Genomic DNA, 57,671 nt, shown 5'->3' on the forward strand with positions numbered 1-57,671 from the left:
GCGGACGAAGTGGACGGCGACCGTCGACTGATCAAAGGTCGCGGAGGAGCTATGCTCCGGGAGAAACTCGTGATGGCCAGCGCGGAAAAGACGTACATTCTTGCAGATAAAAGCAAGATGGTAGAGAGACTCGGAGAGAAGTTCGCTGTGCCGATTGAAGTGGATGCGAGAGCTATTCATCTGGTGGAAACAGGACTCGGAAATTTATCTTCGGTGAAGCGTGTCGAGATGCGGATGGCTGAGAAAAAAGACGGCCCTGTCATTACAGAAGGAGGCAATATCATTCTGGATGTAACCTTTGAAGATATCCCCGCTGACGCGGAAAGTACTCTTAAAGCAATGCCTGGTGTTGTGGAAACAGGACTGTTCATCGGCTATCCGGTAGAAATTCTTACCGTATAAATTCTCTCCCCCTCTTTACAGTTGTGTTACAATGTATCTTGCGATGTAATATTTCAGGATATTGAGGGGAAAAATGAGACGACTAATACTGGGGTTTTTCATATTGATGAGCGGCTGTTCGTTTATGGCTAATGCCGGTGAAGAAAAAGAAAAGGAACCGGTAAAAAAAGAGAATTATGAGAAGTATGAAGCTGATATAGAAACGAAAGTTGAGAAATTCGACAAACTTTCCATTGTGATGCACTACCCGGAAACGCCGAATGACCAGATTGACCAGACGGTACTGGACTACGTGAATGAACAGCGTTCCGACTTCAAAAAAGACAGTTATGAACGCGTAAAGAAAAAAGGGATCTCTGCTGTGCAGGAACTCCACGTCGACTATGACATCGTTTATGAAGACAGCGCTACATATGTAGTTAAGTTCAACGAGACCGTAACGTGGGGAGAGAAGCGTAAGGCTTTTGATGAAACGGTGCTTCATTTTGAGAAATCGAACGGCAAGAAACTTTCGCTTACCCATTTTCTTCGGAGTGAGAATGATTATGAAGAAATCCGGGACCATCTGGAACGCACCTTTGAACGCAAACTATCGGAGAAGGAACTTAACAGCTTTACGTATGAAGGGGACGCTTTCACTTTCTTCGCGGGGAATCAGTCCGTACGGGTGAATAAACAGGAGCACCCGGAGTGGTTCAAAGAAAAGTTCATGAAGAAGCGTTCGGATATGACGGAGAGACCGGGGATTTTTCATACGGAGAAAGAGATCACTGAAATTCCTGTTACCGAAAAAATGTTAGAAGAGTATCCTGTAGCAGTGATGGGAGGCCCCCATCCGAAGAGGACAGAAGAGATCCTCCGGGCGCTGGAGAAGAACGACCGGAAAGCTGTGTTCTTTTTGATCGGCAAACGTGTCGAACGATATCCGGCCGCGGTGGAAGCTATAAAAGAACAGGGGCACGCTGTGGTCGCTCATACATGGAACCAGAGGCTCCCGGGACGTCTCTCGGATAAGAAAGAAAGCGAATACCGGGAACGTTCCGTGAACCTGCTCAGCTCCATTACAGGTCAGCAGGAGGTGCTGGTTTCCGGGGACAGGGTGAGCCCGGAAAAAGCACTCATCAATCGCCCTAACTGGGCCGGGAAGTCCGAGGCGTGGGTGACGGAGCAGCTCGTGAATTCCGCCCGTTCGAACGGGCAGCTTGTCATGAGCGGATTGAATGAAAAAACTCCTGCGTTATTACGGGAAGTACTTCCTGAGCTGAAAGACTCCAGGAGCAGGGAAAAGGAAACAGGCAGGGAAAAGTCCGGAGCAGAACGACTGGCCGGAATGTAATCTTCTAAGGAACAGCACAGAGACCTCAGGCGGCTGCGGCCGGTGGAGGTAATGTGCTGTTTTTTTATTGTCTCCCGGCCTGGCTCTTTTTTGATAACGGATCTTCTGCAGCCGTTAAACACGTAAGTGATATCTGATGAACTCTCCCCACTTATCGAATTCGACAAGGAAGCCGTCGTGACCGAATTCGGTATCGATATGGAAATGCACAGCGTGTGGAGTGAGGAGTGAAAATTCTTCCATGGATTCCTTCGGATATATGAGATCTTTCTCGAAACTCATCGTATAAATATCTGCTCTGTACTGTTGCACCGTATCTTCCATGGCTCCTCTGTTTCTTGTAATATCATGATGGTTCATCGCCTCAAGAAGGTAAAGGTAGCTGTTGGCATCGAACCGTTTTTTAATCTTCTTCCCCTGATGATCCAGATAGGACTGGATATGATAACTTTCTTCGTTCTGCCGGCGGTTGAAGCGCTGGTGAAACAGAGATCTGCTTCTGTAAGTGACCATCCCCGTCATTCTCGCAATTTCAAAACCGTCGAGGTTCTCATTCGATTGATAATTACCATTGTCCCACCGCGGGTCACGTTTTATCGCTTCCGCCCCTATATGGTTGAATGCTATTCCATAATCGCTGAGGGCCGGGGTGGAAGCGAGAATAAACAGCTTATCCATCGCATCCGGGTACATAAGCCCCCACTCATACACCTGCATACCACCGAGTGACCCGCCGAGTACGGCATGTATGTGCGTGAAGCCGAGAACTTCCAGAGCCCTTTTCTGAGCCCGTACTACATCTCTGATTGTTATGGAAGGGAAGTCGAGGCGATAGACCTCTCCATTTTCGGGATTTACGCTCGCAGGCCCCGTAGAACCGTGACAGCCACCAAGCACGTTGAAGGTGACAGTCTGAAACTCTTCTTCCGGGACTATCCCTTCTTTTCCGAATAGACCTCTCCACCATCCGGGCTCTTCTTCCGTACCCACGGTGTACTGATTGCCTGTGAGAGCGTGACATATAAGGAGCAGGGGCGCATTCTGGTTGCCGGATTGCTCATAGGCAAGGGTAACTTCCGGCAGCCGTTCACCTGATTCGCAAATGAACTCCCCGATCGACACTTCTTTATAAACGGTTTCACATGTTCGGATATGATTGACGGACATCTATCTTCCCTCCAGTGGAATTGTATAGGTAATGCGGCCGGGGAGACCGGGCACAGAAAAAGCCCCCTTCTGATAAGTTAAGAAGAGGGCTGATTTATATATTGCCTCCTCTTATCTTCCAGATCAGTAAGATCTGTAGGACGTAGCACCTTTTCAAACTGATGTTTGAAGGTTGCCGGGCTTCACAGGGCCTAATCCCTCAGCCGCTCTTAATAAGAGTCGCACGAACTATTCAATTTAAGCTTATTATGAAGTATAACCACCAGAGGAAAGGTATGTCAACTAATTTTCTGACTATTTGAGATATGTTTGAAGGAAAAAGAGGCGGGGTACAATCAAAAGTATCCGATCATTAAAAGAGGAGTGGATTAATTATGGTAAAAGAATATAGCGTAGTACAAAACAAGGACAAAAACGGCTGGTACATTAAAATCGAAGACATCGCTCCGACGGATTTCTTCGAAGATTTTGATTCCGCAGTCAGCAAAGCCGAAGAAATTGCGAAGAAGAACTCTCCGAGTAAAGTTCTGATTCTCGATCAGGACGATAACGTGCAAGAAGAAAGAAGCTTTTAATTTAATTATGCGTAAAGAGCTGAAGGGTACCCCCTTCGGCTTTTTTTGTATGGAAAAAAATAATATGATACATATTTTTCAGAATACTTATTGTAATATGTTTGTAATCGTGCTAAGATACAGACAATGAAACTGTGCAAACGAATTCACAGTATCGCTTCTGTCACCTGTCCTTTTCTTTACATAGGAGAAGGAGTAATTTATTGGATATTTTTGCAAACGAATGCACAAACTTTTCCGGCGTCCTTTATTTTTTTGTGTAAGTTGTAAGCGGATTCAAAACATCAGAAACAGTAAAAGGGAGTGTATGGAATGAAGAAGAAAAAGTTTTATTCAGGGATTGCTACGGCTCTATTGGCTTCAAGTGTGCTGGCGGGCTGTTCGTTCGGCTCAGGTGAAGAATCTTCCGGCGGAAGTAATGACGGTGGAGGAGAAGGCGGCAACGGCGAAGCGGTTACGGTTGACGTTTTTCAATTCAAAGTGGAATTCAAAGATCAGTTTGAAGAACTTGTATCGATGTATGAAGAAGAGAACCCGGACGTCAATATTAACGTCAAAACCGTCGGTGGCGGTAACGATTACGGTGCTTCACTGAAAACTTCCTTCTCCTCCGGCGAAGAGCCTGACGTCTTCAACGTCGGCGGACCGACGGACGTGGACGAGTACGAAGAATATCTGGCCGACGTTTCGGATACGAAAGCTGCCGAAGCGGCTCTTGAGGGGACGTTGAACGGTGTAAGTCGTGACGATCAGGTTCTCGGACTTCCTTATAACCAGGAAGGCTATGGACTTCTTTACAATAAGAAAGTTTTCGAAGAAGCGGGTATTGATGCTTCCTCGATCAAGACGATGGAAGATCTGAAAGGTGCCGTGGAAACCCTGAATTCCAATAAAGAAGAATTGGGAATCAAAGCGCCGTTCGCTTTCCCCGGCAAAGAACAGTGGGTTATGGGTAACCACCTGGCAAACGCCTACCTGGCGGATGAGTTCAATCACGATGTAATGGAAGCATATGAAGCGGAGACTGTGGAATTCGCAATGGGAGATCAGATGAAAGAGTTCACGGATCTTCAGAGTGAAAATTCCATTCAGCCTGTATTGAGTCTCGATTATTCCCAGCAGGTGGAAGAGCACTTTTCTCTTGGAAACGTAGCGATGATTCAGCAGGGTAACTGGGTGTACAACACGATCGAATCCATGGATCAGGAATTCGCCGAAAACAATGTCGGACTTCTTCCTATTCCGGTGGAAGGTTATGAAGGAAGTATTCCTGTAGGCGTGCCTAACTACTGGGTGGTAAACAAGCAATCCGAAGATGAAGTGGTACAGGCGTCCAAAGATTTCCTCGACTGGATGTACACGTCTGACAAAGGTAAGAAATTCGTAACGGAAGAATTCAAGTTCATTCCTGCTTACGAAGGGTACGAAGACCAGGAAATCGCGGATCCTATTTCCCAGGAAATATACAACTACGCGAAAGAAGGGAATACGCTCGGCTGGGTTTTCCTCGGAGCTCCTACAGCCTGGACGGAAGATGCTCTCGGCGTCGCCATGCAGGAATATCTTGCCGGTGATATAACGTGGGAAGAAGTGGAGAAACAGGCGACTGATGCCTGGGAAGAAGCCAGACAATAAGCAAATAACAGAAGACCGGTAAAGAGCGCTGAACTATAGCGCTCTTATTGGTTACTGAAGGCGACAGAAGAGCTTTTTTACAACTGAGGAGGAACTTATTATGAGAAACAGGAGTTTATCATTCTGGCTTTTTCTGACCCCCGTTATTCTCGGGCTCGGAATTGTTGTGGTCATCCCGTTCGTCTACGGACTGATTTATTCATTTACGGACTGGAACGGATTAACGGCGAACAATTTCGTCGGTCTGGAAAACTACATAAAATTGTTCCAGGAAGATGAGTTCATGAATTCGATCTGGTTCACTATCAAGTTTGCAGTTATCACCGTGCTGCTGCTGAACATATTCGGCCTTGGCCTCGCACTTCTCGTTACGAGAAACATGAAGACGAATAATTTAATGCGGACCATCTTTTTTATGCCGAACCTTATCGGGGGTCTCATACTCGGGTTTATCTGGCAATTTATTTTCATCTCTGTATTTGGTGATATATCCGGAATTACGGGGATTGAAGGTCTGAGCGGCTGGTTATCTACAACGAACACAGGCTTCTGGGGACTTGTAATCCTTACCTCCTGGCAGATGGCCGGGTATATTATGATCATTTATATAGCCTATCTTGAAAACGTGCCGAAAGAGCTGATCGAAGCTTCGAAAATTGACGGGGCAAATGCGGTACAGCGATTCAAAAATGTCATTTTCCCGCTAGTGGCTCCCGCCTTTACGGTCAGTATGTTCCTTACATTATCCATGTCTTTCAAAATTTACGACCAAAACCTGTCACTGACGAATGGAGGACCTTTCAACTCCACGCAGATGGTGGCGATGGAAATCGTACGTACAGCCTTCAGTGACAGGGAGATGGCGTATGCCCAGGCGAAAGCGGTTATTTTCTTCCTCATAGTAGCCGTCATTTCCCTGACACAGGTGTACTACAATAAGAAACGTGAGGTGGACGTGTGATGCAGAAGGATAGAGAGAAACGAAATACAAGACTGCTTGAAATATTCGGCTTATTGCTGGCCCTTTTGTGGCTCTCTCCGTTTTACCTGATGATAGTCAACGCTTTTAAAACGAAGCGTGGAATTTTCGAGGGTGTCCTCGGAATACCGGTTGAATTTACATTTGAAAACTTCGTTAACGCTTTTGCGGAACTTGAATTTCTGAAGTCCCTTTTCAATTCCGTACTTATAACCGGGTTGAGCATTCTGATCATTATTCTTTTCTCCTCCATGGCGGGATATGCTCTTGCGAGGAACAAAAGTAAGCTCTCCGGCATCATCTTTTTCGTATTTGTGGCAGCCATGCTCATTCCGTTCCAGTCTGTTATGATTCCCCTGGTGGCCATTTTCGGTCAGGTGGATATGCTGAACGCTGCCGGTCTTATCTTCATGTATCTCGGATTCGGATGCAGTCTTTCCATTTTCCTTTACCACGGGGCGATGACCGGTATTTCCAAATCCCTGGATGAAGCGGCCATTATAGACGGGGCCAGCCGATTCCAGACATTCTGGTATATTATTTTTCCGCTGTTAAAACCGATTTCCGTAACGGTGGCTATTTTAAATACGATCTGGATCTGGAATGATTACCTGCTTCCCTCGCTCGTACTGAGTGAAGCGAACGCAACGATTCCGCTGAAGATGTTTTACTTCTTCGGTCAGTATACGAAACAGTGGCACCTTGCACTTGCCGGTCTGACTATAGCGATCATCCCGGTCATCATCGGTTATTTCTTTGCCCAGAAACAGATCATTGATGGTGTGTCGGAAGGTGCTGTGAAGTAGAGAGGAGCAGGAACGATGTCTGTTACGATTAAGGATGTAGCGAAGGAAGCGGGAGTCGCTCCTTCGACAGTATCCCGGGTGATTGCGGACAGTCCGCGAATCAGCCAGGTTACGAAGAAAAAAGTGAAAAAAGTCATGGAGGACATGGGCTATCACATGAACTACAACGCCCGCGTGCTTGTGAGGCAGGCTACCCAGAAGATAGGGGTGGTGATGAAACACTCGAGCTCCCATTCTTTTGATAACCCCTTTTTCTCCGAAGTTCTGAGCGGAATCAGTAAGGCATGTCAGGAAAACGATTACAGCCTGAATCTGACGACCGGAGAGTCGGAGGAAGCTATTTTTCGGGACGTTATAAAAATGGTGCAGGGGAAAAGGGTGGATGCGATCGTAGTCCTTTACTCCAAAGAGGACGATCAGGTCGTTCCCTATCTGATGCAGCAGAACTTTCCGTTCGTCATGGTCGGGAAGCCGTTAATGGAGGCATCGAACATAATGTACGTGGATAATGACAACGTGCAGGCTTCGAATGAGGCAACGGATTATCTGATCCAGCTGGGGCATGAGCGGATCGGGATCGTCGGCGGAGAAGCCGATTTCGAAGTGACGAAAGCAAGAGTGGAAGGATATAAAAAAGCGCTCGCTCTCCATGGGTGTCCGCAGAACGCTTCTTACATTAAGTATAGAAAAGACGGAAGCTATGACGGCACCATCATTGCAGAAGAATTGCTCGGGCTCCCGGAACCTCCGACGGCCCTTGTGATCATGGATGACTTTCATGCGCTTTCCATTATTACGGCGCTTAAGGAAGCCGGCGTTTCCGTACCCGGGGATATGAGTGTTATCAGCTTCAACAATACGATTGTCTCCAGGCTCTCAAGTCCATCCCTTACAACGGTGGATACCAATGCAGGTCAGCTTGGCTACTATTCAGCCGACACTCTTATCGAAAAACTGCAGAAGCCCGCAATGATGAATAAAAGTCTGATTATCCCTACGAATATTGTGGAAAGAGAATCGTGCAGGGAACTAAAATAAATTTTTTTAAAGAAAAGTGCAAGCGATTTCGCTTATTGTTGCACAGCAGGAGGTAATGAATATGAACGTACTGATATGGAACGAGTATCGCCACGAAAAGGAAAATCCGGCGGTTTCGGAAATTTATCCGGAAGGGATCCACGGGGCTCTTGCCGATTTTCTGAAAAAAGACGGGCATACTATTACCACGGCCACCCTTGATGAGGAGGAACACGGGCTGAAGAAGGAAGTCCTCGACCGGACGGACGTGCTCGTCTGGTGGGGGCATAAAGCGCACGAAGAAGTTACTGAAGAGGCGGCCGAGAGAGTGAAGCAGAGAGTCCTTGACGGTATGGGACTGGTCGTTCTCCACTCCGCCCACTTCTCGAAAGTATTCCGTAAGCTGATGGGGACCGGGTGTGATCTGAAATGGCGGGAAGCTGACGACAGGGAGCGGATATGGAACGTTGATCCCACCCACCCTATTGCAGAAGGAATCGGTCAGTATTTTGAAATAGAAAAAGAGGAGATGTACGGGGAACACTTCGATATTCCGGCTCCGGATGAACTTATTTTCCTCAGCTGGTTTGAAGGCGGCGAGGTTTTCAGAAGCGGTGCTACGTTCAAACGCGGCAACGGTAAGATATTCTATTTCCGTCCCGGGCATGAAACATATCCGACTTATTATCATGAAGACGTACAGACGGTGATCCGTAACGGTATCCGCTGGGCGCAGAATACGAACGGTCCGAAGCACCAGTACGGGAACGCTGCCCCGATTGAGCGCATCTCCAAAAAATAAAAGCATATAAAATTTCTGAAGGGAGCGGTTGATTCATGACATTAAAAACGGCAATTGTCGGTTGTGGCAGTATCGCCCAGCACCGGCATTTAGTGGAGTATAGAAATAATGAAGAGACGGATATTACTGCAGTCTGTGACATTGTAGAAGAGCGGGCTGCCATCGCGGGTCAGATTTACGATGCCAAGACGTATACGGATTATGAAGAACTGTTCCAGAAAGAAGAAGTGGACATTGTAAGTATCTGCCTTCCGAACCATTTACATGCTTCCGTATCTATTGCAGCCCTGGAAGCAGGGGCTCACGTTTTATGTGAGAAGCCGATGGCTACAAGTACGGAAGAAGCGGAGCGAATGATCAGTGCGGCTGAGAAGAACGGAAAAAAACTGATGATTGCCCACAACCAGCGATTTGTGAAGTCCCACCGGAAAGCCCGGGAGATTGTCCGTTCGGGGGAACTTGGGAAAATCTACAGTTTCCGGACAACATTCGGTCACGGAGGGCCGGAAGACTGGAGCGTGGATGGGAAGGACAGCTGGTTCTTCAAAAAAGACGAAGCGTTCATCGGAGCGATGGGGGACCTCGGCGTCCATAAGGCGGATCTCATTCGCTATATTCTCGGAGAAGAGTTCACGGACGTAGCCGGTTTTGTTGAAAATAACGCAAAAGATGGTATTACGGTCGATGACAATGCCGTGTGCATGCTCCGTTCGGAATCAGGAATTCTCGGTACCCTGGCAGCAAGCTGGGCTTATAACACCGCCGAAGATAATTCCACGGTGATCTACGCGGAGAAAGGGATGCTCAGAATCGAGGACGACCCGGATTACTCTCTCGTAGCTTCTTATACGAACGGGGATGTAATCAATTTTCAGCTCGGTCAGATCCAGTCCAATGAAAGCGGTGGCCAGACGAATACCGGAGTCATCGATCACTTCGTGGAAAGTGTGCTGAACGATGAAGAGCCGCTGATTGACGGTCATGAAGGGAAAAAATCCCTTGAAATCATTCTCGCAGCCCTGGAGTCCGGGGAAACGGGTAAAATACAGTCGTTAAAGAAGGGGTAATATGAATAAATGGAAAGTGGGAGTGATCGGTACGGGCGGGATAGCGACAGATCGCCACATCCCGGCCCTGCTGTCACTTCCTCATCTGGCTGAAATGATCGCCGTGCAGGATGTGGACAGGGAGCGGGCTTTGAGAGTCGCAAAGGAGTTTGAAGTGCCTCACGTGTGCACGTCTCCGGAGGAACTGCTCGATATCGTCGACGCTGTCATTATCTGTACACCGAATAAATTCCACGCGGAACTGAGTATAAAAGCCCTGAACAAAGGCGTGCACGTCTTGTGCGAAAAGCCGATGGCCATGGACCGGCATGAAGCAGAAGCTATGCTGAGAGCTGCGCAGGAAAATGATAGAACTCTGGCTATCGCCTATCATTATCGTCACACTCCGGAAGGAATTATGGCGAAACGGGTGACGGAAGCGGGAGAACTCGGCAAGCCTCTTGTAGCGAGAGTACAGGCCATGCGCCGGAGAAAGGTGCCGGGGTGGGGAGTGTTTACGGACAAAGACCTGCAGGGTGGCGGAAGCCTTATTGATTTTGGGTGTCATCTGCTGGATTTGTCGCTCTGGCTGCTCGGAAATCCGGAACCGGTGGAAGTGAGCGCCCAGACGTATAACGAGCTGAGCAGAACGCCGGGTCAGGTGAATGACTGGGGAGAAGTGGATCCTGAATCGTTCGAAGTGGATGATCACGTGACAAGTTACATACGTTTTGAAAACGGAGTGACGCTTCAGTTCGAATGCTCCTGGGCCGCAAATATAAAAGAGGATCATACGACTCTCAGCATATCGGGAGTACAGGGGGGGCTGGACGTGTATCCGTTCGAACTGTATCAGTCGAAACACGGTGCCGTGTGGGATGCCACCCCGGTAATGAGAGAAGAAGAGAGCGGATGGGCAGGAAAAAGGCAGATAGCTAATTTTCTTGAAGGCCTGAACGGCGGGGAAAAACTCGCTGTGCATCCTCAGGAGGCACTCCGTGTCACAAAAATTATAGACGCGATGTATGAAAGCAGTCGTACAGGGCAAGCGGTAGTAATGAACAGGCAGGAGGAGGAGTTACGATGAAACTTGGTGTCTTTGCAGTATTATTTTCAGATCTTTCCTTTGAAGAGATGCTCGACAAAGCGAAGGATTCGGGATTGAAGGCAGTGGAGATAGGGACAGGCGGATATCCGGGGGATGCTCACTGTCATGTGGACGAACTGCTTGGAAGTGAGGAGAAGCGCCGGGCTTATCTGGAGGAAGTGAATAAGCGGGGGCTTGAAATCAGTGCTTTCAGCTGCCACGGCAATCCAGTATCACCGGACGAAGCATTCGCATCCCGCTCTCATGAAAGTTTCGTGAAAACTGTGAAACTGGCCGGCCTGATGGGGGTACCTGTAGTAAATACTTTTTCCGGAACGCCGGGAGGTTCTGAGACGGACAAAACGCCGAACTGGCCCGTCACTCCATGGCCGGAGGAATACTCACAAGTGCTGAACTGGCAATGGGAAGAGAAACTCGTTCCTTACTGGAAAGAGCAGGCTGCTCTTGCTGAGAAGCATGGTGTGAAAATAGGGCTTGAACTTCATGCAGGCTTTCTTGTTCATACGCCGCACACGATGCTGAAACTGCGCGAAGCTACTTCTCCGGCTATCGGAGCCAACCTTGATCCGAGTCACCTGTGGTGGCAGGGAATCGATCCGGTTGCCGCTATTAAAATTCTTGGTAAAGAAGGGGCGATCCATCACTTCCATGCCAAAGATACGTATATAGATCAGGAAAATGTGAATATGTACGGTCTCACCGACATGCAGCCGTACGGGGAAGTTCGCAGCCGGGCCTGGAGTTTCCGTTCGGTCGGGTATGGCCACAGCGTGCAGGAGTGGTCCGATATCGTGAGTGCTCTCAGAACGTTCGGTTATGACCACGCGGTGAGTATAGAGCACGAGGACCCGATCATGTCGATCGAAGAAGGTTTCAAAAGAGCAGTGAACAATCTCGACAATGTTATCATCGAAGAACCGCCAGCCGATATGTGGTGGGCCTGAGGCGTAATTCACCGGAGAGTACACGTACTTTAAACAGGGAGGGGAACCATGATGGGAAAACAAACGGGGTTTATGGGCGGTATGTATGCCGTAAGTGAGTGGATAGCAAAATTTTCGTTGACGAACCTGGCCTGGTTTGCCATGAACCTTCCCATTGTCGTCCTCGTTCTAAGTCTTCTTGACGCCCGCGATCAGGGTGAGGTACTCATACTTCTGATACCGATTATCCTGCTCGCTCCGGTGGTCTTTTTCCCGGCTACTGCCGCTTTGTTCGCTAAAGCGAGGGAGTGGGTAAGAAAAGATTATATGGTCGAAAACAAATCGTACTGGAGTTACTACAGGGAAAACTACCTGCAAAGTATTGCGGGAGGGCTGCTGTTCACCCTGCTGTGGGTCATCGTTGCCGTCGATATTTATTATTTTTATGAATCGAGCACGATTCTTACCGGAGTTTTCCTTGTCACTTCCATTTTGCTGTACGTATTTACCGTGAACTTCTTCGCAACAGTCGTACACGTGTCTTTGCCTTTTCGAAAACTGGTGAAGCGGTCTTTCTTCATTACGCTCGGCAGTCCTCTCCTCTTCGGAACGATTGCTGTAACGAACGGCTTCCTTCTGATGGTGAGTGTCTATATGTTTCCGGTGATCATCCCCGTCTTTACGGGAGCAATCGTCGCTTTCCTCAGTTTTTCCGCTTACTATCGTTTTATTATTGCGGTGAAGAAGGAAGAGGAATGAACCGGTCCGTCCCTTTGTGGGGGCGGGCTTTTTTGATGGTGATGCCGGATTGGTTGAATTGTTATTCATTCTATTATACGTTTAAAGAAGAAAGAGACGAAGCGGGAGTGGGGCAGAGATGAAGGAGGAGAAGGATGTCAGATTATGAAGTGATTATCGTAGGAGCAAGAGTGGCAGGAGCCAGTCTCGCTATCAGACTCGGCCAGCTGGGGATACGGACGCTGGTGATTGAAAAAGCCAGCTTTCCGAGCGATACGTTATCGACCCACCTTCTTTCCCATCAGCATTACCTAGACGTACTGGGAGTGAAAGAGAAGGTGGCCGGTCTCGGGCTCAGGGAAATCAGACGGATGCGTACATATATCGGGAAGAGTTTTACAGAAGCAGAAAGAGACGGGGCGACGGTAATTCCGGGACGGGCATCTTTTGACTCCCTGCTTATGGAGGAAGCGACTGCCTTCGAAACGGTGGAGTTCAGGGAGGAGATGCAGGTGCGTCGCCTGCTCTGGACGGATGGAGCGGTTACGGGCGTGGAAATCGTGGACAGAAAGGGGAAGAAAACAGAGCTCACAGCCGGACTGGTAGTCGGAGCCGACGGGCGGAATTCCACCGTCGCGGCGGAAGCGGGAGCTGCCATGTACGATTACACCCCGGCTCAGCGTCCGGTGTTTTACGGATATTACGAAGGTATATCTCCCCTCCCGGACCCGGCGGTGGAGATCTTCCTGGAGGAAGGAAGAATCGGCTTCGTCTTTCCGATGCAGGAAGGGATGGACTGTCTCGGTCTTGAAATCCATCCTGAAGAGTTCAAGTCGTTTGCCCGGGATCCGCAAAACGAGTTTGAAAAAGTATTTAAACGCATGTATGGAATGGAAGCGAGAATGGAGGAGTCCGTGCTTCACGGAAAAGTCATCGGGACGCCCGGGGTTCCAAATTTCTTCAGAGAGCCATACGGCAGAGGCTGGGCTCTTATAGGAGATGCAGCTCACGCCAAAGATCCGAGCACGGGACTCGGAATGAACGATGCTATCTGGCAGGCTCTTCTGCTGGCAGAAGTTATTCAAAAAACGGCAGACGGGGCGTCGTTCGGAGAGGAAATGGAAAAGTACCGCAAAGAACGGGATGAAGTTTTGAAGCCCTCCTACGATTTTACGCTCGGCTACATCAGTACGCTGAGAAGCTGGACGGAGGAGGAACTGGAAGCATTCCGGAAGTGGGCCTCCAACCCGGTGATGGTCAAAAATCAGGTACCTGCTTTTATGGAAATGTTCAAGTGAAGTGAAAAAATCCCCCGTGCTCCGGCAGGAGGTCACGGGATTTTTGAATGGAGAGAAAGACGAATAAAGATTTAACGGGACCTTATCTCCGGATAGGTTTCTTCCACACGGTCTATAATTTCTTCAAATCTGCCGTCTTCCCGAAGGACAGCCGTCATTCCTTTAATGATAGCAGTGCGGGGAGAGGAGGAAGTGAGCTCTTCTTTCAGGATGGTCAGCGCTTCTTTTTCTTCACCGCCGGCTTTCGTTTCTTCCGCCTGTATCAGTTTATGAAGGGCCGATTCGCTGACGCCGAGGAACTCTTCGGGGATGAGGTCCGCCATGTATGCTTTTGTGAGCAGCGGAGTATCCTGATGATAGAGAAAGCCTTCAACGAGGTAGTCGACCCGTCGCAGTAAGGTTTCGGCCAGGTTCCTGAAGTCGAAGCGGGCTCCTTCCATAAGAATCAGTTCCAGATAGGCTTTGTACATCCCTTCGCTTATGATACTTATTTCAAAAGAGAATTCCTCCGCATTTTTACCGTATATGTCAAGGATATGGTTCTGATAGAACTGGTACGATTCATAACGCATCCGGCTGGTGAACGTTTCGATATCTTCGTTGAACGGTATCGTCTGTTCGCGAATCTGCATCTTAATGAAATCCCGGTGGGAGGCTATTTCTTTGAACATTACGGCAAGTTGTGAAACGAACTTCTCGCGCGGATCCGGTTCATTAACACATGCATCCACTTTTGCTTTCATCTGATTATAGTAGTAATCAAACAGGGCAAAAAGCAGTTCGTCTTTGGAAGAAAAGTGAAGGTAAAAAGCTCCCTTGGAGATTCCTGCGTTTTTAGCGATTTCCTGAACGGAAGTCGAGGTGAATCCTTTTTTTGCAAATAATTTGATGGCTGCCTGCATGATGGATATCGATTTTTCGTCCATAGTACATTCTCCTTGGAGTTGCTGATATTTTTCAGTATAACACGGGGCGGAAGGGGTTCGCTTTCGTTCGAACACTTTTCGCTCGTCCTTCCTGCTTCGTTCTGCCGCTTCTAAGCGGAAGGTTTCACTTTTCGAGGGCCAGCTCCACCTTCCAGAAGCTCATGCCCGAAGCAGTATGTCCGGGAAAGGAAAACCGCCTTTCGCTCGTCCTTCCTGCTTCGTTCTGCCGCTTCTAAGCGGAAGGTTTCACTTTTCGAGGGCCAGTTCCACCTTCCAGAAGCTCGTGCCCGAAGCAGTATGTCCGGGAAAGGAAAACCGCCTTTCGCTCGTCCTTCCTGCTTCGTTCTGCCGCTTCTAAACGGAAGGTTTCACTTTTCTATGGCCAGTTTTTTTGAATCTTTCTACGGTATATAAAAGCAGTCCTGTCCAGATGAAAGCGAAAGCTACGGCGTGAACGGATGTGAAAGGTTCGTTATACATAAACACCCCGATCAAAAGCATAAGAGTCGGTGCTATATATTGAAGAAAGCCCACCATGGAGAGTGGTATGCGTTTTGTTCCGCTCGTGAAAAGTAACAGAGGTATGGCTGTCACTGCTCCTGCGCTGAATACGAGCAGGGAATTCGAGGAGAACCACGTCACCTCTCCGGGGAACCCGGAAGCAGGAATCAGGTAAACCAGAGCAAGAGGCGTCACGATTGCTGTTTCCACCGTCAGACCGAAAATGGCCGGGATGGCCGCCATTTTCTTCAGAAGTCCATATACTGCGAAACTCATCGCAAGAGCGACGGACACCCACGGGAATGCTCCAACGTTAACGGTCATATAAGCCACTCCCGCACCGGCGAGAAGGAAAGAGAACCACTGGGCTTTCGTGAAAGTTTCCTTCATTACGAGCATACTGAAAAAGATGCTGATCAGAGGGTTGATATAGTAGCCGAGACTTGCCTGAACCACATGCCCGCTGTTTACAGCCCAGATGAAGATGAACCAGTTCAGGCTGATGGCGAAGGACGCCAGAATAATGCCGATAAGCGATTTTTTATCATTCCATAGCGTCCGTACACTCTGGAAAAAGTCTTTCTGTTTGCGGAGAACGATAACGATTCCAACCATGAATACGAGTGCCCACACTATCCGGTGGGCCAGAATTTCGAAAGGGGCTATGTGTTCCAGTGTTTTCCAGTAGATGGGCAGAATACCCCACAGCAGATAAGCGACGATTGTAATGAGTATCCCCTTGTTTTCCTCTTCCATTTTCCCCCTCCTCCCTGAAGACAGTTCCGTCTGTTTCGTTTCGTTTATGCCAGTCCCATTTTAGCGAAATGACGGTAAGAATGGAAGATTATTGCTTCCGGATACCGGGCTCCGGATGAAGAATGGCCGGAGGGATAAATAGACACCACCTTTTGGATATTGTTATAATGGTGGGCGTGCTTACAAATTAGTGTAACTTCAACTGTTAGAAAAAAAGGACGGAGAACGATGAAACAACCTTTGTGGACGAAAAGTTTTTTGAACGTATGTACCAGTAACTTTTTCATATTTCTCGTGTTTTACATACTGTTTGTAACGATGCCGATTTTTTCCATCGAACAGCTGCAGGTGCCTGAGAGCAGAGCCGGGCTCGTAGTCACTGTCTTTCTCCTTTCGGCTATTATTATACGCCCCCTTTCGGGTCACTGGGTGGATGCTATAGGAAGGATGCCGATGCTGATAACGGCTGTCACCATTTTCTTCGTAAGCAGCGGATTCTACTTCTTTGCGGAATCCTTCGGCTGGCTTCTTCTTATCCGGTTTATCCAGGGGATAGGATTCGGTATGGGTACGACTGTTATGGGGGCGCTGGCCGCTGATGTCGTCCCTGATTCGCGTAAGGGTGAAGGAATGGGGTATTTCGCTATGTCCATGAATTTGGCTATGGTGGCCGGTCCCTTTGTCGGACTCACCCTTATCCAGTCGTACACGTATACGACGCTTTTTGCAGTCTGCACGTTATTCGCCGGTCTGGCATTCGCCACCGGGTTATTTATCCGCGTCCCGAAACTCCCTGAGGCGGACAGACCACAAAGTCTTATGCCGGGGGTGAACGGTCTTCTCGAAAAGTCGGTGCTTCCGGTGGCTCTGACCGGGGCGTTCATCGCTCTGGCCTACTCGAGTGTATTGTCGTTTGTTTCCGTACATGCTAAAAACATCGGGCTGGAAGAAGCGGCAAGCTACTTCTTCGTCGTTTATGCCGTAGTACTGCTTCTGTCACGGCCGTTTACCGGAAAATGGTTTGATCAGTATGGCGAAAACATTATCGTTATTCCGGCGATTTTCATCTTCAGTATAGGGATGTATCTGCTCGGATCAGCACAGACGGCTTTCGTCCTGCTGGCAGCCGGTGGTCTGATTGGACTGGGCTACGGCACACTTGTACCGAGCATGCAGACCATCGCTCTGCAAAAGGTTCCGAAACGCGCCGGAGCGGCAACGGCGACCTTTTTCACTATTTTTGATATCGGCATCGGCTCCGGATCTTTTCTTGTAGGGATTGTTGCAGAATCCGTAGGCTTTCGCAGTCTTTACGTGAACAGCTCCATTTTCATCGTACTTATTGTCGGTGTTTACATACTGCTGCACGGAAGATTTCAGCGCGGGAAACACAAAAAGAGTGTACAGTCCCGTGTGGTTTAAATATAATGGTCGAGGGAAAACGGATAAAAGATAACGAATAGAAAGGATGGACGACGACATGTTCAAAAAATTATTTGGTAAAGAAGATAAAAACATTTCGATTGTAGCACCGGTGAATGGTAAAGTAGTAGCACTCGATGAGGTGCCGGATCCCGTATTCAGCCAGCGCATGATGGGAGATGGCATGGCTATCGAACCGTCAGACGGAAAGGTGGTAAGTCCGGTGGACGGAGAGATCGTTCAAATATTCCCGACTAACCACGCTGTCGGTGTCAAAACTTCCAATGGTCTGGAAATCCTTGTCCATATAGGTCTGGAAACCGTATCCATGGAAGGAGAAGGTTTTGAAGGTCATGTAAGCCAGGGAGACAAAGTGAAGACAGGAGACCCTCTTGTCACCTTCGATAAAGACCTTGTTGCCGAAAAAGCCAAGGCGGTCGTCACTCCCGTAGTAATTACAAACTATGATGATGCTGTCGAGTCTTTTGAAGTCCATCAAACGGAGAACGCAACCGCCGGTGAAACGGTCATTGCTTCGGTGACAGCAAAGTAAATTAAGGAACTCCGGCCCGGAAGCACGTCTTTCCGGGCTTTTTTTCGAAGGAAGAAATACACGGGTGAAGGAGTGAGCATTCATGAAAGAGGAAGAATTCAAGAAATCCGTAAAAAAAGAGATACATAAAAACAGAAATGAAGTGGAAGCCGATCCGCATCGGCAGAGCTATCATCTTATGGCTCCGGTGGGGCTGATGGGCGAACCTGCCGGGCTTGTGGAATGGGACGGAGAGTATCATTTGTTCTTTCAATGGAACCCGTTCGACACCGGGCACAGTATGAAAATACGGGGACATTACCGTACAGTCGATTTCCTCCATTACACTCTTGAAGAACCGGCTCTCGTACCGGGTGAGTGGTACGATGCCGAGGGCTGTTCTGCAGGGAGCGCCGTCATCAAAGACGGTGTCCTTCACTTGTTCTATACTGGGTATGCAAAAGATAAGGATGGACAAATACGGGAGTATCCGGCCGTAGCGGTTTCGGAGAACGGTCACAGCTTCGAGAAACAGGAAGTGCTCCTCGATTTGCCGGAAAACGTCACCTCTTCTTTCCGCTCCCCCAACGTGTGGAGAGAAGGGGATCAGTGGTTCATGGCGGCCGGTTCGCAAACAGAGGGGGACAGAGGGGTAATTCTCCTGTATACGTCCCCCGACCTGAAAGAATGGGAAGTCGTTAAACGTCTGGCGGAAGCGGGAAATCAGGAGGGAGAAATGTGGGAGAATCCGGATTACTTCACTCTGGATGGGGAAGACATTCTTTTCTTCAGCGCCCGCGGATTAACCTCAGAGGATATCCATTTCCGGAATGCCTCCCAGGCCGGATATATTTCCGGAGTGACAGAAGGGAAGAGATGGCGAAAGGAAGATTTCAGGGAGCTGGATCGGGGTTTCGAATTTTACGCACCGCAGACGTTCGAAACGGGCGGACGCCGATTGATGATCGCCTGGATGGGAGTACCCGGACAGTATGAAGAGTCACATCCGACGGTAAACAGCGGATGGACACATACCTGGACTATTCCGAGAGAACTTTCATGGGACGGGGACAAAATTATTCAGCGTCCTTTCCCCGAGGCTCGCCAATGGAGAAAAAGCAGGGAACCCGTTGAGAAGAAAGCCGAGATTACCAACGATCAGCAGGAGTTGGAAGGTGTGAACGGCAGGGCAGCAGAGCTTGAGATCGAGTTTGAATCACTGGAGGACATGTGGGCAGTGGAACTGTTCCGTGAAGCATCGTTTTCCTATAAAAAATCCGAAAATCTTCTCACCCTCTCCCGTCCTCACCCCGAAGAACCGGAGAAGACCGAATTCAGGCATGTACAGCTGGACGGCCCTCTTCGCAATCTGCATCTGTTTATCGATCGTTCGTCGCTTGAAATCTTCGTAAACGGCGGGGAAGAAGTATTCACATCACGTATCTTTGCGGATGCTGCATTGTCCGATCTTGCATTCACTTCTCTTGGAACTTCCACGTTCGGAGTGAAGATGTGGGAGCTTGCTCCTGTAGAAATCACATCCTATGTGTAGGGAGTGAGCGGATCTGTTCGAGCTCCGGGCAGGTCTCCCGATTTCCCTGAAACAGGAATAGAAACAGGGAAGCCTTTGATGTTACGTGAATCATATAAGGAGAAAGAGGGGTGCACCTATGACTTACGGAAAGAAACTGAGAGCCTCCGAGCGCCGGGAAGCTATTTTGCAACGACTGAAAATACGGGGGGCTGCTGTTACCGGTAAACTGCTGGCAGAAGAAATGAAGGTGACAAGACAGGTGATCGTGGCTGACGTTTCACTGCTAAAAGCCGGAGGTGAGCCGATTATAGCTACCAGTCAGGGCTATCTTTACATGAAAGACGAAAAGCAGGATTTTCCCTACAGGAAGACGATTGTATGCTGCCACAGCCCTTCCGAGACGAAGGAGGAACTCGACATTCTTGTCGATCACGGGGCACATGTAAAGAGTGTAGTGGTTGAACACCCGGTTTATGGAGACATGAAAGCCGAGCTCCATCTCGAAAACCGCCGTGATGTGGAACGTTTCGTAGAACAGGTCCATTCCTCGAATGCTTCTTATCTTCTGGAATTGACCGGAGGTGTCCACACTCATGAGATAGCGTCCGAGAGGGAGGGAGCTCTCCATGAGGCGCTACGGGAACTGAGAGAAAGAGGATTTCTCGTGGAGTAAGAAGCAGGAGACAGTATTCCTGCTTCTTTTGTATAAGAAAGAAGCGCGGTATGTCACACATAAACTTCGGTATATCTTTCTTCTATCAAAACCCCTATGATATAGTGAACAGAGAAGGAATTTCGAGAAAGGGAAGTGGCAGACGTGGAATTTATACCTTATTTTGTAACGGCGATCATTTTTTTAAACGTTCTGCTCGGGTTTACGATTATATTCCTGGAACGCAGGGACGCCAGTGCCACATGGGCGTGGCTGATGGTATTGATGTTTGTTCCTGTAGCCGGTTTCATTATTTATCTGATGTTCGGCCGCCGGTTAAGCAGAAAAGAAATATTCACGTGGGATAAGAAAGCACGCCTCGGCCTGTTAGCGGCTGTGCAGGAACAGCTGCGTGCAATCGATAATGATGAGTTTGAATTGAAACATCCGGAAGTCGCTCCTCACGAAGACCAGATTTATATGCATTTGAAAAACAATGATGCACTACTTAGCCAGGATAATAAACTGGATCTCTATACGGATGGAGAGGAGAAATTCCAGGCACTGATGCAGGATATTGAGAAAGCTCAGGACCATGTTCACCTCCTTTATTACATATTGCGTCACGATAACCTGGGGAGGAGGCTCGGAACGGTTCTGAGAAAAAAGGCCGAAGAAGGGGTCTCTGTGAAACTGTTGTATGACGACATGGGGTCCCGGCTGTTGAGCCGCTCCTACATAAAAGAAATGAAGCGTGCCGGTGTGGAGATGGAATCTTTCTTCCCTCCACTCATTCCTAAACTGAACATGAAAATCAACTACAGGAATCACCGGAAACTGGCAATCATTGATGGAACGGTCGGATACATCGGCGGGTTCAATATCGGGGATGAATATCTCGGCAAAGATAAGAAATTCGGGTATTGGAGAGATACGCACCTGCGTGTCAGAGGGAGTGCCGTCCACAATTTACAGACACGGTTTATTCTGGACTGGAACCAGGCTTCCAAACGCGACATTCTGTATGACGAGCGATTCTATCCCCTCTTTGAGTCGGAGCCCGGGGATTCGGCAGTACAGATCGTCTCAAGCGGCCCTGATTCCGAATGGGAACAGATCAAGCACGGATACATCAAGACGATTCTTTCAGCGAAAGAGTATGTATACATCCAGACGCCCTACTTCATTCCGGACGACAGTCTGCTTGATGCCTTGCGCGTCGCTTCTCTTTCCGGGGTGGATGTGCGAGTGATGATTCCTAACAAACCGGATCACCCTTTTGTATACTGGGCGACGTATTCAAACGTCGGAGATCTGCTGTGGGCAGGTGCCAAAGTCTACATTTATCAGAACGGTTTTCTGCATGCGAAGACGATTGTAGCTGACGGCGTGGTCTCCTCGGTAGGTACAGCGAACATCGACGTACGGAGTTTCCGTCTTAATTTTGAAGTGAATGCGTTTGTTTATGATACGAAACTTGCCGGTGCACTGACGGACAGGTTCATGGAGGACAGTGAGCTCACTACTGAGCTGACCCACTCCCTGTACGAGCAGCGCTCGGTGTGGATCCGCTTTAAAGAAGCGATCGCCCGGCTGCTTTCTCCGGTTTTATAAATGAAAAAAAGAGTTCAACTCCCAATCTCAGGGGTTGAACTCTTTTTTGTATTATTCAGGGTTGCGGCACATGCCCGGAATAAGGAAAATATCGATAACCAGCCAGATCCAGAGTACGAAAAGAGGGAACCAGCCAATCAGTATACCTGTAGTAGCCCAGCCGGCTGCGCCGAGAATCAGCTGGATGATTCCGGAGCCTGTGCGTCCTGTATAAAATCTGTGAATGCCCAGCTGGCCGAGGAACAGCCAGAGAATGTAGGCAAGAATGACACTTCGCTTCTGCATGGAGAGACTCCTTTCTGAATAAGTGTTATAGAGTAAGGATTCCCGTTTATAAATGAACGAAAACGAACGGAGCACACTTGAAGTGTACTCCGTCCGAAGAGAGGTCAGGTTTTCTGGTGTACTACCAGAGAGTTCGGGTCTTTCAGAAATTCTTTATCGTATCCCGTCGTCATATTGGGATATACCAGGGCAAAGAGGGGAGCCCTTCACCGGCGTTCTGCCGGTGACGTGGAGGGAATTCCGCCTCCACGCGGTATTTGAAAAACGGGTGGTTCCGCTTTTTTTTCCTCATCCAGCTCCAACTTCCAGAAGCTCCTGCCGTAAGCAGTACCCTTATTTTCGGGAAAGGCACCCGAAAAGTAATTCCCCTGCTTACGCCAGCGCTTCTAACCGGAAGTTTCCGCTTTTGTTTCTCCAGCTGCACCACCCAGAAGTCCGCGTTCTAAGCAGCAGCTTCTTTTTCAGGAAAGACCGTCTGAAAAGCGAACTTTCTGCTTAGTCCGGAACTTCTGAACGGGTGGTTCCGCTTTTGTTTTATCCAGCTGCAACTTCCAGAAGCTCCTGTTGTAAGCAGTACCCTTATTTTCGGGAAAGGCACCCGAAAAGTAAGTCCCCTGCTTACGCCAGCGCTTCTAACCGGAAGTTTCCGCTTTTGTTTATTGCTCACTCAGTGTCAGGGTTATTTGCTGTTGCTGGCCGTTTCTGTAAACGGTCAGCGTCGCTTCGTCTCCTGCTTTTGCATCCTCATACAGATACTTGCGCAGGTCGAGGGTGGAGGCGACCGTTTCTCCGTTAATTGCTGTAATCACATCATTTTGCTTCAGTCCTGCTTCTGCTGCAGGTGTGCCTGTTGCGGTTTTACCGACTACTGCGCCGCCTTCTACGTTTTCAGGAAGATTCAGTTCCCCCTGAACAGCGCGTGCCGGCAGTTGAGATAAATCATAGAGAGAGACCCCGATATAAGGGCGTTCCACTTCTCCTTTCGATTCGAGTTCCGAGGTGATGGAAGTGACCGTCTCTGCCGGGATGGCGAATCCGATGCCTTCTACTTCCGCTTTCGCTATCTTCATCGAATTGATACCGATCACTTTTCCGTTCTGATTAATCAGAGCCCCGCCGCTGTTACCCGGGTTGATGGCAGCATCGGTCTGGAGAACGGTAGTATGCCAATCCGGTTCTGAATCCCCGTTCAAATCGACGGGTACGTTTCTGTCCAGACCGCTTACGATTCCTTTGGTCACGGAACCGGCGAAGTCCATACCTAACGGGTTACCGATGGCGAAAGCCGTCTGACCGACCTCTACATCTTCACTCTTCGCAAAATCTGCTACTTTGGAAACGTGCTCAGCGTCTATTTCCAGAACTGCCAGGTCCGTAAAGGGGTCACTTCCCTGGAGTTCGGCATCCGTTTTGGTGCCGTCACTTAAAGTGACCTCCAGGTCGGAAGCCTGTTCGATGACGTGGTGATTCGTCACAACAAGGGCCTTGTCTCCGTCCTTTTTATATATGACTCCTGAACCTGTACCGGCACTTTTTTCTCCGCGTGCTCCTTCTTTCACGGCACTTACGCCTACGACCGCTTCCTGTGCGGCCTGAATAGCTTTAATATTATTTTTTTCGGTGTTTTCGACAGTAAGCGGGTTCGCCTGAGCTTTTTCAGGGTTTGTTTCTATATTTATCTGAATCCCCTGGGACTGGAATAGTGCCGTTACGATAAAAACGGCTACGATGGCTCCGAAGACCCCGAAGGCGAATCCGTTTCGTTTGGAGACCCGTTTACCGTCTCCGTTGCGCTGAAATAGTTTCATCGTTCGGAAACCGCTCCTTTCTGATACAATATGAATAAATCTGTGAGAAGATGTTGTATAACTTATTATAAAAAAGAGATATGGGATGAATATGGATTATTTACGGAATAAATATGTAAATACAGGAGGTAATGGAATGGACACTTATATAGGACTCGTGGAAGATGATAATAACATCCGGGAAATCGTGAAAACGTATCTGGAGAAAGAAGGGTACCGGGTGGAGGATGTGGATTCGGCGGAACAGGCATGGGAATTATTCAATAAGTCCGCAAAACCTGATCTGTGGGTCCTGGATATTATGCTGCCCGGAATGGATGGTTATGAATTTTGTAAAAAGGTACGCACGCATTCGGAAGTTCCGATCATTATTATTTCAGCCAAAGACGAAGAGGTGGATAAAATACTGGGGCTGGAGCTCGGAGGTGATGATTACCTGACTAAGCCGTTCAGCCCGCGCGAGCTTGTTGCCCGCGTCAAGAGGCATGTGAAACGCTGGAAACAGATGCAGAAGGGGAGAGGAGCCGACGGGGAGGAGACGATTCTTTCCGGGAACCTTGAGCTGAACTTAACGGAACGTCTTGCTTTTTATGCAGGGGAGGAAGTGGAGACGACCCAGAAAGAGTTCGAGATGCTCCGTGTGCTTGCCGAACACGAGAATAAAGCTTTTTCCCGGGAGACGCTTCTCGAGTCCGTATGGGGTATGGATTACTTCGGGAGTGACAGAGCTGTTGACGATCTGATGAAACGACTCAGAAAGAAATTCCCCGATCTCGATCTTGAAACGGTGTGGGGATACGGGTACAGATTGAGGTCTCCGGGCTCATGAGACTGCTCCATCAGCTGAACACCGCCTTTACGGGACTCATTCTCGTCGTAATGACGATTACGGCAATCGTACTGTACTCCCTCGTTATGGATATTTTTATTATGGATGAAAAAAGGCAGTTGGAAATGCGTGCGGAGCTGCTCGTCGACATTTTGAACGATCCGGATCGTCTTCTCCAGTCTCCGGAAGTCTCGAGTCTGATTCAGGATCAGAACTACCCCCTTCTCCTGTTTGATAAGTCCACCGGAGAGCTGTTGTTTCACACTCTCCCGGAAGAGGCAGCGTCAGACTGGGTGGAACGTTACGAAGAAGAGCTTGCGGGAAGTGACACGTGGGACAGCGGGTACGGCCAGTACGTCGTCTCGGATCATGAACTGAGGGGGGACCAGGTACTGGTGATGGCTACGCCTATCGGGGACCTGGCCGCCATCCAGATGAATTTCGTCTGGAGAATAATGCTCATCTTTGTTCTTGGCCTGCTTCTTGCAGCAGTTGTCAGTTATCTGTTCACAAGAAAGCTCGTCACTCCTCTTGAACGGTTGAAACAGGAGGTCAAAAAGATTGAAAAGCGTAAATTCAATGAAGTACAGCCCGTACAAGCGACCGGAGAAATAAAAGAAGTGGACCAGAGTGTAAGACAGATGGCCGGAGAACTTGAAAGATACATCCGTACACAGCAGCAGTTTTTCCAAAACGCCTCCCACGAGCTCAAAACTCCTCTCATGTCCATCCAGGGATATGCGGAAGGTATAAGGGACGGTGTGTTTGAAGGAGAGAAAAGAGATCGTGGTCTTACGGTGATGGTGGAAGAAATCGACCGCCTGAAAAAAATCGTAAATGAAATGATTCTGCTGGCCAAACTCGACAGTAACGAAGATATTTATCGGCCGGAAGACCTGAAATTAAGTGAATGGACAGGTCGTGCGGCGGACAGGCTGCTGCCGCTGGCGGAAGAGAAAAATATAGAAGTGGACGTGCATATAGAAGGCGACGGGTTCATCAGTGCTGACCCGGAACGTTTCCTGCAGGCTCTCATGAATATAGGGCGAAACGGAGTGCGTCATGCGTCATCCCGACTTTCGATTACGGTGGAAAGAAACGGGGACTTCCTTATCCGCATACAGGATGACGGGGAAGGCATCGGAGAAGAAGTTATGCCGCACTTATTCGAACGCTTCCAAAAAGGAAAAGACGGGGAAACGGGTCTTGGCCTGGCGATCTCAAGAGCGATCATCGAGAGAAGCGGCGGAACGATTTCAGCCTATAATCTGGAAGGTTCCGGAGCCGTCTTCGAAATAAGACTCCCGGTCTCGGGGTGAGCGACTTGCAGCACGTGCTATAATAAGATAGGAAATTATATTATAGAATAGAATCAGAAAGGTGATAGATGACATGGAAGCGAAAAAAGCCAGAGAATCCTTTACAGTTAAAAATTCTCACGTCCTCCCCCCGGATACGAACAGTCACGGGACGTTATTCGGAGGCAAGCTGATGGCGTATATCGATGATATTGCGGCAATCGCTGCAGTCCGGCACTGCAGGCAGCCGGTAGTTACTGCATCCATCGATTCCGTGGACTTTCTCCATCCTGTGTTCGAAGGGCACGCGATATGTCTTGAGGCTTTCGTGACCTGGACTCACAATACTTCGATGGAAGTATTCGTTAAGGCGATAACGGAAGACTTGCTGAGTGGAGATCGGAAAGTATGTACCACGGCGTTTGTATCGATGGTAGCCGTAAACGAAGAAAATAAACCTGTACCGATTCCGGCCGTTTATCCGGAAACCGATCAGGAAAAACGTCTCCATGCGGGAGCTTCTGCCCGTCATGACCAGCGAAAAGAAAGAAGAAAAGAATCGAAAGAACTGGCGGAAATCTACGGAACAGGCCTCCCGTGGTAAAAACAAAAGCGTAGCCATTCGATTAGAAGGTCTAAGATAAGCAGACTCTCCGGGCTTCGGGTGTTTTGTCCCGAAACAGGAGGGGCAGCTTATCTTACGGACTTCTGAATGGCGAAGCTGGATGAAATAAAAAAGCGGAAACTTCCGATTAGAAGCGCAGGTGTAAGCAGGAGGCTTACTTTTCGGGTGCTCTCTCCCGAAAATAAGGTTACTGCTTACAACAGGAGCTTCTGGAAGTTGCAGCTGGACAACAAAGGCGGACCCACCCGTTCAGAAACAAACAAAAGCGCGCAACTCCTGATGAGTATTCAGGGATTGCTCGCTTTTTATCGATCACCGGGAAAATGGTGGACAGCTTCGGAAGGTATTTCTGCCTCGGGCAGGGTCGTACACAGGGAGTCCCAGTCATGAGCGGCACCGTCGCGCATCGTAACGATACGGTCGGCAACAGCTTTTGCATCTTCCCGGTCATGAGTGACGAAAACAGTCGTCGTTCCCGTTTTCTTCAGAATGTCATACAACTCGTTACGAATAGTAATCTGAAGGTCGGCATCGAGACTGCTGAATGGTTCATCAAGAAGAAGCAGGGAAGGGGAGGGAGCAATAGCTCTGGCAAGGGCGATCCTCTGCTGCTGTCCTCCGCTCAACTCATGAGGATACCGGTTTTTATACTCATCCATCCGGACAAGATCCAGCATTTCAACTTCTCCGCCTCTTTCTTCGGAAGAGGAGGCTTCTTCTGAAGAAGTTTCTTCTTTCTCAGCTTTCTCTCCGTTTCCGGAGCTTTCTTCTTCTCCCGAGTTGTTTCCGCACGCTGCGAGAAGCAGGAGAAAAGCAAGGAACAGGGTTGAAATAAATACTTTTTTCATAGTCCCGGCTTTTTTATGTAGTTCAAATGAAAATGGTTATCATTTGCAGTCTTTATTTTATAACATTGCGAAAAATAGTCAATAGAAATTTCGGATATTTTTGAATTAGACGGAGAAAGCGGCATGCGCTTCCTCTGTCTGTTCAGTGACAGGCTGTATAAATCCTCCCTGTAAAGGGCGATCCAGCAGTCCGGCGTCCATTGGCAGCAACAGGTCTGTGCCTGCAACCTGGCCTTCTCTCCCGAGGCGGACCATAAAGCCGTCCTCCGGTTCCGAAATCGTTGTCTCCGTTACAGTGGCAGGGGTCTGATGTTCAATTTCCTCGACAGTATCGACTATATCAATGTGGTAATTATCATTGGTTCCCGTGTAATCCGAAGTGAAAAAGAGGGCCAGGGCGAGTCCTATTATCGTAAGCACTGTACAAATGGCCTGTTTCATAAAATGTTTTCTCCTTTCGATGAATTGGGTACTCATTGTAGAGATACTTGAAAAAATGTCAAACAGTTCGGGAAAAGAATTTTAATTGTTTTCATTTCTTGGTAAAGTGAAAGAAGGAGAAGAATTGGTGGTTTTAATTCTAAGGAGGAAAAGAATATGGGGTTAGCGGAAAGTGTTATAAGTTTTTTCAATGATATATTGTGGGGCTATGTTCTCATCGTCGTACTTCTCGGACTGGGGTTATGGTTTTCCATAAAGCTGAAATTCGCCCAGTTCCGTCTCATACCGGAAATGTTCCGGGTGCTTTTCGATAAAAGATCGATTACAGCAGAAGGCAAGAAAGGAACATCTGCGTTTCAGGCATTTGCAATCAGTACTGCCTCCCGGGTAGGGACAGGAAATCTCGCAGGTGTGGCAGCAGCCGTTTCCACCGGGGGGCCGGGGGCTGTGTTCTGGATGTGGCTTGTAGCCATTCTCGGCGGAGCGTCGAGTTTTATCGAAAGTACGCTGGCGCAAATATTCAAAACGCCGGAGCACAATCAGTATCGCGGCGGCCCGGCTTACTACATGGAAAAAGGTCTGAACAATCGTACTCTCGGAATTGTCTTCGCCATCACCATCACTTTTACATACGGGCTCGTTTTCAGTTCCGTCCAGTCTAATACGATTGCTTCCGCCTTTGAACGCTCGTTTTCCCTCGAAGGCTGGGTGCTCGGTCTGATTCTGACGGTTATTGTAGCTTCCATCATCTTCGGAGGGCTGAGAAGAATCGCCCAGGTGACACAGTTCATTATTCCGATCATGGCATTTTTCTACGTAGCTTTAGCGCTATATGTCCTGTTTCTCAACCTGGGTCAGGTGCCGGATATGCTTGGTCTGATTTTTTCCAGTGCTTTCGGCTTCCGTGAATTCGCGGGCGGCACCATCGGAGGTATGGTTATGATTGGTGTGCAGCGTGGTCTGTTCTCGAACGAAGCCGGTATGGGTAGTGCACCGAACGCAGCTGCCACCTCGGAAGTGACTCACCCGGTGAAGCAGGGGCTTATCCAGACGCTTGGGGTGTTCATTGATACGCTCGTCATCTGTAGTGCTACCGCAACGATTATTCTCTTTTCAGGAGAATACACGGATACAGGAGGGGCAGAAGGGATTCAGATCACCCAGATGGCTTTTGAGAATGAGATAGGACAGTGGGCTTCTCTCTTTATCGCTGTCGCCATCTTCCTTTTCGCCTTCAGCTCCATCATCGGTAACTACTATTATGGTGAAACGAACCTTGAATTCATCCGCAACAGCGGAAGATTGAAGCTCATCTATCGTACGAGTGTACTGCTCATGGTGATGTTCGGGGCCGTTGCCGAATTCGGTCTCGTGTGGTCGCTTGCGGACATGACGATGGGGATTATGGCACTGATAAACCTGTATGCCATCTTCCTGTTATCGAAGATCGCTTACGCGGCGCTGAAAGACTATTTGAATCAGCGCAGACAGGGGAAAGACCCGGTCTTTTATCAGGACCATCTGCCCGGTGTGAAGGGTATGGATTACTGGAAACGCACGGACCCTGTCAGAAACGATAAGAAATAAACGAAAAAACGTATCCACATTGGATGTCAGGCTGTCGAGAAAATCTCGGCAGCTTTTATTTTTTTTGTTTTTCAATGAAGGGCGAACGGGATTCACCCCCCGCGCGAGAACTCCACAAAACTTGCAGAGAAAGACAGATTCCTCTACAAGCTGAAACCGCTCCCGCAGCGGTTTTTTTCGTATTCGTCCGTCTCTGTGCTAAAATACAATCATGATCTGAACGAAAAAGGATGGTAGCTATGAGTATACTGATCGCAGAAAATCTCGCTAAAGGGTACGGGGATAAAACACTGTTCGATGAACTTTCATTTACGGTGGAAGATAAAGAAAGAATCGGTCTCATAGGCGTAAACGGGACCGGGAAATCCTCGTTACTGAAAATTCTCGCAGATATCGAATCGAAGGATGCAGGTAACGTACATCACGCCAAGGATTTCCACGTGGAATATTTGTCCCAGGAGCCTGAACTTGAAGAGGAAGACACGGTTTTTGAACATATTTATTATGGGGATTCCGAGATAATGAGAGTGCTGCGGAGATATGAAAAAGCTCTTCAGCAGACGATGGAAAAGCCGGAGGATGAAAAGGTTCAGAACGAATTGATGGAAGCGCAGGAAAAAATGGAAGATGCGGGAGCATGGGAAGCAAGTACGGAGGCGAAAAAAGTTCTCTCCCAGCTTGGCATCGAGGCGTATGACCATAAGGTGAAGGAACTGTCCGGGGGGCAGAAGAAGCGCGTGGCGATCGCGAAAGCCCTGCTGCAGCCGGCCGATCTTCTGCTTCTGGATGAACCGACCAACCACCTTGATAATGAAACGATCGAATGGCTCGAGGAGTATTTGAGTCAGTACAAAGGGGCACTTATGCTTGTCACCCACGACCGCTATTTTCTGAACCGGGTAACAAATAAAATATTTGAACTGGAAAGAGGAGAACTTTATGAGTACGAAGGTAACTACGAAGTTTTCCTTGAGAAAAAAGCGGAACGGGAAGAACTCGAAAAACGGAGAGAAGCGAAACATCAGAACGTGCTGAAACAGGAACTTGCATGGCTGAAGCGTGGAGTGAAAGCCCGAGGTACGAAACAGAAAGCCAGAAAGCAGCGCGTGGAAGCGATGAAGGAGAAGACGTTCGAAACGGATAAGGAAGAAGCCGATATAGCTACAGCCTCCACCCGCCTCGGAAAACAGGTGATGGAACTCGAGGATATAGGCCATAAATTTGAAGAGGATTATCTATTCCGTCATATCAACGATCTGATTGTACCGGGAGAACGTATCGGGATCATCGGGCCGAACGGTACCGGAAAGACGACGCTGCTCAATATAATGGCGAGGAGGAGAGAACCGTCGGAAGGCGCCGTACACATCGGACCTACTGTGAAAATCGGATACTATAAACAGGATCACGAAGAGCTGGATGGCGATCAGACCGCCATCGGGTACATTAAAGAGACGGCCGAAGTCATCTCGACGAAAGATAAGCAGCAGGTGACAGCCGAGCAGATGCTTGAGCGGTTTTTATTCTCCCGCAGCCATCAGTGGACGTATATAAGAAGGTTATCGGGGGGCGAACGCCGCAGACTGTATCTTCTGAAAGTACTGATGGAGGAACCGAACGTCCTGTTTCTCGATGAGCCGACGAACGACCTTGATACGGAAACACTGAGCGTGCTTGAGGATTATATCGACAGCTTCCCGGGTGTCGTCATTACTGTCAGCCACGACCGTTATTTCCTCGACAGAATCACCGATCGGCTGATTGCTCTTGAAACCGATGGGAATTTCGAGAAGTTTCAGGGAGCCTACAGTGAATTCCTGGAGAAAAAGAAAGAGGAAAAGAAACAGGAGGCCGCACCTGCTCAGAAAAAAGAGTCGCGCGCGACACGGAAAAAGAAACTGTCCTATCAGGACCAGCAGGAATGGAAGACGATTGAAGACGATATATCGGCTGTAGAAGAACGGATCGAAGAAATCAGGACAGAAATCAGCGAAACCGGAAGTAATTTCGATAAAGCTGAAGAACTGTACAAAGAACAGCAGAGAAAAGAAGAGGAACTTGAACAGAAAATGGAACGATGGGAAGAATTATCCGAACTGATGGAAGAAAACTGATGAAAGAAAGCCGGGGGCCTTCATAAAGGTCCCTTTTTTGTATTGAAGGGGCAATTGTGAAATAATAGAAAGCGAAAAATTCCTTGGAAAGGTGATGAGTGTTATGCACCAACATATGCTTGATAAGTATGCGGATCTGGCGCTGAGAACCGGGGTCAATCTGCAGAAAGATCAGAAACTGGTCATTAATTCTACGGTAGAGGGAGCGGACTTTACGCGGGTAATCGTAAAGAAAGCTTTTGAACTGGGGGCAAAAGACGTACATATCAATTGGGGGGACGATGACATTACCCGCCTGCGCTATGAATACGCAGATACAGAGACATTGAAAGAAGTTCCAGAATGGCAGCAGGATATGTTCAAATCGTTCGGCGAAGAAGGGATGGCCATTCTTTCCGTACGTGCAACAGATCCCGACCTTCTGCAGGGAATTGACGCAAAAAAGATTGCTGCAGCGCAGAAATCCCGCAGTGAAGCCATGGCCGAATTTCGTAACTACACGATGAACGACCGGATTCAGTGGTCGATTGTCAGTATCCCGATCACCGCCTGGGCGCAGAAAATATTTCCGGAAGCAGACGCAGAAACAGCGAAAGAGAAGCTGTGGGAGGAGATTTTCTCTATCGTCCGCATCGACCAGGAGGACCCGGTCAAAGCGTGGGATGAGCATAATGAAATGCTTGAAAACGCACGGCAGTTCCTGAACAGAAAGCAGTATAAAGAGCTCGTCTACCAGGGACCCGGTACGAACCTTACCGTTGCTCTTCCGAAGGGGCATATATGGAAAGGCGGAGCTAGCCGGACGGAAGACGGTGTGCCGTTCAATCCGAACATGCCGACGGAGGAAGTTTTTACGGCTCCTCACAAATACGGAGTGGACGGAATCGTTTCGAGTACGAAACCTCTGAATTACGGGGGCAGTGTGATCGATAACTTTACACTTACCTTTAAAGACGGAGAGGTCGTCGACTTTTCTGCCGAGCAGGGAGAGGAAACACTGGAGCAGCTGCTTGATACGGATGACGGAGCTTCCCACCTCGGTGAACTGGCGCTCGTCCCTCACGAGTCTCCGATCTCGCAGTCAGGCCTCATATTCTACAATACCCTGTACGACGAGAACGCTTCCTGCCACCTGGCTTTCGGAAAAGCGTATCCGAACAACGTGGAAGGCGGTTCTGACATGAGTGAGAAAGAGCTTGATGAGAACGGGATCAACCACAGTCTTGTACACGTAGACTTCATGATGGGCTCCGGCGAAATGGATATAGACGGAGTTCTTGAAGACGGTACAGAAGAAGCTGTAATGAGAAATGGCAGCTGGTCTCTCGACTTCAATGAAGATTAATAACGGGTCGGGAAGGGTATAAGATTTTCACAACCGAAAAGAAGGAGTGAATCTTATGCCGGGACCGGAACACGAACTTGCAGGGTTCCAGGGGAACCCTAACGAATTCAGTAAATGCAACAACTGCGGTAAACTGCTTCAGACGAAAAAAGAAGAAGAAGTGAAGCTTTGCAAAGCCTGTCAAAAGCGTCATAAAGAACGGGAAACTGATTATGACGATGTAGAATAGAAAGATGCAAAAAAAGAGTTCCGCCGAAAATGGCAGGAACTCTTTTTTGCATCTCTCCCATCATTTACTTCGGGATAATGCGTATTTCTCTCTTCTTCGTTTTGAAGAGGATGGCATCAGCACGTGTATGATCGCTCCGAGTACGCCCCCTGCGAAAGCGGGGAGGACCCAGGCGAGCCCGATCGTTACGAACGGCAACATTTCTACGAAGGCTGTCAGTGGTTCTATGCTGATCTCCAGCACCTGAAGCCCTTCATAAAGACTGATTATTGCGGTAAAAGCGACTGCTCCCCGATAGACGTAGCGCGAGTGCCGGAAATACTTGCCGATAAACGCAAGAATAACGAGAACGATAGTGATGGGATAAAGAAATGTCAGTACCGGTACCGAATACTTGATGATCTGGTTCAGTCCGAGATTTGTAATTCCGAGGCTGAGGATGGTCACGACGGTAATGACCTGTAGATAAGTAAGCTTCGGGATACGCTTCGAAAAGTACTGCCCGCAGGTTACGGTGAGACCTACACAAGTCGTAAAACAGGCGAGCGTTACAAGGAGCCCCAATATAATGGTTCCTGTAGATCCGAACATCGTTTCGGCGGCACTGGACAGGAGAAGACTTCCGCTGGCGAAATCTCCGGATGGGGCCATTTTCACTCCTACCCAGCCGATCGCAGCGTAAACGAGGCTGAGGCCGATGGCAGTGACAGCGCCTGCTTTAATCGTCTGTCTGGTAAGTTGTTTTTGGTCAGTGACTCCCTGCTGCTGGATGGAAGTGATGACGATGATTCCGAACGCAAGCCCGGCGATAGCATCCATCGTCAGGTAACCTTCGACGAAACCGCTGAAAAAGGGAGTGGTCCCGTATTTTTCTCCCGGGGCGACGGAACCGGAAGAAGGAAGAAACAGGGCTCCTGCCGCCAGGGCTGCGATAGACAGGAAAAGAAGCGGAGTGAGCCACCGTCCGATTATATCGACGAGTTTCGAAGGGTTCCGGCTTATGAGAAAGACGATGGTGAAAAAGATGAGAGAAAACACAAAGAGAATGGGGGAACTTAAGCCTCCGGTTAATGGAGCCATTCCCATCTCATAGGCGACGTTGGCCGCTCTCGGGATACCGAAAAAGGGACCGATCGCGAGATAAATGAGTGAAACAAAAGCAATAGCAAAAGCCGGGTGCACTCTTCCGGCAATCTCCGTAGCCCCATTTTTGGAAAGGGAAAGAGCTATTACAGCCGTAATAGGGAGCCCTACCCCTGTAAGGATGAAACCTATGATAGCCGGAAGATAGTTCTCTCCGGCCCCCATGCCGAGGGAAGCCGGGTAAATGAGGTTACCCGCTCCGAAAAACATGGCGAACAACATAAATCCTACTGCTATAGTTCTTGAGTTTTTCAACCGATGCGCCTCCAATGTATCAGGCAGCTTCTTAATAGGAAGTATGCCTTTTAAAAAATATTAATTTTTAGAAAATAAAATTAAATCAAAACCGAACTTTATGTTATCAACCTCCAAATGCTATGTCAATCTATTTAATGTCAAAGCTCAGGATCCCGGCGAGTTAATAATGAAAAGGTTTACATTCTGAAACGCTCCTACAGAGGGATTCACGGCGTCTGTATTTGTTTACACGGGAAGAAGTTACATATAGAATAAAGCTATGCTTTTTTGAGAAAAGACTCTTTTCTAAAATGAGGAGATTACCTATATGATCATAGATTCATTATTGTTACAAATAACGCTCATTGGTCTGCTGGGAGTAGGCTCTCAGTGGATCGCCTGGAGATACAGGCTTCCTGCCATCGTAGTGATGTCCCTGGCCGGACTCATGGCAGGTCCCGTACTCGGTCTGATGAACCCTTCCGAAAGTTACGGTGATCTGTACTCTCCGGTAATCAGTCTCGCCGTTGCCATTATCCTGTTCGAAGGCAGTCTGAACCTTGATTTTAAAGAGGTGAGAGGGCTCGGGAGACCGGTGTTCCGGATCGTCACCCTGGGCGCCTTTATCGCCTGGATTCTCGGGTCTCTCGCCGCTCACTACATTGCCGGTCTGAGTATCGCAGTGTCTTTCGTTATCGGCGGACTTCTGATTGTGACGGGACCGACCGTTATTCTGCCGCTGCTCCGTCAGGCCAAACTTAAACCGAGGCCTGCCAAAATATTGAAGTGGGAAGGGATTATCGTAGATCCTATCGGAGCTCTCCTTGCTGTATTCACTTTCGAAATCATCGTCTTTCTCATGGGAGATCCGCTCGCACCTTCTGCTCTGGTCACTTTCTTTCTTGCGGCAGTCTTTGCGGTAGGAATAGGATACGGCCTCGGCAGGGGAGTCGGATATATGTTCGAAAACGGCTACGTGCCGGAATTTCTGAAATCGGCTTTCGTATTCGGAGCTGTAATCGTCTGTTTTACGGCAGCCGATGAAATTATGCACGAGACGGGTCTTTTATCAGTGACGGCTATGGGGATGACGCTTGCGAATATGAGAATTTCCTCGATAAATGACATGAGGCACTTTAAGGAGAATATGTCCCTGCTCCTGATTTCGGCGATTTTCGTTATGCTGACGGCCTCGTTGCCGAGAGAAACACTCGTGGAAATATTTCAGCCCGAAATCATCGCTTTCGTACTGATTATGCTTTTTGTCGTACGGCCCCTTTCTATATTCATTTCGACTATCGGCACGGATCTCAACAACTCGGAGAAATTACTCGTAGGATGGATTGCTCCTCGCGGGATAGTAGCTCTTACTGTAGCGAGTTATTTCGCCGGCGCGCTTTCCGATGCCGGATTCGAGGATGCGGAGATACTCGTTTCCCTGACGTTTGCCCTGGTGTTCACCACGGTCGTGGCTCACGGGTTCTCGATGAGATGGCTTTCGAAAAAGCTCGATCTTTCGCAGGAAGGTCCGCCGGGAGTGCTGATCGTCGGCGGGAATCCCTTCACGACTAAGCTTGCCTCTACTCTTAAGAGTCTCGACGTACCGGTCGTAGTAGTCGATTCTTCCTGGAGAAAACTTACGAGAGCTAGATCCGAAGGAGTGAAAACGTTCCACGGGGAAATGCTCAGTGAGCAGACCGACTATTCCATTGATATGACTCCGTACGACTATCTCGTAACTGCGACGGAAATGGATTCTTATAACGCTCTCATATGTACTACGTTCGTGCCGGAATTTGGGAGAAACAACACGTTTCAGCTGAACCTGAGTGACCAGCGGGGAGATAATCTCGAGGGACTCAACCACACCATCAGCGGGCGGATTCTGTTCAGAAAAGATGTAACGTGGGAGCCTTTGAATGATATGGTGGAGAACGGGTATGTTTTAAGAAAAACGACCATAACGGAGAAATATACGTACAGCGATTATTTGAATAATCTCGATGATCAGGCAGTTCAGTTATTCGTGAAGAAGAAAGCGACAGGAATGCTTTATTTCTTTACGGAATACGGAGAGCTGGCTCCGGAGACTGGGGATATCGTAGTTTCCCTTACCCCTCCGAGTAAAGAATTCGAGAAAATTCAGGAAAAACTGGAGACGAAACGAAAAAATAAGCAGCAGGGCTGAACCCGGCTGCTTATTTTTGACGTAATTCTTTCTTCAGCTCGGAAAGTTCACTTTCAATCTTTTCGAGCTGCGCTTCGGCACGTTCCACATTTCCCCCGTTCGCTTCCAATTTGTCCATATCTCCCTGGACACGGATATAGTCGGATTTCAGTTCGGCAATACGGGCTTCAATCTCCTGTTTAGACATATGTATGTACTCCTTCTTTTAATGGTATGGTATAATTCATTATATAAAATGCACAGAAAAGATGCAAAACCATGACTTTCCTCCCAAGTGTTTACGTGTAAGATTAATTGACTGAATTTTAGAAAAATGTAAAATCCTTCTGCTTTTCTTATTATATTTATGATATTCTTTATATAACACAGGAAAAGCCGCTCTAAAGAGAGGAGAAGGGGGTATTTGCAAAATAAGCAGGTTTGTAGGGACTTTCAGCCTTATGTAAAATAAATGATGTCCAAATTACCTGCGTATAACCGAGGGGGTATAGCATAACTTGAAACTGTTTCGAGCTTTAGATCGAGGAATTTTAAAACTGGAAGAATTCATCCTGAGCTATGCCATCATTCTGATTGCACTGATGGTGATCAGCAAGCCGATTACCCGGACGCTGCTCGGCTATACGCTTCCATTTGCGGATGAGGTCAGCCAGATATCAGTGACCGTCGCTACGTTCATGGGAATCAGCTACGCAGCCCGAAAAGGAAGGCATATCAGTATGTCCGCTTTTTACGATCTCTCTCCGTTTAAGGTGAGAAAAGTCTTATCTATATTCATCCCGGCTTTGACGGCTGTCATTTTATTCGTACTGGCCTATTACTCCACGCTCTATGTTCTGGATATTAAAGACTCCGGCCGTGTCACAGCAGCTCTGCAGATGCCGATGTACATCCTCTATATGTTTATCCCGATAGGATTTTCCCTGGGGGGCGTGCAGTTCCTGCGTAACATGTGGGTGAACATCAGGGACAAAGAAAATGTATACATCGGTACGGAAGCCCTGGACTATAATGACATGGAAGATGAGAAAGTGGAAGAAACCGGACACTTATAGTAACTACTTCGAACAAGAGAGGATAACAATATGCTGGCGACAATGTTAACAATTATGGTCATTCTATTATTGCTGAACTTTCCGATGCTGGTTCCTTTAATGGTTGCTCCTCTAATTGTCATTTTTATCTATTTTCCGAATTTAGACCCGGTAATCATGATGCAGCAGTTCTCGACGGGGATCGAGGCTTACGTACTGCTGGCTGTTCCCCTCTTCATATTCGCAGCCGATATTATGACCACCGGAAAAACTTCGAACAGACTGCTTGATTTCATCGGTTCCTTCATCGGACATATCCGGGGAGGCTACGCCGTTACTACAGCTGCCGCCTGTACCCTTTTCGGCGCAATTTCCGGATCGACCCAGGCTACCGTCGTAGCCATCGGTACCCCGATGCGGGAGCGACTCCTCAAAATCGGTTATAAAGATCCGACCGCTATCGCACTTATCATCAATTCGAGCGACGTAGCTCTGCTCGTTCCTCCGAGTATCGGAATGATCATGTACGGACTTGTCTCCGGAACTTCAGTAGGAGACTTGTTCATCGCAGGTATCATCCCCGGCATCATCGTTTTTCTCGCTTTTACTATTTACAGCGTCATTTACGCTATCGTCAAAGACATACCGCTTGCAAACAAAGCAACGTGGAAAGAACGACTGCACATGACTAAAAAAGCTCTGCTGCCTATCGGATTCCCCGTAATCGTCATCGGAGGTATCTACTCCGGGCTGTTCAGCCCTACGGAAGCAGCAGGTGTTTCCGTGCTATATGCGTTCATACTGGAAGTACTTATATACAGATCTATTCATATTAAAAGACTGCCGAGTATCGCCCGCTCTACCGGTATCGTCACCTCAGCCGTGTTTGTACTCGTAGCAGGAGGTCAGGCATTTACCTGGGTCATATCGTTTGCGCGCATTCCGCAGATGATAACAGATGCCGTGCTCGGTCCAGAACCATCCGCGATATTCGTACTGCTGATGGTATCTCTGTTTTTCTTCGTCGGCTGTATGTTCGTCGATCCGATTGTGGTCATTCTTGTACTTACACCGATTTTCTACCCGGCGGCTATGGGGGCCGGAGTAGATCCGATCCACCTGGGTGTCGTTATCACTTTCCAGGCGGCGCTTGGCTCAGCCACTCCGCCGTTCGGCGTCGACATCTTCACTGCCAGCGCCGTTTTCAATAAACCTTATCTGGAAGTGATTAAAGGAACGCCGCCGTATATAGCGATTATGGTAGCAGTAGCATTTTTACTGATTTACTTCGAAGAGTTGTCACTTATGCTTTTATAAGCATATGAAAGTATACCAAAAAAACTGGGGAGGTTTTCACCATTATTAACAAAAAGAGTTTATTGACTGGGGTCATGGCTTTATCGTTGTCGGGATTTCTTGCTGCATGTGGCGGCGGTGGTGACGGAGAAAGTTCAGGAGACGGAGGAGAATCTTCAGGAGGCGGTTCAGAAACCTGGAGAATGGTGACGGAAGAAGTGGATGGCCAGGTACAGTACGAGTATGCGGAAGAATTCGGGAAACGTATCAATGAGAAAACCGATGGTCAAATCACGATAGAACCTTATGAATTCGGAGGTCTGGGTAATGAATCAGACCAGGTGGAACAGCTTGAAACAGGAGCTGTCGAGATGGCTGTCATGTCCCCGGGTTTCACAGGGAACATGGTAAAAGAAGGGCAGTTGTTCGCTCTGCATTTCCTGTTTCCTGACAGTGTGAAGAAAACCCAGGAAGTCCTGAACAAGAGTGAAGCTCTGAATAAAGACCTTCGTTCCAAATATGAAGAGCATGGTATCACTCCGCTCGCGTTCTGGACTGAAGGGGCGATGCAGTGGACTTTCAATAAAAAGGTCGAAAAACCTGCAGATTTTGAAGGGTTGAAAATGCGTACCCAGACATCTCCACTGATTCTGGAATCCTACAAAGCCTACGGCGCCGACCCGCAGTCGATGAGCTGGGGAGAGCTCTACACGGCGCTTGACCGCGGTACCGTTGAAGGTCAGGAGAACCCTATCTTTTTCATCGGAGATGCTTCGTTCCACGAAGTTCAGGATTACATGACTCTCTCTAATCACAACAACTATGTAGCGATGACTACCGTGAACTCCGACTGGTACGACGGTCTTGATGAAGAAATGCAGAAGACAATCGACGAGACTGTGCAGGAAATGCAGGAGTGGGTATATGAGGAACAGGAAGCCCAGAACGAGGAATGGCTGAAGACCATTAAAGAAGACGAAGAGAACGCTACGGAAGTTATAGAACTGACGGAAGAACAGCGTGAGGCGTTCCGCAAAGAAGCGATGGGCGTCCGTGACTTCTACAGAGAGGAAGTTTCCACGGTCGACGGGGAAATTCTCGATAAGCTGGAGAAAGAAATAAGTGAAATTTCCGGCGAAGAAACGGGTGACAGTTCCGGTTCTGAAGAATAATTCCTGTAACCAATTATATACAGAATAGAAGAAGCTGCCGGGCCTCGGCAGCTTCTTTTTCATATATTGCAGTTCAGTCACTAAACAGTGGGAGACTTCCATTCTTCGTATAAGTGCGCAACGGTAGCTTTTATGAGTGCGTACGTCGGTATGGCAAACAATAAACCGAGAAAACCTGCGAGACTTCCGGCAGCGAGTATGACAGTGATGATCGTAAGCGGATGGATATGCAGTGCTTTCCCCATTATATTCGGTGAAATGAGATTCCCTTCGACCTGCTGGGCGATTATCGTAATGATAGCTACCCAGATGACCATGATCGGATTCTGGAAGAGAGCGACGATCAGAGCCGGGATGACTGCGAGAAAAGGTCCGATGAAAGGGATGACGTTCATTATCATGGCGAACAGGGACAGCGTGAGTGAGTACTGCAGACCTATGGCCAGGTAGCCGATCAGAAGAAGTAAGCCCACAGCTACACTGACCGTAAGCTGACCGAGGATGAATGTGTAAAGTGTACGGTCGACGGAACGGGCCCATCGCACAAAGCTGTCTGCGAAAGAAGGACTCTTCTCTCTCATGTAACCGCTCAGAAACGGGAGCAGACGATGTCCGTCTTTCAGCATGAAAAAGAGGAAAAACGGCACAAGAATAAGTGAAAAAAGAAAGCTGACGACGTTCGTAAGTATGTTGAAGAAAGCCGCAGAGGCCTCCTGTATGTAGGACTCAAGGTTATCCGTGAAGTTCTGGATAGTATCCGTTACCCTCTCAGGAAGAATGTCCTGATTCTGCTGCCAGTAGCCGACTCCCTGTTCGACCGTCTGGACCATTTCCGGGATGTTGTTCATTAATTTCGTGTACTGCTGCTGGGCGATTGGTGCAATGAACTGAACGACCAGATAGCCGGCAGCGATAAAAAGAATGAAGACGAACAGGATAGCGGGGACTCTTGGCACTTTCACGCGTGTCAGCCATTCCACGAGCGGTCTTGAAATATAATAGAGAACGCCTCCGCCGATAAGCGGAAGGGCGATAGCGCTGATGTAGGTGAGAATCGGCTGGAAGAAAAATTGAATTTTATTCAGTAATAATATTAATAAGCAGATTGCTATCAGGGCGATAATTGTCTGGAACCATTTTTTTTGGAGCATTTCATATTCCGCCTTTCCTGAAATGATTTTAAGTGACGTGCCGGGAGAAATGCAGGGTTACAGCATCACATGAATACATTTTACTGGAAAGATGTAAGGAAAGAAATGTTTTGTTGGAGACTTTAATTGAAAGATGCTTTCAGAAGGGAGGTTTTTTACGCTCCAGCGTTGACTTCAAAGGGATAAATGGTATGATAAAAAAAGAAGGGGAGTAGCTGTTCGATAAAATCGTCAATACGAGAGAAATCTCCGGTTTTATCGGCAACGACCGTTGTTTGCGAGACCTTTGTCCGGGAAGGGCAGAGGTCTCTTTTTTATGCTCTGCTCTTTACCGGGAATCGATTAATAAGGAGAGCGGAATGTTATGGAAGCACAATTACTGATTGAATATGGCTGGGTACTGATTGTACTCGTAGGACTCGAGGGGATACTGGCGGCCGACAACGCGCTCGTGCTGGCAATCATGGTGAAACATCTGCCGCCCGAGAAAAGAAAGAAAGCTTTATTTTACGGCCTGGTCGGCGCGTTCATTCTTCGTTTTGCATCGCTGTTCGTCATTTCTTTTCTTGTGGACGTCTGGCAGGTGCAGGCTCTCGGCGCAGCCTATCTGTTATTTATTGCAGGAAAGAACCTTTATGATAAATGGAAAGCGAAAGGAAACGGGGAAGAGGAGGACGAAGAACCCGCGTACGATGAAACATCGAAAGGGAAAGGCTTCTGGATTACTGTAGTGAAAGTGGAGTTCGCCGATCTCGCCTTTGCGGTCGACTCCATCCTCGCCGCTGTCGCACTTGCCGTAACTCTTCCCGAAACGGAGCTCCCGACGGTCGGGAGTCTCGACGGAGGACAGTTCGCTGTTATCCTTGCAGGCGGGATGATCGGTATTATCATCATGAGATTCGCGGCCAACGTATTCGTCAGAATTCTGCATGACCGTCCCGGCCTTGAAATCGCAGCTTTTGTTATTGTAGGGTGGGTCGGTATAAAATTGGTCATATCCACTCTTGCCCATCCGAACATTCAGATTCTTAACGAAAGCTTTGCGCACTCGGCACTTTGGAAAATCACGTTTTATACCGTGCTCGTAGGTATTGCGGCAGCCGGCTGGTTTTTGTCCGGGAGAAAGAAAAGCGGGAATAGTCAGTAAGGAGAGGAAATAGAATGGGTAAAGCGCTCGAAGGTAAAGACGAACAGTTTTACTACATTAAAAACAGGGTGTCCATGCTGAACGACGTAGTCCAGTCCATGGACAGTCCTGTAGACGAAGAGGATCTCGAACAGGTGGAACTTATGATCCAAAGCCTCAATGGGAAAGTGCTCAGGTTTCAAAAAGACCGGAAGGAGGAACAATAATGACAAAGCATCATTTTCATATGAAATCGACGTGGCCCGGAGGCCGGGGGTCGGTCGGAACAATCGAAGCCGATAAGCTGAAGACGGAAATTTCCATTCCGGAAGAAATGGACGGACCGGGTCAGGGGACGAATCCTGACGAGATGCTGCTTGGAGCGGCATCTACGTGCTATATAATAACGTTAGCAGCTATGATGGAACGGGCTGAGCTTCCGGTTAAAGAAATGGATATGGACTCGGAAGGTGTTGTAAGCGTTACGAACGGTGTTATAACTTATGAAGAGATCATTCACCGTCCGAGAGTCGCCCTTGAAAAGGGGGCCTCCGAGTCTGAACTTGAAAAGCTGCGTAAGCTGGCCCACAAAGCGGAATCCTCCTGTATGATTTCAAGAGCGATTGCGGGGAACGTGAAACTTACGCTGGAGCCTGACCTTACGGTATCGAAATAACCGGGGGTCATAGTTTTACGATGTTTCCGGAATATCCGGGTGTTTCTTTGTCACAGGGGAAGAGGATAAGTACCGTAGTAAGTAATAATTGCTGTCAATGGTTACGAGGAGATAATAAGGAATCCGGAGGAGTGAATGATGAAAAACATATGTGTAGTGGGACTCGGTCACATCGGTCTCCCGATTTCGGGAGTGCTTGCCGAGGCCGGTATGAACGTACACGGAGTTGATATAGACGAAAAAGTGATCGATAATCTTCAGGGAGGCAGCATCCTTATCGAGGAGCCGGGTCTGGGGGATCTGGTCAGCGGCGTGGTCAGTTCCGGCCGTTTAACTGCAGGTGGAGAGCCCCAAGAGGCGGATGTATTCATCGTGGCTGTCCCGACTCCTGTTTATGATGATGAATCGGCGAATATCACTTACGTTGAACAGGCAGTGAAGAGCATCCTTCCGTATTTGAATAAAGGGAACGCAGTCATTGTCGAATCCACCGTCCCGCCGCGCACGATACAGGATAAAGTGGCTCCTGTGCTTGAAGAAGCCGGCTGGGACGTGGCTGCCAATGAAATATACCTGGCCCACTGTCCCGAGCGGGTGATTCCGGGGAGTGTCATGAAAGAGATAAAAGAAAACACGCTTATTATCGGCGGCTATACAAAAGAGGCGGCGGCAAAGGTAGCGGAAGTATATAAACTCTTTCTTGAAGGGGAAATTATAGAGACGACGGCGATTACTGCTGAGATGTCCAAGCTTATGGAAAATACGTACCGGGATGTAAATATAGCGCTGGCCAATGAGCTGGCCAAAATTTCGGCGGAGCTCGATGTCAACGCTCACGAAGTGATCCGCCTTGCCAACGTGCACCCGAGAGTGGAACTGCATGAACCCGGTCCCGGCGTCGGAGGGCACTGTATTCCGGTCGATCCTTATTTCGTTATAGAAAAAGCGAAAGATGTTTCGCCTCTGATGCAGACAGCGAGAGAAATCAATAACTCGATGCCTGAATTCGTCCTCTCCCAGATCGAAAAACTCACAAAGCACATATCCAACCCGAAAATAGCTGTTTTCGGACTCAGCTACAAAGGCGACGTGGACGATGTACGCGGAAGCCCGGCGATTGATGTCGTCTTTAAACTGGTGAACAATAAGAAGAACTATAAAGTCTTCTGTCACGACCCTTACGTCAGGGAAGACCAGGTTCCGCTGCGGATCCACCCTCTCGAGGAGTCTCTGGAAAAAGCAGACGTGGCCCTCGTGCTGGTCGATCACAGTGAATACAAAAAGATGGATACCTCTATCTTTGAAGACCGCATGAAGACCCCGGTCGTTCTCGATATGCGGAATTGCCTTCCGGAAGCGAAAGGCGATACGAGAATCTATCCGATCGGGGACCTGAGCGGACTGGAGGTTCTCGGAGAATGATGAAGGAAACTTTTTTGGGCGTCGACGTGGCGCCTGTCACCTATAAACGGGTGATCAGTGAAATATCAAGGAATATCGTTTCGGGGGAGCAGTCGACCATCGTCGCTGTCAATCCGGAGAAAGTAATGGAAGCCTGTAAGGACGAAAATGTGCGTGAGCTTATCAATTCCTCCACTTTACAGATTCCTGATGGAATAGGAATCGTATGGGCCTCCAAATGGAGAGGCGGGAAGATAAGTGAACGGGTGACCGGTATAGACATGATGAGTTACCTCCTGCACTTTGCCGAACAGAAAAACTTGCGCGTGTTTCTATACGGGGCGGAAGAAGATGTTGTATCAAAAGCGAGGGACAACATTGAAAAACACCATCCCGACATTACCGTGGCAGGATATGAAAACGGTTTTGACGGGGACGAAGACCAGGTAGTGCAGCAAATTCAGGATTGTCAGGCTGACGTTCTGTTTGTAGCACTCGGAAGTCCGAAGCAGGAGCTCTGGATTCGTCGCAACAAAGAAAAGCTCGGGGTGAAAGTATTTCAGGGCGTCGGAGGAAGTTTCGATGTGTGGGCCGGCAAAGAGAAGAAGGCTCCGAAACTGTACCGGGATTTGAATGTGGAATGGCTGTACCGGCTGGTTTCCGATCCGAAACGGATCAAACGCCAGCTCGCTTTGCCGAAATTCGCTTTTTGTGTCCTTACTAAAAGCCTCTAAAACAGGAAAAAGAAATCAGAAGGCCTCTACGAAACCGCTCAGGATTCGTGGAGGCCTTTCTTACTCGCGGAAATATTAGTCACCATTCTCTTTTATATACCCGTGCTTCAAAAGGACGGATAATGGATTCATCAGAGAGATAACGGTAATTATGCAGAAGGAGATCTTCTCCTCTTACACCTGCTTCCGGCGGAAGGGAGGAACAGGTGTCGGAGAGGTTTGCGATAATCACTGCCTGGTGATCACCGAGCGTTCTCGTATAAGCGTAAAGAGCGGGATCGGTTTCCTCCAGCAGATCATATCTTCCGTATGTGAATAAATCATACGACTTTTTCAGCCGGATCAGCTGTCGATAGTAGTTCAGAATCGATGTTGCGTCCTCCTGCTGATCTTCCACGTTCACCTGCTTATAATCCGGGTTGATTTTTATCCAGGGGCGGCCTGAAGTGAATCCGGCATTGCGGCTGTTCTCCCACTGCATCGGCGTCCGGCTGTTGTCCCGGGAAGTTTCCCTGAGGTTTTGAAGTATCTCCTCTTCTTTCCATCCCTGTGCCTTTTTGGCAGTATAGAAGTTCTTCGCCGCCACATCGTCATAGTCGTCGATGGAAGTGAATCCGGCGTTTGTCATACCGATTTCCTGTCCCTGATAAATGAAGGGAGTACCCTGCATCAGGAAATACATGGTGGCAAGCGACGTGGCACTTTCTTTCCAAAACTCCCCGTCGTCTCCCCACGTGGACACAGCACGTGCTTTGTCGTGATTTTCGATGAACAGAGCGTTCCAGCCGTCTCCTTCGAGTCCTTTCTGCCATTTCGTAAGGACGTGTTTCAACGCCGGCACATCAAGCCCCGTACCGCCTTCCTGGTCCCAGAGATCAAGATGTTCAAACTGGAAAATCATGTCCATTTTCCCCTCATCCCCGACCCAGAGATGTGCTTCATCCGCGCTCACTCCGTTGGCTTCCCCGACAGAAACCGCGTCGTACTTTCCGTATGTTTCTTCTTTGAATTCCTGAAGGAACTCGTGGATGCCCTCCTGATTCATGTGCATATCAAAGCTCGATACATACTGTTTGTGCTCGGGGTTCGGCATATCGGGAAGACCGGGACGCTTCTTGATATGACTGATTGCGTCAATGCGGAAACCGTCGATTCCTTTCTCCAGCCACCAGTTGACAGTGTCGTAAAGTTCGCGGCGCACTTCGCCGTTTTCCCAGTTCAAATCGGGCTGGCGTTCCGAGAAGATATGGAGGAAGTACTGTTCCGTCGCTTCATCATACTTCCAGGCCGACCCGTCGAATATACTTTCCCAGTTGTTCGGTGGTCCGCCGTCGCGTCCGTCTCTCCATATATACCAGTCGCGTTTGGGACTCTGTTTCGAAGATTTCGATTCAAGGAACCACGGATGTTCATCGCTCGTGTGATTCAGAACGAGGTCGATGATCAGGCGCATGTCGCGGTTATGTACTTCTTCGAGAAGCTGATCGAAGTCCTCCATCGTACCGAAGTCCTGAAGAATATCCTTATAATCCGAAATATCATAGCCGTTATCGTCAAGCGGCGATTTGTACATCGGACAGATCCAGATAAAATCAATGCCCAGGTCCTTCAAATAGTCGAGACGGCTGATCATTCCCTGCAGATCTCCGATACCGTCCCCGTCGGAGTCCTGGAAACTCCGCGGATACACCTGGTAGCCGACGGCCTCTTTCCACCATTTACGTTCCATACTCACTCACTCCTCTTCTCATTTCAAAAACTGCGATTTTATCCGGATGGATCATCACCTGCTTGCCTCACATCAAAATTGCGCAATCGTTTTCACAAACTAAGCATAGCATATCGGAAAGGGTGTGATTTTGCAACCGTTTCCTTTTTGTGAAAAGGCTGTGAAGCAAAAGGATTGCAGATTTTCCTCTCATCCTATATAGTAAGAAGTAATTCAATACAGTATCTTTCGGGGTCAGGTGAAATTCCTAGCCGGCGGTAATGGAGTAACGTCCTCAGCCCGCGACGGGGAAGAGCGTATTCCCCCTGATTTGGTGAAATTCCAAAGCCGACAGTTAAAGTCTGGATGGGAGAAAGATTATTCTAATCCTGGTACACGTGTACCTTTTTTTAAGTATCTTTATGCCCTGAAGGACAATTGTTCTTCAGGGTATTTTTTATGAAAAAAAAGACCATTCAGACAGCGCGCTTACTGCGTCCGAACCGACAATAAGCCTGTCTCCCGGAAAGAGAAGAAGTTCGGAGGAAAGCACATGAACAGAGACCGTTACTATATGGAACTTGCTGTGGAGATGGCACAGAAAACGATGGGCCAGACGGACCCAAATCCGGCCGTCGCTGCAGTAGTAGTTAAAAATAACCAGATCGTCGGCACCGGGGTTCACGTCAAAGCAGGGGAGCCTCATGCCGAAGTCCACGCGCTGAATATGGCCGGGACCCACGCCGAAGATGCAGAAATATACGTCACTCTTGAACCGTGCAGCCATTACGGCAGAACGCCGCCCTGCGCCGATGCGATTGTAGCTGCAGGGGTTAAGCGGGCTGTGATCGCCTCGTTCGATCCGAATCCTGAGGTGGCCGGAAAAGGCATGAAAAAAATGAAGGACGGCGGTGTGGAAGTCGTCACGGACGTCTGCCGCGAAGAAGCGGATGCCATTAATCGGCCTTTTTTCCACTATATTTCGAAGGGGAAACCGTACGTGCGGCTGAAGTCGGCGATGAGCCTGGACGGTAAAATTGCGACGTCCACCGGAGAAAGCCAGTGGATTACCGGGGAGAGTGCACGGAAAGACGGACACTGGTACCGGCACCGCTCGGGAGCTATTCTCGTAGGGATAAATACGGTGCTTACGGATGATCCTATGCTGACGGCAAGACTTGAGGAAGGCGGAAGCCACCCGGTGCGTATCGTTCTCGACAACCATCTGCGGATGCCGAGGAACGCGAAACTTATGCAGGACGACACTTCACCGGTGTGGATCGTGGCCGGTAAAACGGTGACTAATAAGCAGTTGAAAGAATTCCCGGCCCCGTCACACGTGGAAATTCTGCGTCAGTCCGAAGAAACTGTGGACATTGATGTTTTTCTGAAGGAGCTTGCGGAGAGAAAGATCTCCTCTTTGCTCGTAGAAGGCGGAGGAACAGTGGCTGACAGTTTTGTCCGCTCCAGAAACGTCGACGAAGTCATTACCTATATCGCCCCGAAACTGATAGGCGGAAAAAAAGCGCTGACACCCGTTTCAGGGGCAGGTATTGAGCATTTGCATGACGCAATGAGTTTCTCCGTAGTTCATCAGGACCGTTTAGGGGAAGACATTAAAATCGTTTCAAGGAAAGAAGGCGAATGAGATGTTTACAGGAATCGTAGAAGAAATCGGAACCATCAGTTCGATTGAGCAGAAAGAGGAAGCGATGGATGTGAGTATCAAAGCTTCCGTCATTTTACAAGACGTGGAAGAAGGGGACAGCATTTCTATTAACGGCGTCTGTTTAACAGTCACGGCATTCACGGAAACGACGGCGTCTTTTGACGTAATGCCGGAGACATTCCGGGCCACGAACTTCAAAGACCTCGCCGAAGGAAGCAACGTGAATCTTGAACGGGCTCTTGCAGCGGGAGGACGATTCGGCGGCCACATCGTTTCCGGACATATTGACGGCACCGGAAAGATAACCGGGAAAACGCCGGAAGCAAATGCGGTATATTATGAAATTGAACTTCCGGAAGACCTGATACAGTATTTTATTCATAAAGGATCGATTGCTGTAGACGGTACAAGCCTGACCGTGTTCGGAGTGAAGGGGAATACGATTCTCGTCTCCCTCATCCCGCACACTATGGAACACACCGTTCTCGGGAACAAAGAACCGGGAGATGAGGTTAACGTGGAGTGTGATATGATCGGTAAATATATTGCTCATTTCATGAAGAACAAAAATAGCGGAGAAGAAATCAGCTCCGATTTTCTTAAAGAAAACGGCTACGTTTAGAGGACAGGGGGATATTATGTTTGATACTATCGAATACGCAATCGAACGCCTGAAACAGGGGAAGATGGTAATAGTATGTGATGATGAGGACAGAGAGAATGAGGGGGATCTCGTCGGGGTGGCGGAATACGCAACTTCCGAAATGATCAATTTTATGATCACCCACGGGCGCGGCCTCGTATGTGCTCCTGTTTCCGGAGAAATAGCGGAGAGTCTCGAGCTGATGCCGATGGTCGGGGAAAACACCGATCCGAACAAAACGGCCTTCACCGTAAGTATCGACCACCGCGATACGACGACCGGTATTTCCGCAGAGGAACGGGCCCTCACGATTCGGGAAATGTTGAGACCACAGGCAACGGCCTCTGATTTCAACCGGCCGGGACATATTTTTCCGCTCGTCGGTAAAAAAGGGGGAGTTCTCCGTCGTGCCGGTCACACGGAAGCGTCCATTGACCTGGCAGAACTGGCAGGTGCGAAGTCCGCCGGTGTCATTTGTGAAATCATCAAGGATGACGGGACGATGGCGAGAGTGCCGGATCTCAAGAAGATGTCCGAGGAATTCGACATACCTATGATTACGATCGCAGATCTGATCCAGTATCGGTACAACCATGAAGAACACGTCAAACGGGAAGTGGAAATCAAGCTCCCGACTGAATACGGAGATTTCAGGGCGATCGGCTTTACGAACGATATCGACTACAAGGATCATATTGCTCTTGTGAAGGGAGAAATCAACCCGGAGGAACCGGTGCTCGTACGGGTCCACTCGGAGTGCCTGACCGGGGACGTGTTCGGCTCCTGGCGCTGTGACTGTGGGCCGCAGCTTCACAACGCTCTGAGACAGATCGAAGAAAATGGCAGCGGGGTGCTCGTCTACATGCGTCAGGAAGGACGCGGAATCGGGCTCATGAACAAATTGTATGCCTATAAACTCCAGGAAGAAGGCTACGACACGGTGGAAGCCAATGAGAAACTCGGATTTGCTCCGGATTTGCGCGATTACGGGGTGGGAGCACAAATTCTAAAGGACCTCGGGATTACGAAGCTCAACCTTTTGACGAACAATCCGAAAAAAATCTCCGGGCTCGGCGGCTACGGTCTCGAAGTTACCGACCGCATACCGATTGAAATGCCTTCCCGGGAAGAGAACGCGCGCTACATGGAAACGAAACGTTCGAAAATGGGACACTTATTTCATTTATAAAGGGGAGTATCAAGCATGGTGAACAGACTTGAAGGTAATCTGGTAGGAACAGACCTTAAAATAGGTATCGTGACGGGACGATTCAACGAATTTATCACAGAACGGCTTTACGAAGGCGCTGTCGGAGCTTTGAAACAGCACGGCGTGGATGAAGCGAATATTGATGCGGCGTGGGTGCCGGGAGCTTTTGAAGTCCCGCTTGCGGCAGATCGCATGGCATCATCCGGGAAGTATGACGCTGTCATCACTCTCGGTGCAGTCATCCGGGGGTCGACCCCTCACTTCGACTACGTGTGCGGGGAAGCGGCGAAAGGGGTATCCCAGGCTTCCGTGAAGAACAGTCTGCCGGTCATTTTCGGTGTCATCACGACCGACACGATCGAACAGGCGATCGAACGTGCAGGAACGAAAGCCGGAAACAAAGGATCAGAGGCTGCTGTAGCTGCTGTCGAGATGGCCAATCTGATGAAACAGCTGTAATATGAGTACTTCTGTCGTATGGATTCGCAACGACCTTCGTCTGAACGATAATATTGCTCTGGCGGAAGCGGTGAAAAACCTCGGGGAAGAGGATGAGTTACTGCTTCTCTTCCATATCCATCCCGAGCTTATCCGGGAATTTGACCTGCAGGAGGACTATTTTTTTCAGACCGTCCGAAAGTTCCATGAATCATCGGGACCCCTCCATTTCATCTTCGGGGAGGAAGAGGAGGCATTCCGATCCTTTTTCGATACGGTGACGGATGCTGAGGACATTTATTTCAACAAAGCAGAAACCGGATTCGGCAAAGAACGGGATGAACGGGTGCTGCCTGTTTTCGAAGAGCGGGGGGTACGTACGCATACGTATATCGACTACCCTCTCCACGGAGCGGAGGAAGTGACGAAGAAAGACGGCGGGCTTTATCAGGTGTTCTCCCCTTATTTCAAGCAGTGGCAGAAGCTTGACAAACCCCCGGTGGTGAAATTGGATACGGATAAAATGAAGCAGCATCTGACAGACCGCTCCGGGGATTTTACAGACGGAGAGGAAAAGTACCGGGAACTTACGAAAGCCCCGCTCCGGAAGTGGGAGGAGGTCGGTGAGGAAGCAGCTGAGCAGCGCCTCACCCGGTTTCTGGATGAACCGATCTATTATTACGACGAAGACCGGGACATCCCCTCAAAAGACGGAACCAGCCTGATGAGCCGCTACTTGCGCACGGGAGCAATTTCCCCGCGCACGGTATATCACAGAGTTCTGCAGGAAACGGACGGCCGGAAGCGTCAGGACGGAGTGGAGAGCTTTGTCCGGGAACTGGCTTTCCGCGACTTTTACCACATGGTGTATTACAACCATCCGGAGGCGGATGATAAGGAACTTACAGAAAAATTCCGCGGAATCCCATGGAACGAGGACGAGGAAATCTTTGAACGGTGGAAAGAAGCGCGGACCGGGTTCCCGTTTATTGATGCTGCCATGGCACAGATGAACGAAAGCGGCTGGATGCATAACCGCGCGAGAATGGCGGTCGCCTCTTTTCTGACGAAAGATCTTCTTATCGATTGGAGAAAAGGGGAGAGGTACTTCAACCGGAAATTGGCCGATTATGAAGCGGCTTCGAACATCGGCGGCTGGCAATGGGCAGCCTCGACAGGAACGGATGCGGTCCCTTATTTCCGTGTCTTCAACCCCGTCCGTCAGTCCGAACGGTTCGATAAGCATGGGGACTATATAAAAGAATGGCTTCCGGAGCTTCGGAATGTGCCGGAGAAGTACATCCACGAACCTCATAAAATGTCGGAAGATGAGCAGAAGGAAGCAGGATGTACCATCGGGGAAGATTACCCGGAGCCGATGGTGGATCACAAGCGGATGCGTGAGAGAGCGATAGAAATCTATAAGCAGAAGAAGGACTGACGGAGGTCAGTCTTTTTTTGTGTGAATCGTGGGCTGGGGACGTTTTGGAGGCCTCCTGACCTGGGGGAGGACAGATGACTGCTTTTTTCGTTACCTTCAGGCGCACTTGAAGCTTCCGAAGGTAACGTTTTCGCCTGAATCGTGACGTTCAAAGAAGAATATCCTCCGCGAAGGGAAGGAAAATGGTAGAATCGTTACCTTCAGCACCTGAACATTCCCGTAAAGGGAACGATAACCGGATTCTCTCAAATTGCAGTTCCACTAAAATTGGTATAGACAACTATATATGTGAGTGATAGAATTTATATAAAGCGTTTTCAAATAAGAGAGGAGTTTTTACCGTGTTAGCATTTTTTCAACGAATAGGGAAATCACTGATGTTTCCCATTGCCACTCTTCCGGCTGCGGCGCTGCTGTTGCGTCTCGGCATGGATGATATGCTTGATATCGACTTTATCGAAGCTGCAGGAGGCAGTATTCTTGATAACCTTCCGCTCATATTCGGGATAGGTATCGCGATGGGATTTGCGAAAGATGGAGGTGGAGGTGCAGCTCTGTCCGGGGCTATCGGGGTTCTCGTCTTACAGGCGGGAGTCGAAGCCATTAACGAAAACATATCCATGGGCGTATTCGCCGGTATCATTGCCGGCATTTCGGCCGGTATGTTGTACAACCGCTTCTACGATATTAAACTTCCGGAATATTTATCTTTCTTCGGAGGAAAGCGATTCGTACCGATTGTGACGTCTGCTGCCATGGTAGTCATGTCTTTCATCATGGGGTATTTATGGGTTTATCCGCAGTATGCTCTTGATGCTACAGCCCAGTGGATTCTTTCTTCCGGGGAAGCAGGCGTCGGTCTTTACGGATTCCTGAACCGCCTGCTGATACCGGTCGGGCTTCACCACGTCATGAATACACTGATCTGGTTCGATTTCGGAAGCTTTACGACGGCTGCAGGGGAGACAGTGAACGGGGAGATCAACCGTTTCCTTAAAGGGGACCCTGAGGCCGGGTACTTCCTTGCAGGTTTCTTCCCGATTATGATGTTCGGTCTGCCCGGTGCATGTCTTGCCATGTATGCGGCTGCCAAAAAAGAGAAGAAGGCAATTGTCGGCGGGATGCTCGGAAGTATCGCTCTTACTTCCTTCCTTACGGGTGTTACGGAACCAATCGAGTTTTCTTTCATGTTCCTCGCACCGCTTCTATATGTGGTCCATGCCGTGTTGACCGGAGTATCGATGATCGCGGCTTATATGCTTGATGTGCGGCACGGATTCGGATTTTCGGCCGGACTGATCGACTATTTACTGAACTTCAACATTGCCCAAAATCCGCTTATGCTTCTGGTGCTCGGGCTCGTCATGGGAGCTTTGTATTTCGTCGTTTTCTACTTCCTCATTACGAAACTGGACCTGAAAACACCTGGACGTGAGGATGACGATGAAGAAGATGCCGAAGAAGCGTCAAGCGGAACATCCGACTATGACGAAAAAGCGGTCGCTTATCTTCAGGCACTCGGTGGCGAAGAGAATATCGACACGCTGGAATACTGTACGACAAGACTCAGACTTACGATGGAAGACAGAGAGAAAGTGGACGACAAGAAGCTGAAACGTGAAGGGGCACGGGGTGTCATCAACATTGGTTCGAAAAACGTCCACGTAGTTGTAGGCACAAGTGTCGAGTTCCTCGCAGAAGCTATCAAAAAACAGATGAAGGACAAATAAGAGGAGGTGCACGGGATGAGTGTCGAGTATCAAAACGTGCGTATTGTACAGACGGATCGTACCATTGAAAAGGGAAGCGTACTCTTTGAAGAAGGTGAAATCCGCAATGTGAGTGACTCCCCTCTCAACCGGGGAGATACGGTCATCGACGGGGAAGGTCTTTCTCTCTTTCCCGGGTTCATCGACGTGCATATCCACGGAGCGAACGGTCACGACGTAATGGATGCCACCCCCGAAGCCCTGCAAGGTATAGCGGAGATTCTCCCGGAAGAGGGGACTACATCGTTTCTTGCTACTACGATGACCCAGTCCCCGGAAAACATAGAGCGTGCTCTTCACAACGTGGGCTCTTTTACGGGAGAAAACGTAAAGGGGGCCGAAATGCTCGGAGTACATCTGGAAGGGCCGTTCATATCCGGGAAGAAAGCCGGTGCCCAGCCCGTCGATTATATCCGTGAGCCCTCCGTCACTAAGTTCGAAACCTACCGTAAAGCAAGTAATGACACGATCAGGCTCGTGACGCTCGCCCCCGAAGAAAAGGGTGGGGAGGAGCTGATTCGTCATCTGAAAGCAAGAGGGATCATCGCTTCGATGGGTCATACAGATGCAACGTTCGATGAAGCGGAAGCCGCTGTTGAAGCGGGAGTAAGTCACGTGACGCATTTATACAACCAGATGAGCGGGCTGCATCACAGAGATCCGGGCGTGACCGGAGCGGCGTTCACGGATCCGCGTCTTATGGTGGAACTGATTGTTGATCATATCCATTCACGTAAGGAAGCTGTCGGGATTGCCTACAGACAGCTTACAGATAAGCGGACGTTGCTCATTACGGATGCAATGCGTGCCAAATGTCTGCCGGAAGGTACTTATGACCTTGGAGGTCAGGATGTAACTGTTAAAAATCAGAAGGCGATTCTTGAAGACGGGACGCTTGCCGGGAGTATACTTACTCTTTCAAAAGCGGCGTCTCTTATGAAAAAACATCTTCATCTGTCGGATCAGGAATTGCTGGCCATCACTTCCGGAAACGCAGCCGGCGAACTTGGAGTGGGACACAGGAAAGGTGGTATTGCACCCGGAAAAGATGCCGACCTCGTACTCGTTGATGATGAATTCAACGTACATGCGACATGGTGCCGGGGAGAACTGGTATATGAAAGGAAGGAATAGGAATGGAAGTTATCGTTGTGAAAAATTATGAGGAAATGAGCCGGAAAGCAGCCTCTGTTATAGAGGAAAAAGTGAATGCTGAGCCTGACTGCGTTCTCGGACTGGCTACCGGAGGAACGCCGCTCGGTACGTACGAACAGCTCATAGAGGGACACAGGTCACGCGGAATCGACTATTCCGGGGTTACGACGTTCAACCTTGATGAGTACGTGGGTCTGCCGAGAGATCACAGTCAGAGCTATCATACGTTTATGCAGGAACAACTCTTCTCGCACATCCCTTTTTTAAATACGTATATTCCGAACGGGGAAGCAGAAGATCTGGACAAAGAGTGCAGAGAGTATGAAGCACTTCTCGATAAAGAAGGTCCTGCAAACATTCAGCTGCTCGGGATAGGGAGTAACGGTCACATAGGGTTTAACGAGCCGGGAGCTTCCTTTGAAGCCGGGACGCACGTGGAAAAGCTGGATCAGGTTACGCGGGAGGCGAACGCAAGATTTTTCCCGTCTCTTGAAGCAGTACCGACGGAAGCGGTAACGATGGGCATCGCCTCTATTCTGAAAAGTGAGGAAATCCTTTTGCTGGCTTCAGGAGCAAATAAACAGGAAGCTATCCGGCGGCTGCTGAAAGGAGAGGTGGGTGAAATGTTCCCCGCTTCGGCGCTCTATAATCATAAACACGTTACACTGATTGTAGATGAAGAAGCTTACGGGAAGGGCGTGGACGCCAGTGCTGAATAAAGAATCTCCTCTGCCGATGTATTATCAGATAGAAGAGGATCTGAAGCGGAAGATCGAGTCCGGCATTTATAACTATGGAGAGGCTATTCCGTCCGAAAGAGAGCTTTCCGAAACTTATGAAGTGAGCCGTATGACCGTCAGACAGGCGATTTCAAACATGGTGCGGAATCGTATTCTTTACAGGGAGAAGGGGCGGGGCACGTTCGTAGCCGAAGAAAAATTCGAACAGCCTCTTCAGGGGGTCACAAGCTTCAGTGAGGATATGAAACGCCGCGGGCTTACGCCTCACAACGAACTGCTTATATTTGAGAAGCAGGAACCGGACGAAACGACGAAAGACATTCTTCAGCTGAAAGAGGGGGAAGTCTATTACCTGAAACGGATCCGTTATGCGGATGAGGAACCGATGGCTATCGAAGAGACTTTCATACCGGTCCATCTGTTTCCGGAACTCGATGCCGACAGACTGGAAGGTGTCTCCTTTTATGAATATATCGAAACGAAAACGGCACATTCGATTGAACGGGCCAGACAGACAATCGAGGCAGGGACAGCTGTTTTGGAAGAAGCAGAACCTCTTTCCATCGAAGAAGGAGATGCGATACTGCGGATAGAGCGTTTCGGTTATCTGAGTACCGGCGTTCCATTTGAGAGGAACACTTCCATTTATCGCAGCGATCGCTATAAATTCATCAGTGACATGCAGAGAGAAAAATAGACGCTTATTTGCTTTTTAACGGTAAAGTGTTGAAATTATGTGAGAATTTTGCGATAATTGACTCAACTTACAAATTGTCACACAATTAAATGCGGTTTTCCGTGATAGAAGGAGTGATCTCTTGAAAATTATGACCCAGGTATGGATGGATGCTAGGCATCACGTCGGAATAATGGAAAGAGAAGATGGACACCTCGGCCGGACGTATCACCCGATTGAGGTTACGGACAGGGAAAAAGGCGAATTCTCTGTAATTGGCAACAAATGGTTCACGACCTACAACGGAGCACGGGAATTTTTCCGTCATGAAACCAATCACTATACCGTTCAGGGACGAATGAAAAAGGTCGATGTCACACTGAAACTGGAGACTTTCGTACTTACAGAGTAGAAATCGGCTGACACCTCTATGCGCGGGCATAGAGGTGTTTTGCGAGGACAATGATAAGTGGGGATAGTCCGACTTTTATCGATAAAAGGATGAGAAATATGAAGATATGGCTTAGAAAACTGTTTGTCTCCCTTGTAGCTGTTATGACACTCGGACTGTACATACCGCAGGCTCCCCTGGAATCCGAAGCGTCCGATGTGGAAACGGCCAGTGAAGAGACAGCCTTTTCGGATAAGCTGTCGCAGCAGCTTACCGTGGAAGACCTGACGGACAAAGCGAAAGAACAGACGTTCATGAAACTGGGGCCGCGCATCAAGGAGAAAGTGGAAGAGGACATGGTCGAGATTATCTTTCCGGAAATTGAAGCAGTAATCGAGTCCTGTGTGGATGTCGGAGATGTACCTGTGTATGAAATCTCGGAGAGCCCGGCTGCAGGTTATGGAGAAAAAATTTTCAACCTGACAAATACCCGTT

Annotated in this window: 56 protein-coding genes, 1 pseudogene and 2 riboswitches (2 of these 59 cut by a window edge); of the genes and pseudogenes, 46 read left to right on the top strand and 11 right to left on the bottom strand. The window is 48.8% G+C overall.

From position 1 onward, the window contains the following. On the top strand, window positions 1-402 hold the 3' portion of the coding sequence (gene rpiA / locus BW931_RS08445; protein ID WP_076571527.1) for a ribose 5-phosphate isomerase A. It extends 300 nt beyond the left edge of the window; 402 of the gene's 702 nt are visible here — the last part of the coding sequence; the start codon falls outside the window, past its left edge; it ends in the stop codon at window positions 400-402. 73 nt (window positions 403-475) lie between these two features. After that, window positions 476-1,738, top strand: a complete 1,263-nt coding sequence (locus BW931_RS08450) for a polysaccharide deacetylase family protein (protein WP_084193889.1) — start codon at window positions 476-478, stop codon at window positions 1,736-1,738. Between the two features lie 114 nt (window positions 1,739-1,852). On the opposite strand, the gene metX is transcribed toward BW931_RS08450, so the two are convergent. Then, window positions 1,853-2,905 (bottom strand): homoserine O-acetyltransferase MetX, encoded by a 1,053-nt coding sequence (gene metX / locus BW931_RS08455; protein WP_076571532.1) that lies wholly within the window; start codon window positions 2,903-2,905, stop codon window positions 1,853-1,855. Between the two features lie 108 nt (window positions 2,906-3,013). Beyond that, window positions 3,014-3,124, bottom strand: a riboswitch (SAM riboswitch). A 155-nt stretch (window positions 3,125-3,279) separates the two neighbouring features. On the opposite strand from metX, the gene BW931_RS08460 reads away from it, so the two are divergent. The 12 genes from BW931_RS08460 (at window position 3,280) to BW931_RS08510 (ending at window position 13,832) form a co-directional block, all read left to right on the top strand. Next, the gene (locus tag BW931_RS08460; protein WP_008589353.1) at window positions 3,280-3,480 is read left to right on the top strand and encodes a DUF2188 domain-containing protein; all 201 of its coding nucleotides are present in this window, start codon (window positions 3,280-3,282) and stop codon (window positions 3,478-3,480) included. Between the two features lie 312 nt (window positions 3,481-3,792). Beyond that, window positions 3,793-5,115 carry an ABC transporter substrate-binding protein gene (locus BW931_RS08465; RefSeq protein WP_076571534.1) on the top strand — a complete coding sequence of 441 codons (1,323 nt, stop codon included), beginning with the start codon at window positions 3,793-3,795 and terminating at the stop codon, window positions 5,113-5,115. A 100-nt stretch (window positions 5,116-5,215) separates the two neighbouring features. Next, complete coding sequence (locus tag BW931_RS08470) at window positions 5,216-6,076, top strand: carbohydrate ABC transporter permease (protein WP_076571537.1); 861 nt, start codon at window positions 5,216-5,218, stop codon at window positions 6,074-6,076. Beyond that, window positions 6,076-6,900 (top strand): carbohydrate ABC transporter permease, encoded by an 825-nt coding sequence (locus BW931_RS08475; RefSeq protein WP_076571540.1) that lies wholly within the window; start codon window positions 6,076-6,078, stop codon window positions 6,898-6,900. Before BW931_RS08470 ends, BW931_RS08475 begins: the two co-directional genes overlap by 1 nt. A 15-nt stretch (window positions 6,901-6,915) precedes the next feature. Continuing rightward, complete coding sequence (locus BW931_RS08480) at window positions 6,916-7,938, top strand: LacI family DNA-binding transcriptional regulator (RefSeq protein ID WP_076571543.1); 1,023 nt, start codon at window positions 6,916-6,918, stop codon at window positions 7,936-7,938. A 61-nt stretch (window positions 7,939-7,999) separates the two neighbouring features. Then, window positions 8,000-8,719 (top strand): ThuA domain-containing protein, encoded by a 720-nt coding sequence (locus BW931_RS08485; RefSeq protein WP_076571546.1) that lies wholly within the window; start codon window positions 8,000-8,002, stop codon window positions 8,717-8,719. A gap of 35 nt (window positions 8,720-8,754) precedes the next feature. Continuing rightward, entirely contained in the window at window positions 8,755-9,786 is a 1,032-nt protein-coding gene (locus BW931_RS08490; RefSeq protein ID WP_076571549.1) for a Gfo/Idh/MocA family protein, read from the top strand. Between the two features lies 1 nt (window position 9,787). Continuing rightward, window positions 9,788-10,852, top strand: coding sequence for a Gfo/Idh/MocA family protein (locus tag BW931_RS08495; RefSeq protein WP_076571551.1), 1,065 nt, complete (start codon window positions 9,788-9,790; stop codon window positions 10,850-10,852). Then, on the top strand, window positions 10,849-11,817 hold the full coding sequence (locus BW931_RS08500; protein ID WP_008589361.1) for a sugar phosphate isomerase/epimerase family protein: 969 nt from the start codon (window positions 10,849-10,851) through the stop codon (window positions 11,815-11,817). Before BW931_RS08495 ends, BW931_RS08500 begins: the two co-directional genes overlap by 4 nt. Before the next feature lie 51 nt (window positions 11,818-11,868). Further along, window positions 11,869-12,555, top strand: a complete 687-nt coding sequence (locus BW931_RS08505) for a YesL family protein (protein WP_008589362.1) — start codon at window positions 11,869-11,871, stop codon at window positions 12,553-12,555. Continuing rightward, entirely contained in the window at window positions 12,552-12,677 is a 126-nt protein-coding gene (locus tag BW931_RS13780; protein ID WP_268794164.1) for a hypothetical protein, read from the top strand. Before BW931_RS08505 ends, BW931_RS13780 begins: the two co-directional genes overlap by 4 nt. A 12-nt stretch (window positions 12,678-12,689) precedes the next feature. Continuing rightward, window positions 12,690-13,832: an FAD-dependent oxidoreductase gene (locus tag BW931_RS08510; protein WP_008589363.1), complete on the top strand. Its 1,143-nt coding sequence runs from the start codon at window positions 12,690-12,692 to the stop codon at window positions 13,830-13,832. A gap of 71 nt (window positions 13,833-13,903) precedes the next feature. On the opposite strand, the gene BW931_RS08515 is transcribed toward BW931_RS08510, so the two are convergent. Together BW931_RS08515 and rarD are read right to left on the bottom strand one after the other, a co-directional pair. Further along, on the bottom strand, window positions 13,904-14,758 hold the full coding sequence (locus BW931_RS08515) for a TetR/AcrR family transcriptional regulator (protein WP_076571554.1): 855 nt from the start codon (window positions 14,756-14,758) through the stop codon (window positions 13,904-13,906). Window positions 14,759-15,112: 354 nt separating this feature from the next. Further along, a complete protein-coding gene (gene rarD / locus BW931_RS08525; RefSeq protein ID WP_076571561.1) occupies window positions 15,113-16,015 on the bottom strand; it encodes an EamA family transporter RarD in 903 nt (300 codons plus the stop codon). Between the two features lie 228 nt (window positions 16,016-16,243). Here rarD and BW931_RS08530 point away from each other — a divergent pair, with 228 nt between their 5' ends. The 5 genes from BW931_RS08530 to cls all read left to right on the top strand — a co-directional run bounded on the left by BW931_RS08530 (window position 16,244) and on the right by cls (window position 21,769). Then, complete coding sequence (locus BW931_RS08530) at window positions 16,244-17,437, top strand: MFS transporter (RefSeq protein ID WP_076571563.1); 1,194 nt, start codon at window positions 16,244-16,246, stop codon at window positions 17,435-17,437. A gap of 58 nt (window positions 17,438-17,495) precedes the next feature. After that, window positions 17,496-17,990: a PTS sugar transporter subunit IIA gene (locus BW931_RS08535; protein ID WP_008589367.1), complete on the top strand. Its 495-nt coding sequence runs from the start codon at window positions 17,496-17,498 to the stop codon at window positions 17,988-17,990. Window positions 17,991-18,072: 82 nt separating this feature from the next. Continuing rightward, window positions 18,073-19,521, top strand: coding sequence for a glycoside hydrolase family 32 protein (locus BW931_RS08540; protein WP_076571564.1), 1,449 nt, complete (start codon window positions 18,073-18,075; stop codon window positions 19,519-19,521). A gap of 118 nt (window positions 19,522-19,639) precedes the next feature. After that, window positions 19,640-20,176, top strand: a complete 537-nt coding sequence (locus BW931_RS08545) for a transcription repressor NadR (protein WP_076571566.1) — start codon at window positions 19,640-19,642, stop codon at window positions 20,174-20,176. A 144-nt stretch (window positions 20,177-20,320) separates the two neighbouring features. After that, window positions 20,321-21,769: a cardiolipin synthase gene (gene cls, locus BW931_RS08550; protein ID WP_076571568.1), complete on the top strand. Its 1,449-nt coding sequence runs from the start codon at window positions 20,321-20,323 to the stop codon at window positions 21,767-21,769. A gap of 51 nt (window positions 21,770-21,820) precedes the next feature. On the opposite strand, the gene BW931_RS08555 is transcribed toward cls, so the two are convergent. Further along, on the bottom strand, window positions 21,821-22,054 hold the full coding sequence (locus BW931_RS08555; RefSeq protein WP_008589371.1) for a TM2 domain-containing protein: 234 nt from the start codon (window positions 22,052-22,054) through the stop codon (window positions 21,821-21,823). 656 nt (window positions 22,055-22,710) lie between these two features. After that, a complete protein-coding gene (locus BW931_RS08565) occupies window positions 22,711-23,862 on the bottom strand; it encodes a S1C family serine protease (RefSeq protein WP_076571572.1) in 1,152 nt (383 codons plus the stop codon). Window positions 23,863-23,998: 136 nt separating this feature from the next. Here BW931_RS08565 and BW931_RS08570 point away from each other — a divergent pair, with 136 nt between their 5' ends. The 3 genes from BW931_RS08570 (at window position 23,999) to BW931_RS08580 (ending at window position 26,593) form a co-directional block, all read left to right on the top strand. Beyond that, window positions 23,999-24,691, top strand: a complete 693-nt coding sequence (locus tag BW931_RS08570; protein WP_076571575.1) for a response regulator transcription factor — start codon at window positions 23,999-24,001, stop codon at window positions 24,689-24,691. Next, window positions 24,652-26,010 carry a sensor histidine kinase gene (locus BW931_RS08575; RefSeq protein WP_234972608.1) on the top strand — a complete coding sequence of 453 codons (1,359 nt, stop codon included), beginning with the start codon at window positions 24,652-24,654 and terminating at the stop codon, window positions 26,008-26,010. The genes BW931_RS08570 and BW931_RS08575 overlap by 40 nt, the downstream gene beginning before the upstream one ends. A 73-nt stretch (window positions 26,011-26,083) precedes the next feature. After that, on the top strand, window positions 26,084-26,593 hold the full coding sequence (locus tag BW931_RS08580) for an acyl-CoA thioesterase (RefSeq protein ID WP_076571579.1): 510 nt from the start codon (window positions 26,084-26,086) through the stop codon (window positions 26,591-26,593). 326 nt (window positions 26,594-26,919) lie between these two features. On the opposite strand, the gene BW931_RS13385 is transcribed toward BW931_RS08580, so the two are convergent. Beyond that, complete coding sequence (locus BW931_RS13385; protein ID WP_084193890.1) at window positions 26,920-27,462, bottom strand: ATP-binding cassette domain-containing protein; 543 nt, start codon at window positions 27,460-27,462, stop codon at window positions 26,920-26,922. 105 nt (window positions 27,463-27,567) lie between these two features. Next, window positions 27,568-27,903: a hypothetical protein gene (locus BW931_RS08590; RefSeq protein WP_008589381.1), complete on the bottom strand. Its 336-nt coding sequence runs from the start codon at window positions 27,901-27,903 to the stop codon at window positions 27,568-27,570. 156 nt (window positions 27,904-28,059) lie between these two features. On the opposite strand from BW931_RS08590, the gene BW931_RS08595 reads away from it, so the two are divergent. From BW931_RS08595 to BW931_RS13390, 4 genes are all read left to right on the top strand, one after another. Further along, window positions 28,060-29,490 (top strand): alanine/glycine:cation symporter family protein, encoded by a 1,431-nt coding sequence (locus BW931_RS08595; RefSeq protein ID WP_076571581.1) that lies wholly within the window; start codon window positions 28,060-28,062, stop codon window positions 29,488-29,490. A gap of 239 nt (window positions 29,491-29,729) precedes the next feature. Further along, window positions 29,730-31,604 (top strand): ABC-F family ATP-binding cassette domain-containing protein, encoded by a 1,875-nt coding sequence (locus tag BW931_RS08600; RefSeq protein ID WP_076571583.1) that lies wholly within the window; start codon window positions 29,730-29,732, stop codon window positions 31,602-31,604. A 103-nt stretch (window positions 31,605-31,707) separates the two neighbouring features. Continuing rightward, window positions 31,708-32,949 carry an aminopeptidase gene (locus tag BW931_RS08605; RefSeq protein ID WP_084193891.1) on the top strand — a complete coding sequence of 414 codons (1,242 nt, stop codon included), beginning with the start codon at window positions 31,708-31,710 and terminating at the stop codon, window positions 32,947-32,949. A 55-nt stretch (window positions 32,950-33,004) separates the two neighbouring features. Further along, window positions 33,005-33,178, top strand: coding sequence for a hypothetical protein (locus BW931_RS13390; protein WP_008589388.1), 174 nt, complete (start codon window positions 33,005-33,007; stop codon window positions 33,176-33,178). Window positions 33,179-33,238: 60 nt separating this feature from the next. On the opposite strand, the gene brnQ is transcribed toward BW931_RS13390, so the two are convergent. After that, window positions 33,239-34,576 (bottom strand): branched-chain amino acid transport system II carrier protein, encoded by a 1,338-nt coding sequence (gene brnQ / locus BW931_RS08610; protein ID WP_076571587.1) that lies wholly within the window; start codon window positions 34,574-34,576, stop codon window positions 33,239-33,241. A 310-nt stretch (window positions 34,577-34,886) separates the two neighbouring features. Here brnQ and BW931_RS08615 point away from each other — a divergent pair, with 310 nt between their 5' ends. Next, window positions 34,887-36,746 carry a cation:proton antiporter gene (locus tag BW931_RS08615; RefSeq protein WP_084193892.1) on the top strand — a complete coding sequence of 620 codons (1,860 nt, stop codon included), beginning with the start codon at window positions 34,887-34,889 and terminating at the stop codon, window positions 36,744-36,746. A 10-nt stretch (window positions 36,747-36,756) separates the two neighbouring features. On the opposite strand, the gene BW931_RS13635 is transcribed toward BW931_RS08615, so the two are convergent. Continuing rightward, window positions 36,757-36,933 carry an SE1832 family protein gene (locus tag BW931_RS13635; RefSeq protein ID WP_176765432.1) on the bottom strand — a complete coding sequence of 59 codons (177 nt, stop codon included), beginning with the start codon at window positions 36,931-36,933 and terminating at the stop codon, window positions 36,757-36,759. A gap of 310 nt (window positions 36,934-37,243) precedes the next feature. Between BW931_RS13635 and BW931_RS08620 the strand changes: the two genes are divergently transcribed. From BW931_RS08620 to BW931_RS08630, 3 genes are all read left to right on the top strand, one after another. Next, entirely contained in the window at window positions 37,244-37,801 is a 558-nt protein-coding gene (locus BW931_RS08620) for a TRAP transporter small permease (RefSeq protein ID WP_076571589.1), read from the top strand. A gap of 30 nt (window positions 37,802-37,831) precedes the next feature. Continuing rightward, window positions 37,832-39,097 (top strand): TRAP transporter large permease, encoded by a 1,266-nt coding sequence (locus BW931_RS08625; protein ID WP_076571591.1) that lies wholly within the window; start codon window positions 37,832-37,834, stop codon window positions 39,095-39,097. Between the two features lie 74 nt (window positions 39,098-39,171). Continuing rightward, a complete protein-coding gene (locus tag BW931_RS08630) occupies window positions 39,172-40,248 on the top strand; it encodes a DctP family TRAP transporter solute-binding subunit (protein ID WP_076571593.1) in 1,077 nt (358 codons plus the stop codon). An 80-nt stretch (window positions 40,249-40,328) separates the two neighbouring features. Here the strand turns inward: BW931_RS08630 and BW931_RS08635 are convergent, their stop codons facing one another. Further along, window positions 40,329-41,399: an AI-2E family transporter gene (locus BW931_RS08635; protein WP_076571595.1), complete on the bottom strand. Its 1,071-nt coding sequence runs from the start codon at window positions 41,397-41,399 to the stop codon at window positions 40,329-40,331. 364 nt (window positions 41,400-41,763) lie between these two features. Here BW931_RS08635 and BW931_RS08640 point away from each other — a divergent pair, with 364 nt between their 5' ends. From BW931_RS08640 to BW931_RS08660, 5 genes are all read left to right on the top strand, one after another. Then, entirely contained in the window at window positions 41,764-42,546 is a 783-nt protein-coding gene (locus tag BW931_RS08640) for a TerC family protein (protein ID WP_076571596.1), read from the top strand. Between the two features lie 14 nt (window positions 42,547-42,560). Beyond that, a complete protein-coding gene (locus BW931_RS08645; RefSeq protein ID WP_076571598.1) occupies window positions 42,561-42,752 on the top strand; it encodes an SE1561 family protein in 192 nt (63 codons plus the stop codon). Next, complete coding sequence (locus tag BW931_RS08650) at window positions 42,752-43,201, top strand: OsmC family protein (RefSeq protein WP_076571600.1); 450 nt, start codon at window positions 42,752-42,754, stop codon at window positions 43,199-43,201. Before BW931_RS08645 ends, BW931_RS08650 begins: the two co-directional genes overlap by 1 nt. A gap of 138 nt (window positions 43,202-43,339) precedes the next feature. Further along, complete coding sequence (locus tag BW931_RS08655; RefSeq protein WP_076571602.1) at window positions 43,340-44,623, top strand: nucleotide sugar dehydrogenase; 1,284 nt, start codon at window positions 43,340-43,342, stop codon at window positions 44,621-44,623. After that, window positions 44,620-45,336 carry a WecB/TagA/CpsF family glycosyltransferase gene (locus BW931_RS08660; RefSeq protein ID WP_076571604.1) on the top strand — a complete coding sequence of 239 codons (717 nt, stop codon included), beginning with the start codon at window positions 44,620-44,622 and terminating at the stop codon, window positions 45,334-45,336. The genes BW931_RS08655 and BW931_RS08660 overlap by 4 nt, the downstream gene beginning before the upstream one ends. Window positions 45,337-45,415: 79 nt before the next feature. Here the strand turns inward: BW931_RS08660 and BW931_RS08665 are convergent, their stop codons facing one another. Beyond that, entirely contained in the window at window positions 45,416-47,065 is a 1,650-nt protein-coding gene (locus BW931_RS08665) for an alpha-glucosidase (protein WP_076571606.1), read from the bottom strand. A gap of 220 nt (window positions 47,066-47,285) precedes the next feature. Beyond that, window positions 47,286-47,426: riboswitch (FMN riboswitch) on the top strand. 171 nt (window positions 47,427-47,597) lie between these two features. Between BW931_RS08665 and ribD the strand changes: the two genes are divergently transcribed. From ribD to BW931_RS08720, 11 genes and pseudogenes are all read left to right on the top strand, one after another. Continuing rightward, the gene (gene ribD / locus BW931_RS08670) at window positions 47,598-48,692 is read left to right on the top strand and encodes a bifunctional diaminohydroxyphosphoribosylaminopyrimidine deaminase/5-amino-6-(5-phosphoribosylamino)uracil reductase RibD (RefSeq protein WP_076571608.1); all 1,095 of its coding nucleotides are present in this window, start codon (window positions 47,598-47,600) and stop codon (window positions 48,690-48,692) included. Between the two features lies 1 nt (window position 48,693). Further along, window positions 48,694-49,335 (top strand): riboflavin synthase, encoded by a 642-nt coding sequence (ribE, locus tag BW931_RS08675; RefSeq protein ID WP_076571610.1) that lies wholly within the window; start codon window positions 48,694-48,696, stop codon window positions 49,333-49,335. Window positions 49,336-49,351: 16 nt separating this feature from the next. Then, window positions 49,352-50,545, top strand: a complete 1,194-nt coding sequence (locus BW931_RS08680) for a bifunctional 3,4-dihydroxy-2-butanone-4-phosphate synthase/GTP cyclohydrolase II (protein ID WP_076571612.1) — start codon at window positions 49,352-49,354, stop codon at window positions 50,543-50,545. A 15-nt stretch (window positions 50,546-50,560) separates the two neighbouring features. Continuing rightward, window positions 50,561-51,025 (top strand): 6,7-dimethyl-8-ribityllumazine synthase, encoded by a 465-nt coding sequence (ribH, locus tag BW931_RS08685; RefSeq protein WP_040609268.1) that lies wholly within the window; start codon window positions 50,561-50,563, stop codon window positions 51,023-51,025. A gap of 1 nt (window position 51,026) precedes the next feature. Continuing rightward, a complete protein-coding gene (locus tag BW931_RS08690; protein WP_076571614.1) occupies window positions 51,027-52,445 on the top strand; it encodes a cryptochrome/photolyase family protein in 1,419 nt (472 codons plus the stop codon). A 341-nt stretch (window positions 52,446-52,786) separates the two neighbouring features. Further along, window positions 52,787-54,166: pseudogene (gene nagE / locus BW931_RS08695) on the top strand (N-acetylglucosamine-specific PTS transporter subunit IIBC); the annotation flags it as partial. A gap of 24 nt (window positions 54,167-54,190) precedes the next feature. Next, on the top strand, window positions 54,191-55,348 hold the full coding sequence (gene nagA, locus BW931_RS08700; protein ID WP_076571618.1) for an N-acetylglucosamine-6-phosphate deacetylase: 1,158 nt from the start codon (window positions 54,191-54,193) through the stop codon (window positions 55,346-55,348). Between the two features lie 2 nt (window positions 55,349-55,350). After that, entirely contained in the window at window positions 55,351-56,088 is a 738-nt protein-coding gene (gene nagB, locus BW931_RS08705; protein WP_076571620.1) for a glucosamine-6-phosphate deaminase, read from the top strand. Next, the gene (locus tag BW931_RS08710; protein WP_076571622.1) at window positions 56,078-56,806 is read left to right on the top strand and encodes a GntR family transcriptional regulator; all 729 of its coding nucleotides are present in this window, start codon (window positions 56,078-56,080) and stop codon (window positions 56,804-56,806) included. The genes nagB and BW931_RS08710 overlap by 11 nt, the downstream gene beginning before the upstream one ends. Before the next feature lie 130 nt (window positions 56,807-56,936). Beyond that, complete coding sequence (locus tag BW931_RS08715; protein ID WP_234972613.1) at window positions 56,937-57,197, top strand: hypothetical protein; 261 nt, start codon at window positions 56,937-56,939, stop codon at window positions 57,195-57,197. 98 nt (window positions 57,198-57,295) lie between these two features. Continuing rightward, window positions 57,296-57,671, top strand: partial view of a YpjP family protein gene (locus BW931_RS08720; RefSeq protein ID WP_076571625.1) — the 5' portion only. Its footprint extends 164 nt past the window's final position; the window shows 376 of its 540 coding nt (coding positions 1-376); its start codon is at window positions 57,296-57,298; its stop codon lies beyond the right edge, outside the window.

It is taken from the genome of Salimicrobium salexigens, assembly GCF_900156705.1.
GTDB classification, from domain to species: Bacteria; Bacillota; Bacilli; order Bacillales; family Halobacillaceae; genus Salimicrobium; species Salimicrobium album.

Bases quoted from the DNA above. Each gene is read 5' to 3' on its own strand.
- BW931_RS08470 (WP_076571537.1), top strand. From the start codon at position 5,216: ATGAGAAACAGGAGTTTATCATTCTGGCTTTTTCTGACCCCCGTTATT.
- BW931_RS08570 (WP_076571575.1), top strand. From the start codon at position 23,999: ATGGACACTTATATAGGACTCGTGGAAGATGATAATAACATCCGGGAA.
- ribD (WP_076571608.1), top strand. From the start codon at position 47,598: ATGAACAGAGACCGTTACTATATGGAACTTGCTGTGGAGATGGCACAG.
- BW931_RS08505 (WP_008589362.1), top strand. From the start codon at position 11,869: ATGGGAAAACAAACGGGGTTTATGGGCGGTATGTATGCCGTAAGTGAG.
- BW931_RS08715 (WP_234972613.1), top strand. From the start codon at position 56,937: ATGACCCAGGTATGGATGGATGCTAGGCATCACGTCGGAATAATGGAA.
- nagA (WP_076571618.1), top strand. From the start codon at position 54,191: ATGAGTGTCGAGTATCAAAACGTGCGTATTGTACAGACGGATCGTACC.
- BW931_RS08645 (WP_076571598.1), top strand. From the start codon at position 42,561: ATGGGTAAAGCGCTCGAAGGTAAAGACGAACAGTTTTACTACATTAAA.
- BW931_RS08680 (WP_076571612.1), top strand. From the start codon at position 49,352: ATGTTTGATACTATCGAATACGCAATCGAACGCCTGAAACAGGGGAAG.
- metX (WP_076571532.1), bottom strand. From the start codon at position 2,905: ATGTCCGTCAATCATATCCGAACATGTGAAACCGTTTATAAAGAAGTG.
- BW931_RS08590 (WP_008589381.1), bottom strand. From the start codon at position 27,903: ATGAAACAGGCCATTTGTACAGTGCTTACGATAATAGGACTCGCCCTG.
- BW931_RS08535 (WP_008589367.1), top strand. From the start codon at position 17,496: ATGTTCAAAAAATTATTTGGTAAAGAAGATAAAAACATTTCGATTGTA.
- BW931_RS08630 (WP_076571593.1), top strand. From the start codon at position 39,172: ATGGCTTTATCGTTGTCGGGATTTCTTGCTGCATGTGGCGGCGGTGGT.
- rarD (WP_076571561.1), bottom strand. From the start codon at position 16,015: ATGGAAGAGGAAAACAAGGGGATACTCATTACAATCGTCGCTTATCTG.
- ribH (WP_040609268.1), top strand. From the start codon at position 50,561: ATGGTGAACAGACTTGAAGGTAATCTGGTAGGAACAGACCTTAAAATA.
- BW931_RS08665 (WP_076571606.1), bottom strand. From the start codon at position 47,065: ATGGAACGTAAATGGTGGAAAGAGGCCGTCGGCTACCAGGTGTATCCG.
- BW931_RS08580 (WP_076571579.1), top strand. From the start codon at position 26,084: ATGGAAGCGAAAAAAGCCAGAGAATCCTTTACAGTTAAAAATTCTCAC.
- BW931_RS13780 (WP_268794164.1), top strand. From the start codon at position 12,552: ATGAACCGGTCCGTCCCTTTGTGGGGGCGGGCTTTTTTGATGGTGATG.
- BW931_RS13390 (WP_008589388.1), top strand. From the start codon at position 33,005: ATGCCGGGACCGGAACACGAACTTGCAGGGTTCCAGGGGAACCCTAAC.
- BW931_RS08605 (WP_084193891.1), top strand. From the start codon at position 31,708: ATGCACCAACATATGCTTGATAAGTATGCGGATCTGGCGCTGAGAACC.
- BW931_RS13385 (WP_084193890.1), bottom strand. From the start codon at position 27,462: ATGAAAAAAGTATTTATTTCAACCCTGTTCCTTGCTTTTCTCCTGCTT.
- BW931_RS08540 (WP_076571564.1), top strand. From the start codon at position 18,073: ATGAAAGAGGAAGAATTCAAGAAATCCGTAAAAAAAGAGATACATAAA.
- BW931_RS08565 (WP_076571572.1), bottom strand. From the start codon at position 23,862: ATGAAACTATTTCAGCGCAACGGAGACGGTAAACGGGTCTCCAAACGA.
- nagB (WP_076571620.1), top strand. From the start codon at position 55,351: ATGGAAGTTATCGTTGTGAAAAATTATGAGGAAATGAGCCGGAAAGCA.
- BW931_RS08510 (WP_008589363.1), top strand. From the start codon at position 12,690: ATGTCAGATTATGAAGTGATTATCGTAGGAGCAAGAGTGGCAGGAGCC.
- BW931_RS08465 (WP_076571534.1), top strand. From the start codon at position 3,793: ATGAAGAAGAAAAAGTTTTATTCAGGGATTGCTACGGCTCTATTGGCT.
- BW931_RS08640 (WP_076571596.1), top strand. From the start codon at position 41,764: ATGGAAGCACAATTACTGATTGAATATGGCTGGGTACTGATTGTACTC.
- BW931_RS08655 (WP_076571602.1), top strand. From the start codon at position 43,340: ATGAAAAACATATGTGTAGTGGGACTCGGTCACATCGGTCTCCCGATT.
- BW931_RS08635 (WP_076571595.1), bottom strand. From the start codon at position 41,399: ATGCTCCAAAAAAAATGGTTCCAGACAATTATCGCCCTGATAGCAATC.
- BW931_RS08690 (WP_076571614.1), top strand. From the start codon at position 51,027: ATGAGTACTTCTGTCGTATGGATTCGCAACGACCTTCGTCTGAACGAT.
- BW931_RS08450 (WP_084193889.1), top strand. From the start codon at position 476: ATGAGACGACTAATACTGGGGTTTTTCATATTGATGAGCGGCTGTTCG.
- BW931_RS08530 (WP_076571563.1), top strand. From the start codon at position 16,244: ATGAAACAACCTTTGTGGACGAAAAGTTTTTTGAACGTATGTACCAGT.
- BW931_RS08515 (WP_076571554.1), bottom strand. From the start codon at position 14,758: ATGGACGAAAAATCGATATCCATCATGCAGGCAGCCATCAAATTATTT.
- BW931_RS08485 (WP_076571546.1), top strand. From the start codon at position 8,000: ATGAACGTACTGATATGGAACGAGTATCGCCACGAAAAGGAAAATCCG.
- BW931_RS08490 (WP_076571549.1), top strand. From the start codon at position 8,755: ATGACATTAAAAACGGCAATTGTCGGTTGTGGCAGTATCGCCCAGCAC.
- BW931_RS08555 (WP_008589371.1), bottom strand. From the start codon at position 22,054: ATGCAGAAGCGAAGTGTCATTCTTGCCTACATTCTCTGGCTGTTCCTC.
- BW931_RS08615 (WP_084193892.1), top strand. From the start codon at position 34,887: ATGATCATAGATTCATTATTGTTACAAATAACGCTCATTGGTCTGCTG.
- BW931_RS08460 (WP_008589353.1), top strand. From the start codon at position 3,280: ATGGTAAAAGAATATAGCGTAGTACAAAACAAGGACAAAAACGGCTGG.
- BW931_RS08475 (WP_076571540.1), top strand. From the start codon at position 6,076: ATGCAGAAGGATAGAGAGAAACGAAATACAAGACTGCTTGAAATATTC.
- BW931_RS08625 (WP_076571591.1), top strand. From the start codon at position 37,832: ATGCTGGCGACAATGTTAACAATTATGGTCATTCTATTATTGCTGAAC.
- BW931_RS08495 (WP_076571551.1), top strand. From the start codon at position 9,788: ATGAATAAATGGAAAGTGGGAGTGATCGGTACGGGCGGGATAGCGACA.
- BW931_RS08650 (WP_076571600.1), top strand. From the start codon at position 42,752: ATGACAAAGCATCATTTTCATATGAAATCGACGTGGCCCGGAGGCCGG.
- BW931_RS08600 (WP_076571583.1), top strand. From the start codon at position 29,730: ATGAGTATACTGATCGCAGAAAATCTCGCTAAAGGGTACGGGGATAAA.
- BW931_RS08595 (WP_076571581.1), top strand. From the start codon at position 28,060: ATGGGGTTAGCGGAAAGTGTTATAAGTTTTTTCAATGATATATTGTGG.
- BW931_RS13635 (WP_176765432.1), bottom strand. From the start codon at position 36,933: ATGTCTAAACAGGAGATTGAAGCCCGTATTGCCGAACTGAAATCCGAC.
- BW931_RS08660 (WP_076571604.1), top strand. From the start codon at position 44,620: ATGATGAAGGAAACTTTTTTGGGCGTCGACGTGGCGCCTGTCACCTAT.
- ribE (WP_076571610.1), top strand. From the start codon at position 48,694: ATGTTTACAGGAATCGTAGAAGAAATCGGAACCATCAGTTCGATTGAG.
- BW931_RS08480 (WP_076571543.1), top strand. From the start codon at position 6,916: ATGTCTGTTACGATTAAGGATGTAGCGAAGGAAGCGGGAGTCGCTCCT.
- BW931_RS08545 (WP_076571566.1), top strand. From the start codon at position 19,640: ATGACTTACGGAAAGAAACTGAGAGCCTCCGAGCGCCGGGAAGCTATT.
- BW931_RS08500 (WP_008589361.1), top strand. From the start codon at position 10,849: ATGAAACTTGGTGTCTTTGCAGTATTATTTTCAGATCTTTCCTTTGAA.